The sequence below is a fragment of the Massilimicrobiota sp. An105 genome (assembly GCF_002161155.1).
Lineage (GTDB): Bacteria > Bacillota_I > Bacilli_A > Erysipelotrichales > Coprobacillaceae > Allocoprobacillus > Allocoprobacillus merdigallinarum.
Map to the genome: position 1 here is coordinate 1 of NZ_NFLY01000007.1, position 57,671 is coordinate 57,671.

The following is a 57,671-nucleotide window of genomic DNA, read 5'->3' on the forward strand; positions in this document are numbered from 1 at the left end:
CAACAGGGGCTTTATGCGCTTTTTTTGCATAATAATAAAGAGTACATATAGTCATACCACAAGAATAACAGAAATAAAAAAAGAGTCACCTAGTCTAATATACTAAGTTGACTCCATTGACCTCAGTACGTCAGTACTAAGGTTTATAAATGAAAAATACGATCAAAAAGACTAGGTTTATAATCTTTTAATAATCTTTTATTAAATTTATCATCACGTTCTTTTTTCTTATCTTCATTTGACAATGCGTTGTAGTAATCGACATATTCAGCATAATGGTCACAAACCTCATCAATATCACCATACTCTCTTAACATTCCACCCTCAATCCACATTGCTTTATTACAAAATGAGCGAACTTGTGGCAATGTATGTGATATAAAGATAATAGTCTTTCCCTCGTCTTTTAAATCATTCATACGATTAATACATTTTTGGGCAAATCCTTTATCCCCTACAGATAAAGCTTCATCAACAATTAAAATATCCGGATCCAAACATAAATTAATAGAAAAACCTAATCTAGACTTCATACCACTAGAATATTTTTTTACAGGCTGATATAAGAAATCACCAATTTCTGCAAATGCTATGACTCCATCTTTAATCTCTTGAATCCTTTTCTTAGAAAGTCCTAATAAAGCTCCTTTTAATTCTATATTTTCCATACCAGTTAATTGCATATTTAAGCCTGTATTAATGGCAATTAATGATTGTTCACCATTGACAATCATTTCTCCTTCATCAATTTCACTAATACCTGCCAGAATAATTGACATTGTTGATTTACCAGAACCATTAGTTCCCAAAACGCCTACAACTTCCCCTTTCGGTATTTTAAAATTAATATCTTTCAAAGCATAAAATCTCTGGTCTTCTTTATGTTTTTTATCTTTAGATTTTAAAGTGTATATTTTAGATACATGATTAAATTCTATTGCATATTCTTGATTCATCTTAACACCTCTACATCAAATCAATAAACTTATGTTTAAACTTATACATCATATAACTTCCTACAATAAGAAGCAAGATTGTAATACCCCAGAAAATTAATCCTTGATATCCAAACGATAACAATCCTTGATGAAAGAAAAAGCAATCTCGATATCCCTGTACAATATAATCAATAGGATTAAACTTCATTAACACCGACAGAATTCTATGTCCATCTAGTTTATGAGGGCTCCATAAAACTGGTGTTAAATAGAGTAATAAACGCATACAAGCTAAAATCAATTTTCGTGTATCTCTAGCTAACATATTTAAAACTGATGTTGTCATTGATAAAGAAATAGAAAAAATAACTGCACAGAATAAATAATATAATAATCCAAACCAGTGAATATTTGGATAAAACCCAAATATTAAAAATAAAACAACTAAGATAATCATCAAACAAAGATGATTAAACAATTCTTTCATTACAACTGTTGCAGGTAAAATACTCACAGGAAATTTCATTTTTGTAATAACATCTCTTTTAGCATACACAGCATTACATCCATTTGTAATACATGGAGAGATAAAAAACCAGACAACAATACCACCAAGTAACCAACATAAATATGGAATACCATCTTCATCTGAACGTCCTGGTAAAATAACTCCGAATACTAACCAATAAGTTAAAACTTGAATAGTTGGATTAGCAAAGTTCCAGAATAATCCCAATTTAGAATCCCTCATATCTGCTAATATTTCATATTTAGCAATTGAATATATTCTAAATAAGTTTGTAAAATTTTCTTTTAAGACATATCTCAAACTCTTGAACATATGTATCCTCCTTAAGACTCTCATAACCTATATAGTTATACATTAAAAAGGGAGAAATTGCAACATTAATTACATTTCATCCCCTTTTTATCCTATTTTTTAACTTTACTTGCTCATCCAAGATTCATCATGAGGATCTTTTTTCCATGCTTTCAATTTTTCTAAATCAGCAGCTTCAATATACTCATGTTCAACTGCAACTTGAATTAAAGTATCATAGTTTGTAAGTGTATAAAAACTACAATCCTTAGCAGCAAAGTTTTTCGCTGAATCTTCTAATCCATATGTAAAGATAGCAACCATTCCTAAAACTTCGCAGCCTGCTTCTCTTAAAGCATCTACACATTCTAATGATGAGCCACCTGTTGAAATCAAATCTTCAACAACTACAACTTTCATTCCCGGTTTCACTAATCCTTCAATACGATTATTTCTTCCATGTGATTTGGCTCCACCACGAACATATCCCATTGGTAAATCTAAAATGTCAGCTGCTAAAGCCGCATGTGCAATTCCGGCAGTCGCTGTTCCCATTAAACATTCACATTCTGGATAGTTTTCTTTAATAAGTTTTGCTAATCCTTGTTCAATATCTTTTCTGACTTCAGGATAAGATAATGTCAAACGATTATCACAATAAATAGGTGATTTAATACCTGATGCCCAAGTAAAAGGCTCATTTGGTCTTAAAAAGACTGCTTGAATACTTAATAAATCTTTTGCTATAGTTTTTTCCATCATTTTCTACTCTCCTTGAAATTGTTTATAAACTTCTTTATATGTTGCTACTGGATCAGCAGCGTTTGTAATTGTTCTTCCTACAACGATATAACTTGATGTTAATTCTCTTGCCATAGCTGGTGTTGTGACACGTTTTTGATCATTCACACTATCACTTGCAAGACGGATACCCGGTGTCACTGTTAAAAAGTCCATTCCTAAATTTTCATGAATAATCTTTGATTCTAAAGGTGAACAGACAACACCATCTAATCCAGCTTCTTTCGCATTTTGTGCCCATTTTAAAACAACCTTTTCTAATGGTTCATGAATCAAAAGTTCATCATCTAAAACTTTTTGGTCCAATGAAGTTAAACATGTCACAGCAATACATAAAGGTCGTTTTCCTCCATTAGCTCCTTCATTTAAACCATCAATTGCTGCTTTCATCATCGCAATGCTTCCTGAAGCATGAACATTAACCATATCTACATCTAATTTTGCTAATTGTTTCATCGCACTTTTGACAGTATTAGGAATGTCATGTAATTTTAAATCAAGAAATATTTTATGTCCTTTTTCTTTAATCATTTTAATCATTTCAATACCTTCACCATAAAATAATTCCATCCCAATTTTTACATACAATTTTTCATCTTCAAACTTATCTAAGAAATCTTTAACATCTTGCTTTGTTTGAAAATCTAATGCAATACAAATTCTACTATCGTTCATAATTCTCCTCCAAGACATATTTTTATATATTATAGCACAATATATAGATGTTAAAATAGACTTTTTTACATTTCATGAAGTTTAATTGATCATTTCAATATAATCATAATAATCTTGATCCCACATCTTCTGACTTTCTTGACTTATTGTTTGATTCTCTATTAAGTTATGTTCCTTTAAATACTCTCCTATATAGGCTGTTACTTTTTGTGCCCCATAATCATTAAGATGCATTCCTTCATCCCTTGTGTCTTTTTTCCAATTAATTAACTGATTATTTAAATTCAAATCCAAAAATGGAACACCCACTTCTTTTGATAAATCCATGATTGTATTATGTTTCTCCATCGTCCATGATCTCGCTGATGGAATCGTTATTAATAATAAAGGAATTTGCTTTTCTTTTAATAAACTCACAATTTTATAAAATATTTCTTGTCTATGTGGTTTTATATTAGCTCTTTTGATTGTTTTGATCATAAAATTTTTATTTTGCTTTCTTGCTTTTACTTTTGTTTTATATAAATAACCCTTTGTAGCCATCCTTGAAAGATAGTTATAATCATAATTATCATAGTTTTTAAATGATTGAGCTGAATATTTCTTCCAATTTGTATAATTTCTAGCTATAGGAAATAGATTCATCGGTGCATATTTTTGAGCTTTTTCATCATTAAAATCCTTTCCTGTAAACATTTCATCCATCTCCCATATAATTAATTGGGGGTGTTGAAACTCTAAAACATTTTTTAAAATAATAAGCACGATTAGGATCTTGACTTGGTTCAGCAGCCACAAAAGACGTTATTTTATATTTATGCCACAATTGTAATGGATTAAAACCACTATATAAATTACTATTTCCAATAGCAATAACTGATAATTCATCATCAATCTTTCTTTTCGACTGTTCATTGACTTGATTTTGAATTCTTTGTAATTGTTTTTCTTCTTTTTTTTCTTGATAAAATCGATAACATCCGTAAATCGTAGATATCATTATCATAAATATTAAAAATATCTTTAAAAATTTTTTCAATACTTTTTCAACATTCCTTTCACTATCAGTATATTATACAATCAATGTGTAAAACCTATGAAAAAAATCATTTTATGTATAAATATATAAGTTTTTTTGAAATTATTGGAATTAATGTTATAATAAACAAAGAATTACTGGAAAGTGAGGTTTACCCATGTCACGTTCAATCGTTAAACAGGCATCTATACTTGCAATTGCAGGTATTTTCGTACGAATCATTGGAGCTTTATATAAAAGCCCCTTAACAGCATTAATTAGTGCTGAAGGTATTGGTTATTATTCAATGGCATATAATATTTATGCTTTAATATTACTCTTATCTTCTTATAGTATTCCAACAGCTATTTCAAAGTTAATTGCTGAAAAACTAGCTATTCATCAATATAATAATGTACAAAAGATTTTAAAATGTTCATTTATCTATATTTGTATTATTGGTGGTAGTGCTTCGATCATTGCCTATCTTTTAGCCCCTTTACTTGTTACAGGGTATTCTGTATTACCACTGAGAATCCTTTGTCCAACTATTTTCCTATCTGGTCTATTGGGTGTCTTTAGAGGTTATTTTCAGGCTCATCAGACAACTTTTTATACATCTGTTTCACAAATTATTGAACAGATTTTTAATGCAATTGTCGCCATTGGATGTGCTTATTTATTCATTCAGCCATTGATGGAAACAGGTGGCAGTGAAATGGCTGCTGCAGGTGCCGCTGGGGGAGCAGTTGGACCTGGTGTCGGTGTTCTGGTGGGTTTAATTTTTATGATGATTATGTATTTAAAGAATCGTAATCATTTAATTATTAAAGATACTCCTGATGATTATGAAGATTCTTATAAAGATATTTTCAAAATGATTATTCATATAGTCACACCTATTATCTTTGCAACATGTGTTTATAATCTTATTACTGTTATTGACCAATATATTTATTCTTTTATTATTGGAACTGATCCAACTTCAGCCTCTATGTGGGGTGTTTATTCTGGTCAATATATTGTTTTACAAAATGTTCCTGTGGCTTTAGCTTCTGCCATGTCAACAGCATCCATTCCTGCTATTTCTTCATCATGGTCATTAAAAAATGCCCGTGAAACAAGGGAACATATTCGTTCAGGCATTCGTGTGACAATGCTGTTACTTATTCCGGCTGCTGTGGGTATGAGTGTCTTGGCTTATCCTATTATTGGTATCCTCTTTCCTCAAGAAGAAACAGTTGCCACTTCTACATTAATGTTAGCTCTAGGAAGTCCAGGTATTGTTTTCTTTGGTTTATCAACTCTAACCAATGGAATTTTACAGGCTCTTGGAGAAGTCAACACGCCTTTAAAAAACGCTGCTATAGCTTTGATCTACCATTTAGTCATCACAATCCTTTTATTGATGTTTACACCTTTAGGACTCTATGCTTTGATGATAGCCAATTGTTTATATGGTTTACAAGTATGTTATTTAAATCAAAGAATGTTACGTAAAATCACACGTTATAGACAAGAAATAAAAAAGACATATTTATTACCTATTATTTCTTCTATCTTCATGGGTATCATTGTAGCCATTGTTTACTATGGTTTATTTGCCCTAACAAGAAAAGTTCTTATTCCATTAGTACTCGCCGTGATCATAGGAGTTATTGTTTACTTTGTTATTATCTTCTATTTCTATTCAGACCATCCTCAAGAACTTTCTTCTATTCCTTATGCCAATAAAATTATTTACAAGTTTAAAAAACATTAAATGAAAAACTATTGGAAAATCAATCACCAATAGTTTTTAAAACCATAGTAATCATTCTATCTATATGCTTTTTTAATGAGAATGTTTAAAATTTATCGAGGTGAAGCAGTATGATCAATAAAACAAATCCAAACATTTTACAAAATATTGATAGTGAAGTTGCAATACTGATTGCAAAAAAACAGTCACTGATATGGATGCACTATGAATCTTTTTAAATTCCCAAACACACAATGTTATTGAATGATGATATGAAATGATGGTATTTGAGTAGTCTTGCTATCTTTGACATGTGGGAATATGAAGAAGCAACTGGTAATCCAAAAATTCACTGTATCTAAGAAGTGATGAAATTAAATAAAGAATTGAGATTTTTTGCTTACTTACTTGAAAGTTATGCAAACTATAAAGGAACAAGTGCAGGAAAAGTTTTAAAACAACTGGATGAAAAAAATTTAACTGATTTTGTTTATAATATGTATGAATGATATCATATAGAAGCTATTGAAAATGCTTATAAAGATATTGATAACCTTATTGAAACAGGACAACCAGCATGGTAGTCAATACTCAAATGAATCATAGTCATCATCTATTTTATACAATACATCAATAGAAATATCACTCTTGACACAGAGCCTTAATAACTTTTATAAAACCATAAAAAAAACAGAAAGATGTCAAAATCTTTCTGCTTTTTTTATTATTCACCTACAGCACACATAATTTCTCCAGTGACAGCAATTTCATCTTCTACTTTTGCTTGAATAGATGCAAAGTAAATACCACCTTTTTCTTTTGTCAAAGTGACAGTCATTGTTAAAACATCACCAGGAATAACTTGTTTTCTAAAACGTGCTTTATTAATTCCAGCAAAGAAAGCAATCTTTCCTTTATTTTCTTCTTTAGAAAGCAATAAGACACATCCTGTTTGTGCTAATGCTTCAATAATTAAAACACCTGGCATCACATGTTTTTCTGGAAAATGTCCTAAAAACTGCATTTCATTAGCTGTCACACATTTTTTCCCAACAATTGTTTTTCCATCTTCACTAATACTTTCAATACAATCAACAAGTAAAAATGGATAACGATGGGGAATAATTTTTTGAATATCATTAGAATTATATAACATCTCTAATCCTCCCATTTCTTGAAAATCAATGATGCATTATGTCCACCAAAACCTAAAGAGTTATTCATAGCATAATGAATATCTTGTTTTCTACCAACATTTGCAACGATATCTAAATCACAGTCTTCATCTTTATTTTGATAATGAATTGTAGCTGGGATATATCCTTCCTGTAATGCTTTTACACAAATAACAGATTCTAAAGCACCACTCGCTCCTAATAAATGTCCTGTATAAGATTTTGTTGATGACATAGCCAAATGATATGCATCGTCACCAAAAGCATATTTCACAGCCATTGTTTCTGTCTTATCATTTAATGGTGTAGATGTCCCATGAGCATTGATATAATCAATATCAGATGGTTGTAAAGCAGCATCTTCTAAAGCCTGTTTCATCGCTTCTCCACCACCGCTTCCATCAGATAATGGTGCTGTAATATGATAAGCATCACAAGTTGCTCCATAACCAACAATTTCACCATAGATTGTCGCATGTCTATCTAATGCATGTTGTAATTCTTCTAATACTAAAACAGCTGCACCTTCACCCATGACAAAACCACTACGATCTTTATCAAATGGAATAGAAGCACGATCTTTATTCTCACCAGTATGCAAAGCTTTCATAGAAGCAAATCCTGCAACTGATAATGGTGTAATAGAAGCTTCACTTCCTCCAGCAATCATAATATCTTCATATCCATCTCTGATTTTATGGAAGGCTTCACCAATTGCATTTGTTCCAGCTGCACATGCAGTTACAACAGAAGATACATAACCTTTTGCACCTAAATCAATCGCAACACTTCCTGCTGCTAAATTAATTAAAGTCATAGGAATAAAATATGGTGAAACTTTTGATGGTCCTCTATTTAATAAACTTTGTTCCGCTTTTTCAATAGATTCAACACCACCAATACCACTACCAATAATGACACCAAAACGATTTTTATTCATTGTTTCTAAATCCAACTTTGCATTTTCAATAGCCTGTTTAGAAACAACTCTGGCAAATTGCGTAAAACGATCATTAAATTTTAAATCTCTTTTTGTAAAATATTGTTCTAAATCAAGATTTTTCACTTCTCCAGCTAATTTGACTTTATAATCACTTGTATCAAAATGTGTAATTTCATCAATTCCACATGTCTGATTTAAAATACCATTCCAAGTTTCTTCAACAGTATTTCCAATTGGAGATACGGCTCCCATTCCAGTAACGACAACTCTTCTTTTCATGTTTTGTCCTCCTTACATGACCATTCCGCCATCAACATTGATGACTTGACCCGTAATATATTTTGCACTATCACTTGCTAAAAAGTATGCAACATTCGCAACATCTTCTGGTTCACCCATTTGTTGCAATGGAATATTTTTTAAGATATTTTCTTTTGTATCATCACTTAAAACATCTGTCATTTTTGTGGCAATGAATCCTGGCGCAATCGCATTCGCACGAATATGACGTGGTGCTAATTCTTTGGCAACTGATTTTGTTAAAGCAATGACACCAGCTTTACTGGCTGCATAATTGGCTTGTCCAACATTTCCAATAATTCCAATTACACTTGCCATATTGATAATAACACCTGATCTTTGTTTCATCATAATACGAGAAACAGCTTTAATGGTATTAAATGTTCCTTTTAAATTGACATCAATGACATCCATAAATGACTGTGTATTCATTTTTAATAATAACTGATCTTTTGTAATCCCTGAATTGTTAACCAAGACATCAATAGAACCAAACTGTTCTAAAACAGCTTTCATCATTTGATCCATGGCATCATAATCAGTGACATCACCTTCATAAATCATAGCTTCAATACCATGAGTACAACATTCTTTTTGGACTTCTAAAGCTTCATCATGATTTCCAATATAATTAATCGCAATATTATATCCTTCACTTGCAAATTTTAAAGCAATGGCTCTACCAATTCCACGACTGGCACCAGTAATTAACGCTACTTTACTCATCTTTTAACGCTCCTAACATTTGATTTAAACCTTCAATACTATCTACACTATAAACAGGAATACTTCTATCTGTCTTCTTAACAAAGGCACTTAATGCTTTTCCTGGTCCAATTTCCACAAAAGCTTCAACACCTTGTGCAATCATATATTGAATTGATTGATAGAAATAAACACTTGATTTGATTTGTTGAGTTAAAATATCAATGAGATCTCCATCTTCTTCTTTTCCTGAAACATTATAAACAACTGGAATCTTTGTTTCATGAATATCATATTTTTCTAACTCTTCTTTCAGCTTATATGATGCTTCTTCTAATAATGGAGAATGGAATGCTCCTGAAACTTTTAATGGAATGACACGTTTTGCGCCAGCTTCTTTTAATTTTTCTGAAGCAATCTCAACAGCTTCTTTTGTTCCTGTAATCACAATTTGTCCTGGACAATTATAATTGGCAATTGTAACACCATCAATTGGTTCAATAACTTCTTGAATCTTTTGGGCATCCATTGCTAAAACAGCTGCCATAGATGTTGTTCCAGCTGGCAGGGCTTCACTCATAATCTGTCCACGACGTCTCACAATTGAAATCGCATCTTGTGTGTCAAATGCTCCTGCATAAGCCAAGGCAGAATATTCTCCTAATGATAAACCTGCCACATAATCAGGATGAATACCTTGTGCTTCAATCACTTTCGCAATAGCTAATGATGTTGTTAAAATACAAGGCTGTGCATATGATGTTTCATTTAAAACATCTTCAGGTCCTTCAAAACATACTTTTTTGACATCAATATCAATATTGGCCTGATCAAAAACATCTCTGGCTTCTTGGAATTCATCATAAAATGCTTTTCCCATACCTACATATTGGCTACCTTGACCAGCAAAAATCATTCCTATTTTCATAGATTTTCCTCCATTTCTTTCATATATTCATGAATCACTTCTTCAACATGTTTCATTTCATGAATTCTCGCTGCCTGGCTCCCTACAAAGACCAGACCATTTTGTACATTTCCTTTTACACTCTGTATCAAAGCTTCACTAATACAATAGGGTGTATTTTCAGGATTGCAAGGAATCATGCAATGAAGACAATTTTTCATACAGATATTTCCTGTTTCTCGTGTTTTCTTTACAAAATCATTGACAATAGCACGTCCTGGAAGTCCTGCTGGACTAGAGACAAGTTCAATATCTTCTGGGCGACATTGAATAACCATATCTTTAAATTCTTGTGCTGCATCACATTCATAAGTCGCAATAAATGGTGTGGCAATCTGTACACCTGTTGCACCTAATTTGATGAATTCAGCAATCTTCTTTCCAGAATCTATACCTCCAGCAACAAAAACAGGAATTGTCTTTTTGTATTTGTCTTCCCAAACTTTTAATTCTTTTTTAACATCAGCTAAAATATCACTTAGTTTTTGACACGTATGAGCCAATAAATCATCTTTTTTAAATCCCAGATGTCCACCAGCTTCACTACCTTCAATCACTACGAAATCAGGTGTATACTGATAACGTTTATCCCATACTCTGGCAATCAATTTGGCCGCTTTTCCACTCGATACAATCGGTGCTAAAAGCGCCTTTCCTTTAGCAAACTTAGGTAAATCTAATGGTAATCCTGCCCCTGAAATAATGGCATCACAACCACCTTCAAGAGATGCTTTCACGAAATCTTCATAGTTTTGACTGGCAACCATAATATTGACACCAATCAAACCATTTCCTTTAGCAAGCTCTTTGGCACGTTGGATATGATCTTTTAAAGCCTGACAATTCACAGCAATTGGATTTTTTCTAAATCCTTCATAATTATAGCCAGGATGAGCGGCACTGATGACACCCATAGCACCACATTTTGCAACTGCTCCTGCTAATGATGATAAAGAAATACCGACTCCCATACCACCTTGAATGATAGGAAGTTTCATGATACGATTTTGGATTTGAATCATTGCATTTCCTCCATGACTTTTTGCAGGTTTGCATAAACTTGTTTTGTTGAAGCCATCATTTCATCAAGAATCTGTTGCATTGGTTTCTTTTCTTTGACCATTCCAGCAATTTGTCCCATCATCACAGACCCAGTTTTCACATCACCACTTTGTACAGCTTTTCTTAAAGCCCCAAGTGTTAATTTTTCTAATTCTTCACGACTTTCAAAATGTCCTTCAAGTTTTAAATATTCTCTTGCCATTTGATTCTTTAAAATACGGACTGGTGTATTCACACTTCTTCCAGTTACAACAGTATCAGTATCTTTGGCTTTAATAACAGCATCTTTATAGTTTTCATGAATTGGACATTCATTAGCAACCAATAGACATGTTCCAATCTGTACGCCAATAGCACCTAAACTCAAAGCTGCCATCACACCACGTCCATCTCCAATCCCACCAGCTGCAATCACTGGAATATTGACAGCATCTACAACTTGTGGAACCAAAGCCATTGTTGTCATTTCACCAACATGTCCACCTGATTCTCCACCTTCAACAATCAAAGCATCAGCACCAGCTCTTTCCATACGTTTAGCCAAACCAACGCTAGGCACAACTGGTAAAACTTTAATTCCAGCTTCTTTGAGTTTTGCCATATAAGGTCCTGGATTTCCCGCTCCTGTTGTCACAACATGAACGCCTTCTTCAACAATAACATCAATAATTTCACTGGCATATGGATTCATCAACATCACATTGACACCAAAAGGCTTGTCTGTTAATTGTTTACATTTTTGGATTTCTTCACGTGTTTGAGCTGCATCCATTGATCCTGTCGCAATAATCCCTAAACCACCACTATTAGAAACACAGGCAGCAAAGGAAGCAGTTGCAATATTCGCCATAGCTCCTTGAATAATAGGGTATTTTATATTTAATAATTCATTTAATAACACTTTATTGTCCTCCTCTATTGTCAATAAGAGTTGCTCCATAAGTTAATCCAGCACCAAATCCAACCAAAATAACACGTCCCTTTTCAGGAATCTTTCCTTCTCTTTGTGCCATTGCATAAGCAATAGGAATACTGGCCGCTGAAGTATTTCCAAACTCTTGAAGATTCATATAAAATTTTGATAAATCGACTTTCATCTTTTTTGCCACATGAGAAATAATACGATAATTCGCCTGATGTGGAATAACCAAATCAATATCATCTATAGAAAGTCCTGACTGATCCAAAACATTTTCAATAGATTCTTTTAAAACTCTAATTGCAAATCTAAACACATCATTTCCTTTCATATTTAAATAATGTGTTGATGCTCCCTGATTTTGTAAATCATGAACTAAAGGCAATCCTTGAGCATGTAAGACTTCCTGTAAGTCTCCTTCACTATTGGCATAGTGATAAAGTTTTGTATCTCCTCGACCAAGAACCATCGCACCTGCACCATCCCCAAATAAAACGCAAGTTGAACGATCATTCCAGTCAATCATCTTACTAATTGTTTCACTACCAATGACTAAGATATGGTGATATCTACTTAATAAATCACTGGCAATCTGAAATGCATATAAAAATCCACTACATGCTCCATTAATATCAAAAGCAAAGACAGGACAATCATTTAATCCCAGTTTTGCCTGAACAAGACAAGCTGTTGAAGGTGTCATACAATCTGGTGTCATTGTTGCAACAATAATCACTTCAATGTCTTCTTTTTGAATATGTGCATCTTCAATCGCCTGTAAACTGGCTTTATAAGCCAAATCACTTGTATTTTCAGTTTCACTCACATAACGTGATGAAATACCTGTTCTTTGTACAATCCATTCATCACTTGTTTCAACTCTTTTTTCTAAATCAAAATTCGTTACTTTCTTTTGAGCTTTGACAAACCCAGTTCCTAATATTTCTATTGAACTCATGACATAACTCCTATCTTACGGAACTTTTGATAACGTTTTTCCAATAAATCTTTTTCTTTTGTATGAGTTAAAACATCTAATTCTTTTTGTAAATACTGATCAATATTATCTAATACAAGTTTTAAATCATTTTGCATACCACCTGTTGGTTCTTTGACCAAATAATCAGCAATTCCTTTATCATATAAATCATACGATGTCAGTTTCATCACTTCAGCCGCTTCTTGAACACGACTATCATCTTTCCATAAAATACTTGCAAAACCTTCAGGTGATAAAACAGAATAAATGGCATTTTCTAACATACAAATACGATCGGCAACACTTAAAGCTAATGCTCCTCCACTACCACCTTCTGATAAAACAATACAAATAACAGGTGTTTTCAAATCAGAAAAAGTGTATAAACATTCAGCAATCGCCTGTGCCTGTCCCCTCTCCTCAGCTTCGATACCAGGATAAGCTCCTGCGGTATCTACAAAAGTAATGATTGGTCGATGAAACTTTTCGGCTTGTCTGGCAAGTCTGAGAGCTTTACGATAACCTTCAGGATTACACATTCCAAAATGACGATTCAAATTTTCTTCCAATGTCTTTCCTTTGGCTTGCGCAATAACAGTGACTGGCATATCGTGAAAATAACCAATTCCCCCAATAATAGCCTGATCATCTCCATAACATCTATCCCCATGAAGTTCATAGAAATGGTCAAACAATCCCTCAATAAAATCACTTGCTTTTGGTCGTGATGGATGTCTTGCGATAGACACACGATCCCAAGCAGTTAAATGATGATATGTTTCTTTTGTGAGAGTATCAATCTCTTGAGAAAGTTCATCGAACTCTTTTTGATCTTCTGTTACAGCTCTTTTCGCCTGTAACTCTTTTATTTTTCTTTCATTATCTACGAGGCTCATAATTTTCCTCCATGTAATTTTAATAAATCTGAAATAACATTTTTCAAATCATGTCTTTCCACAATCATATCAATAAAACCTTTTTCAAGTAAGAATTCTGCAGTTTGGAAACCTTCAGGTAACTCCTGCTTAATTGTATCTTGAATAACACGTTTTCCAGCAAATCCAATCATGGCCTGTGGTTCAGCAATGATAATATCTCCCAGCATCGCAAAGCTGGCACTGACACCACCTGTTGTAGGATGTGTTAATAAGGCTATATAAAGACCTCCTTGATTTGAAAAACGTTTTAAAGCAGCACTGATTTTAGCCATCTGCATTAAAGAATCAATACCTTCTTGCATTCTGGCACCACCACTGGTACAGCTAATAATCAATGGTAATTTTTTACGTGTAGCCAGTTCTACTGCTTTACATATTTTTTCACCAACAACTTTTCCCATACTTCCCATCATGAAACGAGAATCCATGACACATAAGACAACACGACTCTGGTTGATTTTACCAACACCACAAATGACAGCTTCATTCATACCGGTTGACATCCAGGCTTTTTTTAGCTTTTCATCGTAACCAGGAAAATTTTCATTGTTAGATGTTTTATCTTTTTCAAAATATTCTTTCCAAGTGCCTTCATCCATTAAATCACGTATACGCTGTCTGGCACTGATTTTCATATGATGACCACATTTAGGACAAACATAATCATTTTCGATAAGTGAAAAATAAGGAATAGATTCATGACAATGATCACATTGTTTAAAGATATTTTCAGGAATTTCTTTTTTTTCTTTAATTTTATGTCTATTTAACCATGATGAGAATTGTTTTAATTCTTCATTTCTTTTTTTAAACAATTGATCCATTATCTTTCAACTCCTTTATAAATGTTTCACAGAAGCTTGTATCATAACTTCCTTCAATAAATTCTTTAGAATGTAGAACATAATAATGGAATTTTGTATTCGTTGAAATACCATCAATAATGACTTCACTTAACGCTGCACGCATTTTTTTAATACATTCTAGACGTGTTGGTGCAAAAGTAATTAATTTTAAAATCATCGAATCATAATAAGGTGAAATTTCACACCCACTATACATGGCACTATCCACTCGCACTCCTCTTCCACCTGGTAAATGCATAAATGTTATTTTTCCAGGTGTTGGCGCAAAATCACGATTCATATCTTCAGCATTAATACGACATTCTAAAGCATATCCATTTTGATGAATATCTTCTTGCTTGTATGGAAGTTTTAATCCTTCAGCAACCTTAATCTGTAACTTGACTAAATCAATACCACAAATCATCTCTGTAATAGGATGTTCAACCTGAATACGTGTATTCATTTCCATAAAATAATATTGTCCGTGTTTATCTAATAAAAACTCAATTGTTCCAACACTATTATATCCCACATGATGACAAGCTTTGATGGCATCTTCAAACAATCTTTGACGCACATCTTTCTTTAAAATATGACATGGTGCTTCTTCAATCATCTTTTGATGACGTCTTTGAAACGAACAATCCCTTTCAAATAAATGAATCACATGACCATGATGATCACCAATGACTTGAACTTCAATATGTTTTGGATTTTCAATTAATTTTTCTAAATAGACATCATCATCACCAAAACAAGCTTTGGCTTCAGCTTTGGCATTAAGATATTGTGTTTCAAACTCTTCTTCATTATGAACTACACGCATACCACGTCCACCACCACCATTGCTGGCTTTAATCATAACAGGATATCCTATATCTTCAGCAACCTTTTTCCCCTGTTCTACAGTTTCAATGACTTCTTTAGAACCAGGAATCACAGGAACTCCTGCTTCTTTCATCATCTTTCTTGCGGCAGACTTATTTCCTAACATATCAATAATATCAGGTGATGGTCCTACCCAGATCAATCCACATTGAATAACAAGTCTGGCAAATTCACTGTTTTCACTTAAAAAACCAAATCCAGGATGAATCGCATCACATCCCGTATTGCAGGCTGCCTGAATAATCGCATTCATATTCAGGTATGATTCATTAGCTAATGGTCCACCAATACATACAGATTCATCCGCTAATTGCACGTGCAAAGAATGTTTATCAGCTGTTGAATAAACGGCAACAGTCTGAATTCCTATTTCTTTACATGTACGTATAATTCTGACTGCGATTTCTCCACGATTGGCAATCAATAATTTTTCAATCACATTATCACCTTACCCTATCATCATTAAAGTCTGATCATATTCAACTGTTTGACCATCTTGAACTTCAATAGATAAAACTTTTCCAGAAACAGTTGCTTTAATTTCATTCATGACTTTCATGGCTTCAATGATACAAATCGTGTCTCCTTCTTGAATCATATCTCCAACTTTGACATAAGGTTCTTTTCCCGCACCACTTGATTGATAATATGTTCCAACAATTGGACTTTTGATAGGTGTACCTGTTTCCTGAATTGTTTCTTCATTGTGTTCACTAGGTGTTTTGACATCGGTAGGTGTTATGATTTGTTTTGCTTCTATATCTTTTTCTAATGTGATATGTAAATCACCATCAGTTAAATCCATCTTAGATATTTGACTTTCTTCAAACATCTTCATAATTGATTTAATTTTTTCAGTATCCATACATGTTCCTCCTTAGAAAAATAAGCTAAGTGAAACCTTAGCTTATTGTTTAGATTCAATTAATTTCACAATATCTTCTACAGTTACTAATGCAGCTAATTCTTCATCAGAAATTTCAACATCAAATTCTGTTTCTAAATCTAAAGATAATTCAACAGCTGCTAAAGAATCAATTCCTAAATCATCTTTTAAGTTAGATTCTAATTTAATTTCTTCTCCATCAATATTTAAAGATTCTACTAATGCATCTTTTACTTGTTCAAACATGATATGTCCTCCTATGTGCTTACTTAAAATTTTTTATATTCTTACTTCAAATTTTTGAAGTAATGTTACTATACACCTCTTTTTTAGATTTGTAAATAGATTTTCATTAATTTATTTAAAATTTTTTATATAAATTTTTAAAAGTATTTAACATCATAAAAAAAACTTACTCAAAACGAGTAAGTTATTCATGACTAGATTCAAATTGTGACTGATAAAGATCAGCATAGAAGCCACCTTTTTCCAATAATGACTCATGATTTCCTAATTCAACAATATCTCCATCTTTCATCACAATAATAGTATTAGCATCTTTGATTGTAGAAAGTCTATGCGCAATAATAAAACATGTTCTTCCTTCCATTAATTTATCCATACCACGCTGAATTAAAACCTCAGTTCTGGTATCAACAGATGATGTTGCTTCATCTAATATTAATATCTTAGGATTAGCAAGGAAAGCTCTCGCAATCGTTAATAACTGCTTTTGACCTTGAGAGATATTACTAGATTCTTCATTAATGATGGTATCATATCCATCTTCCAATGTATTAATAAAATGATCAGCATACGCCAAACGACAAGCTTCATACATTTCTTCATCTGTAGCATCCAATTTTCCATATTTTAAATTTTCACGGATTGTTCCACCAAATAGCCATGTATCCTGCAAGACCATTCCAAATAGACTTCTTAAATCACTTCTAGCAAAATGAGTAATATCTTCACCACCTACTAAAATATGTCCACCATTCAATTCATAGAAACGCATCAATAATTTCACAATGGTTGTTTTTCCTGCACCCGTTGGCCCAACAATAGCCACACTTTGTCCAGCATGCACATGCATAGAGAAATCATGGATAATGGTTTTTTCTGGCGTATAACCAAATTGAACATGATTGAAAGTAACACTTCCCTGCATATGGTTAACTTGTTCGCTTGTGACTAAAGCGTGTTCTTCTTCCATTTCTGTTTCATCTAAAAATTCAAAAACACGTTCAGCAGCAGCGGCTGTAGATTGTAATTGATTCATGATTTGAGCCAATTGTGTAATAGGCTGATTAAATTGACGCACATACTGAATAAAAGCCTGAATATCTCCAATAGAGATCATATTTCCTGTCGCTAAAAATCCACCTAATAAACAAACACCAACATATCCAATATTTCCAACAAATGTTGTCAGTGGCTGTAATAAACCTGAAAAGAATTGTGACTTCCAAGCTGAATTATATAAATCATTATTATATTCTTCAAATCTGGCAACAGAATCCTCTTCACCATTAAAGGCTTTGACAACCTGATGAGCACCATACATTTCTTCAATATGACCATTGACATTCCCTAAACTTGTCTGTTGAGAAATAAAGTATTTTTGTGTTCTTTTCATGATTTTTGACATGAAAAACATAGAAACAGGTAACACACATAATGCTAATAATGTCATTGGAATACTGATTGTCAGCATCATGATAAAAATTCCAATAACCGTTACTGAAGATGTCACGATTTGTGTTAAACTCTGATTCAATGATTGAGCAATCAAATCGACATCATTTGTTACACGTGATAATGTATCGCCACTCGAATGTGTATCAAAATAACTGAGTGGCAAACGATCCATTTTTTCAGAAATTTCTTTTCTAAAATCATAAGCGACTTTTTGAGAAATACCAGAAGTTAAAAATCCTTGTATATAATTAAAAAGTGCACTTATTAAATAAATACAAACCAGGAAAAAGAGAATCTGGAAAATAGCATCAAAATCAATACCACCAGTATGTGTGACTTTCGCCATAATTCCTTCGCTCAATTTATCTGTGGCTTGAGCTAAAACTTTTGGTCCAAAGATTGAAAAAACAGTTGAACCCGCAGCAAATATAAAAATAAATATAAATTTCACATAATAAGGTCGTAAATGAGCAAACAATTTTTTAATTGTTCCCTTAAAGTCCTTAGCTTTTTCATTAGACATCTGTCTACCACCCATATGTCCTCTAGGCATTGGCTAATTCCTCCTTTGAAAGTTGTGAATAAGCAATTTCCTGATAAACCTGACAATTTTTCATCAATTCATCATGAGTTCCTTTTCCAACAATTTTTCCATCATCTAAAACAATAATCTGATCTGCATCCATGATAGAAGCGATTCTTTGTCCAACGATCAAAACAGTATTTTGATTTTTTTCCATCAATTGACTTAATTCTTTTCTTAAAATAGCATCTGTTTTAAAATCCAATGCTGAAAAACTATCATCAAAAATAAGAATTTCTGGATTTTTTGCTAAAGCTCTGGCGATAGCTAAACGTTGTTTTTGTCCTCCAGACACATTTGTTCCACCTTGTGAAATAGCTTCATCTAAACCATGTGGTTTTGCATCAACAAATTCTTTTGCCTGAGCCACACGAATGACTTCATTTAATTCTTCATCAGTAGCATCATGAGCGCCATATTTTAAATTGGAACGAATCGTTCCTGAAAATAAGACTCCTTTTTGAGGAACAACACCAATACGTTCTCTTAAATCATGTTGGTTTACATCTTTGACATTGACACCATCAACAATAACCTCACCTGCAGTGACATCATAAAAACGAGGAATCAAATTGATTAATGTACTCTTTCCTGAACCCGTTGAACCAATAAAAGCCGTTGTCTGTCCAGGTTTAGCAGTAAAGCTAATATGGCTCAAAACAGCTTCATGAGCTCCAGGGTATTGAAATGAAACATCTTTAAATTCAACAACACCTTTTTGTTGTGAATCAAATTCAACAGGTTGTTTTGGATCTTGAATTGTTAATTCTGTTGATAAGACTTCATAAACACGATCGGCTGCCACACTGGCACGAGGAATCATAATGAAAATCATCGCAATAAATAAGAATGACATAATAATTTGCATTGCATATTGAATAAAGGCCATCATTTCTCCAATCGCAATATTTCCTAAATCTAATTGTTGAGAACCAACCCAAACAACCAAAACAGTCGCAAAATTCATGATAAACATCATGATTGGCATTAATGTTGCCATAGCGCGGTTGACAAATAAGTTAACAGTTGTTAAATCATCATTAGCTTTATCAAAACGTTCTTCACTGTGCTTTTCATTTCCAAAAGCTCTAATAACCAAAACTCCAGTTAAATTTTCACGCATTGTTAAATTCAATCTGTCAATCAAAGACTGAATGACCTTAAACTTAGGTAAAACAACTTTCATCAAAACCATAATGACAAGTGTAATGACAATGAGAATCATTAAAATAATCCATGTCATTGATGATGAATGCGTAAAGGCTTTGATTAATGCACCAATTCCCATCATAGGGGCAAACAATACAATTCTCAGTAACATAATCATTAACATCTGAACTTGTGTAATATCATTAGTTGTACGTGTAATTAATGAAGCTGTTGAAAATTTATTAAACTCGCTATTTGAAAAACTTTCAACTTTCTTAAAAACTGCTCGTCTTAAATCTCTCGCAAAACCAGCACCCACTCTTGAAGATAAAAAGGCTGAAGCCATAGCTGCTAAAGAGCCTAATAATGCAATGCCTAACATCTTTAACCCAGCTACAAAAATATATTGTGTCTGTATCTGGTCAACATCTGCTCCTAAAGCCATATATTCATTTTTGACACCATTACCTGCAGCGACAAGCATTGTTGATTCACCCATTGTCTCAATTTGGGCATCAATTTTCTCTGTCATCTGATGACGTGTCTGTTCATCCATCATTTCAAAAACCTGATAAATATCCATCCCCTCAGGAATATTTTGAAATTGTTGCTGATATTCCTTTGAATTGGGATCCATTGAATCAATGGCAGAAACCATTAACATAGGTTTCATTAATGCACTTTCTAATTCTTCTGTTTCTTTTTGAGAAAGATCATGAAGTACATAGGCATCCTTTATTTTTGGAAATTTATCTTTTATATCTTGTGATAAATCGTCGTAAGAAGTCAAAGTATAGCTTGATTCAATCGTTTCTTTTTGCTTGTCATCAGCAAAAATCAAGAGATGTTCAAAAGTATCCTGACTATAAACATCACCTATTGATGTATCAAATCCACCAGCTTGTATCCCATTTGTTACAATATCACTCATATAATCTGGTAAGGCCAATTCTGATTGAGATTGAATAAAAACAAATCCAATACACAAAATGATTGGCAACCAAAACTTATATGCAAATTTTCGTAACTTAATCACTTGATTTCCTCCTTTAAATTCCTTTTTATTTTTTTGACAACATTCAAAACAGCCATATAATCTTCATCTGTCATCCCTTTACAGACAATCTGATGAACATGATGAAAATCTTTCTTCATCTCGTCAATGACTGCTTCTCCTTGAGAAGATAAAACAATATAATAATGTCTTTTATCATCTTCATTCAGCTTTCTTTCAATAAGCCCCATATCCACCAATCTTTTGATCCTTACTGAAAGCGTAGCTTCAGTAATACGAAGTTTCTGTGCAATCTCTTTTTGATTCATCTGTTGATGAGCAATCAAAAAAATCAATTTTGCCTGTTCCACTGTTAAATGATGACATTTTTGAGAGGTTAACTTTTGAATCATTTTATGAATCTCTCGCATCTCCTCCATCATTTCACTAAAACAATCATATTCCATCAAATCCCTCCTATTACTTAGCGTACTCATCATTATACTTAGTATACTAAGTATTGTCAATAAAAAAGCGAATCATCATGATTCACTCTTTATTCTCTCACTTGTCCCTGACCATAGATTTTATATTGATATGATGTCATTTCTAACAAACCTAATGGTCCTCTGGCATGTAGTTTTTGCGTGCTGATACCAAGTTCCGCACCAAAACCAAATTGTCCTCCATCACTAAAACGTGTCGAAGCATTATGATAAACACATGCTGAATCTATACTATTTAAAAACATATGGGCAGTATCCTGATTTTCAGTAATAATAGCTTCAGAATGTTTAGTGGAATACTGATAAATGTGTTCAATAGCCTCTTGTAAACTATCCACAATTTTAACAGCCACAATATAATCGTCATATTCTGTCGCATAGTCTGTTAATGTAGCTAACTGACATGGAATGATCTTTTGAACTTTACTATCCCCACGTATGTCAACACGTTCATGAAAAGCCTCATACAATAATGGTAAATACGTATCCGCTATATCCTGATGCACGAGAATGGTTTCAATGGCATTGCAGACAGATGGTCTTTGAATCTTTGCATTGACAGTGATATCTATGGCCTTTTTCAGATCTGCTTCTTTATCGATATACAAATGACAATTTCCAGCGCCTGTTTCAATAACAGGAACAGTTGCATTTTGCACAACATGTTGAATTAAGCCAGCTCCTCCTCGTGGCACGACAACATCCACATAACCATAAGCATGAATCAATTCATCAACCATTTCTCTTCCACCATAGTCAATCAGTTGCACACAGTCAACAGGTAATGTCTCTTTGATGGCTTCTCGCATAAGCTTTGTTAAAATGCGATTAGAATGCATAGCCTCTTTACCACCTTTTAATACACAGACATTTCCTGATTTGATACATAGACAGGCAATATCAACTGTTACATTTGGTCGAGATTCATAAATGATTCCAAAAATCCCAATAGGAACACGCACTTGTTTAATAAGCAATCCATTAGGTCTTTTGATCTCTCTAATTATACCACCAACTGGATCATCTAAACTTACTAATTTCAAAACATCATCTGCCATTGCAACAATTCTATCTTCATTCAGCAACAAACGATCAACCATCGCATCTGACATTCCTGATGCCTTTGCATGTTCTATATCTTTTTGATTTTCATTGATAATCTCTAAAACATGGTCTTTTAAAGCCTGAGCAATCTTTATTAAAGCCTGATTTTTAGATTGCGTATTCATTGTCATCATGTGACGACTAGCCTGTTTTGCCTGTGTCAATTGTTTGAAAAGTTGTTCATTCATGAGATTCACCTCCTAATATAACCATATTATCAGCATGAATCACTTCATCATAATCATAACTTTCCAATATATTTTTAATATCCTGACTATGATGTCCTTTGATTAATGCGATTTCAAAACTTGTATACTGTACAATCCCTTTTGCAATTCTTTGTCCTTGCTGATTCATAACATCCACAACCTGTCCCGCTAAAAACTGTCCATGAACATCACTAATGCCTGAAGGCAATAAACTTTTATGATGTCTTAAAGCTTGACACGCTCCATCATCAACAATAATTTCACCTTTAGATTGTGTTCGATAAGTTAACCAATGAGCTTTCGCATTAAGATGTTTACCCGTTTTCCCATTAAACCATGTGCCTTCTTCACACTCATCAAAAATATGCAACAAACTCTCTTTCTTTTGACCATTTACAATCACCATATGCTTACCATAATCATTCACAATTTTCGCTGCTTTAATTTTTGTAGCCATACCACCTGTCCCTAATTTTGAAGTTGAACCGGAAGCCATGTTTTCAATCTTTTCATCAATCTGTTCAATATATTTTAAAAGCTGAGCCTGTGGATTATGATGAGGATTATCCGTATATAAACCATCTATATCACTGACCAATATCAATAAATCTGCATCTATCACAGGTACTAACAATGCAGATAAAGTATCATTATCTCCTACTTTAATTTCATCTACTGCCAAAGCATCATTTTCATTCACAATCGGTATAACCCCATAATCAATTAAAGCATTCATTGTATGTGAAAGATTTAAAAGACGTTGACGATGATCAAAATCATCATGGTTCACTAAAACCTGTGCACATTTTAAGTGAAACAGTTGAAATATTTCTTCATAAATCTGCATCAGCTGTGCCTGTCCAATAGCCGCTAAAGCCTGTTTTTGTGGTAACGTTTCAGGTTTTTTTTCTAATTTCATAGCCCCCATTCCAGCACTGATAGCACCTGAAGAAACGACCACAACTGTCATTCCCTGTTCAATTAATTGCGCTATTTGCATCACTAAATACAAAATCTTTTGTTGATCTATATAACCATTGGCATGACACAATGATGATGAACCAATCTTAATAATGACTTTTTTGATATTTTTAATCTCTCTCATGATACTCATTCCTCATTTCCTTATAAAATAAGTATTTTGCGATTTCAAATCTTCCTTTAAAAACTTCAATATATAAAAATAAAGATGTCACAATACAAAACAACATCAAAATATCATTTATATGTCCAATCCATAAAACAATACAACCAGTTATAACCCAATAACAGGCATGACGTAAAATATATAATATATACAGATGAGCAAATTGAAAAATTCTTGTTTTCATCAATTGAATTGAATAGCTCATACATTCGCTCCATGAAAGTTCTTCTAATTCCATCATATAAGGAACAGGCATAAATAATGCTGTTAAAAAAAGATAAACGGCAATACAGATCAGAATATTACCAACTAGAAATATATTTTGTAAAATCAATGCTATATATTCAAATTGAGGTACAAAATATTCTGTTTGTATGAATGTATTCCCCAATGACGAAAACCATTCAATAGAAAATTCTGGTATCAATTCATGAATTGCCAAAAAAGATGGTAAAAAGCATATAAGCGTACACAAAACAATAATAGCTTTACGCATTAAATATGCAGGAGCTACTTTGGGAAAACAGAAAATACCATTCAATGAATCATGATAATCAAGAACTGGCTTTTCTTCATCAACCAGTTTCATTGCACATTTCACATAACCATGACTTATTGGACATAAAAACAGTGATACAAAAAAAGAGAAAATACCACTTCTTAAATATTGTGCTAAAATTCCAACATATCCAACATAGAAAAATTCAGGGATAACCTGTTTTTTATATTTTTGATATAACTGATTAGATTGTTGTTTAATGACATGAATATCCATAAATCTATCTCCTTGTTGAAAACATTATACACAACTTCCTATCATTTGTAAAAGAAGTTCATGAAAAATTATTTTTCTTCACAAAAAAGGCAGTTGAATACAACTACCTTACTCTTCTACAAATTGTGCATTATATAATTGACTATAAAACCCATTTTGAGCCAATAATTCTTCATGTTTTCCCTGTTCTACAAGGTAACCATCTTTAATGACTAAAATCAAATCAGCATTTTTAATTGTGGATAAACGATGCGCAATCACAAAGCTTGTACGACCTTTCATCACATTTTGCATAGCATCCTGTAATCTCTTTTCCAGTCGTGTATCAACCGATGATGTTGCTTCATCTAAAATCATAATTTGTGGATCTTTTAACATCGCTCTGGCAATCGTCAGTAATTGCTTTTCTCCTTGAGAAATATTATTGGCTTCTTCATTCACAATCATATCATAACCATCTGGCAATGTTCTGATAAAATGATCCACATTAGCCTGTCTAGCTGCCTCAATCACTTCATCTTTTCTGGCATCTAAACGTCCATAATGTATATTTTCATAAATAGTCCCATGAAATAGCCATGTATCCTGCAAAACCATCCCAAACATAGAACGTAACTGTTCTCTTGGAATCTGTCGAATATCAACACCATCAATGCGAATGCTACCAGAAGTTACATCATAAAAACGTAACAACAAACTAATCAAAGTTGTTTTTCCTGAACCCGTTGGTCCAACGATAGCTACCATCTGTCCACTTTGAATATCAATATTCAAATCATGTAAAACTTCTTTGTCATGATATCCAAAACAAAGATGATCAAATTGAACATGCCCTTTTGCATGGGTTAAGGTTTGTGGATTTTCAACTGGTTTTTCTTCAGTTTCATTTAAAATTTCAGATATTCTATGTAAAGCCGCAAAAGCCGATTGAATTTGTGAAGATAAATTGCTGACTTGAGATATAGGATCATTAACCTGCCATATATAGCGGACAAAAGCCTGCAATTCTCCTACAAGTATACTTCCATTTAAAACAAATAAGCTCCCAACAAAACCAATTGTTCCAATAACCATATATGTCACAAGAGAAATACATGGTGAAATAATTGATGACATAAATTGGGCCTGAAATGCATTACGATAAAGTGTCTGATTGATATCTTTAAATTTTTTAATAGCATCTTGTTGTTTATTAAACAAAAGAATTTCTCGATAACCACCATACATTTCGGTAATAGCACCATTTAAGTTTCCTAAAGCATCCTGCTGGGCCTGGAATTTCTTTTGCGAACGTTTGACAATAATCTTGGTAATGACCAATGCCACAGGAATAATCAATAAGACAATGCAAGTCATGACAATATGTATACGCACCATCATGACAATAGCTAAAATCAGCATCAATACACCTCTTATGATTTCCGTGAGTGTCTGTTGTAAGGCATTCGAAAGTGTATCTACATCATTTGTAATACGACTTAAAACATCACCATATTTATGTTTGTCAAAATAACTAACAGGTAATTTTCTAATCTTTTCTTGCAGGGCATTTCGCAAATCATGCATAGTTCTTTGAATAGAATTTGTCAAGGCTGTAATTGTGATAGACTGAGATATTGTCTTTAATAAATAAATGCCAAACAACATCACCATAATATGAATCACACGATCAAATTCAACATGTGCTCCTGGCACATTATTCATCATAGCCATCGCATCTTCCATCAATAATGAAGTCATCATTCCTTCAATCATAGGTGCAACAGATAATGCAAAACATGTCACAACAATCATGAATATAGCGATAATAAATCCCCACTTATAGGGCGATAAAAACGGAGAAATCTGTTGGACTGATTTTTTAAATATCTGCCATTTTTTACTCATAGTTCAATTCCTCCTCACTGAGTTGTGATAAAGCAATTTCATGATAAATAGGACATGTCTGTAAAAGTTCCTTATGTTTTCCATGCCCCACAATTTGCCCCTCATCCAATACAATAATCTGATCAGCATCTTTAATCGTTGAAATCCTTTGAGCAACAATGAAAACAATAGAATGTTGCGTTTCTTCTTTTAAAGCATGACGTAAAATGGCATCCGTTTTATAATCCAGAGCCGAAAAAGAATCATCAAAAATATAAATCTCAGGTTTTCTAATTAAAGCTCTCGCAATACTTAAACGTTGTCTTTGTCCTCCTGAAACATTCGTTGCACTTTCTGTAATCATTTCATCAAAACCATTTGGTTTTTCCATAATAAAATCATAGCTTTGTGCAACTTTAGCAGCATGTTCTAACTCTTCTAAAGTTGCATCAGCCTTTCCATAACGTAAGTTTTCAGCTATCGTTCCTGTAAACAACATAGCCTTTTGAGGAATAAAACCAATTTTATTTCTCAAATCATCAATACGATAATCCTGTATATCAATACCATCAATAAGTATCTCTCCACTACTGATATCATAGAAACGTGGAATCAGATTAATCAGTGTACTTTTACCAGATCCTGTACTTCCAATAAAAGCAATCGTTTCTCCTTCATGGGCTTCAAAAGAGATGTTTTTTAAAACAGCTTCCTCACCATCAGGATAAGCAAAAGTCACATTTCGAAAAGATAAATGATGTTGAGATGTTGAAGATTGTGGTGTTTGTAAAACATGATCTTTAATATCACTTTGCGTTGATAAAACACTCATAATACGTTTTGCTGAAACAGCGGCACGTGGATACATCACAAACACATTACAAAATAACATCATTGAAAACATGGCATGGAAAAGATATTCCTGAAAAGCAATGAGTTTTCCAACCTGTAATGTTCCAGCATCAATCATATGACTGGCTACATAAAAAATAACAAGTGTAACCAAATTCATTAAAAAATAAAAGATGGGCTGTGTTAAAAGCATCAGTTTAAAAATCTTTCTTGTATAACTTGTAAATTCATCATTTGTCTGATTAAAACGAGCTTGTTCATAAGCATCATTATTAAAAGCTCTAATGACTTTTAAGCCTGATAAATTCTCTCTTGTAATACGATTTAAACGATCCAATGATAACTGCTGTTTTTGTGACATTGGTTCTGATATTTTGGCTACAACGATAACCCCTACAACAATCACTGGTAATGTTGCGGCAATAATCAAAGAGAGTTCCAATGATGTACGCATTGTCATAAAAACACTAATGATAACCATAACTGGTGTTAATAAAGCTGTTCTCAAGATGACATTGACAAACAGCTGAATTTGAAAAGCATCATTATTTGTACGTGTAATTAATGATGAAATCCCAAAATGATTAAATTCATGTGGTGAAAATGTTTGAATATGACTAAAAATATCATTTCGCATATCTCTTGTAATAGATGTTGAAATTTTCGCACAACAATATCCTAAAACAATAGTTCCTGCCACCCCAATGATTGAAATCACAATCGCTAGAAACCACATAGAATAAAGATATTCCACATTTTGATTGGTAACCCCATTATCAATCATATTAGCAATGATTGTTGGTAAACCTAATTCAACCAAAGCAAAGCCAAAGACAGATATAATATTTAAAATCAATAACTTTTTATATCTTTTGAGATAATGTAATATAAGTTTCATATAGTTCCCCCTTCCTTTTTAAACAGTATTAATCTTATTATATACTAAATAAAAATAAGAGTATAGCTCTAACATCATTCTATTAAAAAAAGAATATCAACAAGATATTCTTCCTCTTCTTTACTGCTCTATTTCACAAGTGAATGGAGCATCTTTTAATCTGATAAAATAACCTTGATCATGTGAACAAACTGGACATAATTGAGGGGCACGTGTTCCTTCAAAAATAAATCCGCAATTCAGACACATCCAATAACAAGGCTGTTTGGATGCATAAAGTTGTCCATTTTCCAACAACGTCGCCATTTTTTCAAAACGATCACCATGTGTTTTTTCAATTTCAGCAATATTGAAAAAATCCTGTGCAATCTTATGAAAACCTTCTTCTTTTGCAATCGCTCCAAAATTCTGATAGACATCTTCATATTCTTCATATTCATTATGTCTGGCACTCTTTAATAATGATAAGACATCATCATAAGTATCAACAGGATATCCTCCATCAATCACAATCGTTTCACCTGTTAGCTCTTTTAAATGATTGTAGAAGATTTCAGCATGTTCCTTTTCCTGATTGGCTGTAAAATAGAAGACATCCGCTAACATATGATGACCTTTTTTGGCTGCCAATCCTCCCGCAAATGTATAACGATTTCTCGCTTGTGATTCACCTGCAAAAGCACGCATTAAATTATCTTTTGTCTGACTATTTTTAAAATCCATATTTTCACCTCATCAAGAGTATGGACATTATTTTCATAAACATTCGCTATTTTTTATTTTTATTTTGAATCCACCTCATAATAAGTGTTGAAAATTTTGTCAGCATCCAAACAATGATGACCATCCATAAAATCCATGCAAAAATACCAATCATATCAATTTGAACCCTAGCCAGATATAATTGCTTGCCTATCCCATGTTGGGCTGAAACAAAAACCTCTGCCATGACACCGACTTTAAAACTTAATGGTAAACATGTCTCAACAGCTGATAAAATATAACCTTTAATCAATGGTAAATAGGCATAACGAAGATTATAGTACAAAGGATGATGATACAAGGTGATGATATCCTGTAAATCACTATCAATATGCATCATTCCATGCATAGTATTGAAATAAAAGATCGGCATTAACATAAAAAAGATAATCAGTAATAAAGATAAATCACTATCAACCCATACCAGTAATATAAGCATATAGCCAATTTGTGGAATAGTCTGAAGTAAAGTCATTATCGGCTGTAAATACTGACGAAAGGATGAATAAAGACCACTGAATATGCCTAAAGTGATTCCCACTAGCATAGCCACAACAAAACTGATGAGAATACGAATCATTGTATAGAAGATAGCGATATAAAATGACTTGTTAAACAAATAACTGCCCATACGCATCAAAACATCACCAGGAAATGGCAAGATGACTTCCTTTTGAATCATCCAGGAAGCCATCTGCCATAAAATAAGGAGAATAAAAACTGTCGTTAATTTTCTTTTCATGATACTAACATATCAGAGCTATAAGTGATGTTGAAGAGTTCAAGGAACTGTTTGATTTCATCTTCACATTGATGTGCTTCAACATAATGGACATTTTGACGTTCAATAGAGGCCACTGTTATATCAACACTAGGCAAACCTAACTGATCAATACCAATACTTTCCAGTTTTTCTTTTAAATCAGGATAATTGTTTTCTGTAAAATCTTGAATAGCCTGGAATAATTCATCATTTTGATATCCTTCTTTGACAAACATGGCTGCCTGAGGATATCCTTGTGTTCCATACTCTTTTTGTAAATCAACAAGAACAGATAAATTCATTTCTGATTGTTTTGCTTTCGCAATAGTCGCACTGGCAAGAGGTTCAGCTAGCATTCCTACTTCCACCTGTCCTGATAATAATTTTTGTTGGACAAGTGTTGCTGATGAATAATAATGTGGTTCAAGCTGTGTTTGAATATCAACTGTTTCTACAATCTTTTGAGGCACTGCTCCTTCTCCAAACAAAGCTAACTCTCCTGTTTTTTCCAGGGCATCTTGTGATGTTCCTACATAATAAAGATTTCCCCATGTCAATACACTCTGTAAACGATAATCTGTTTGTCCTTTAGCAATCAACTGTGTCCCTAAATTAATAGGCGCTATAATGATGTCATATTCACTATCAGCTTTTGTCAATTCAGCAATAAGCTGATCAGTACCATCAACCAACTGAATATTCCCATCTTTTGTAATGTTTTCATATTCACCTACCAGTGCAAGTGAAGGCGCTCCAGTTGGACATAAAATATGAACAGCACTCCTTTCCTGATGACATCCCACCATCAATAAACTTGTCATCATACATAAACATATATTCATTAACTTCTTCATAAAAGCCTCCATTAATTATTTAAATCTTGCTTTTTTAGTATAGTGAGTATGAAGCAAGTGATGAGCCTTTTCGCTATTTGGTTCACCCAAATAGTTTTTATATAAATTCTGTATTTGTGAATTCTTATGTGATTTACGTACAGGTAATGAAATATCTTCATCATATAAAGCTTTGGCTCTGGCCTGTTTGAAATTAAATCCACTATTTCTAATCGTTGCATTGACATATGGTTGTCCACCACCATTAATGCAGCCACCTGGACATCCCATAATTTCAATAAAGTGATATGGAGAAACACCATTTCTCATATCATCTAATAGTGGTTTAGCAAGTGCCATACTTTGCGCAACAGCAACTTTTAACGTTTGTTCACCAATTTTAATCGTTGATTCTTTCACTCCTTCTACCCCTCTAACAGCATGATAATCAATCATGGAAAGGTCTTCATGAGCTAAGATATCAGCTACTGTTCTTAAAGCAGCTTCCATAACACCGCCACTGGCCCCAAAAATAACGCCTGCACCACTATATTCACCAAAGAGATCCTGATCAAAATCATCATCTTTTAAATCTCTAAAATTAATACCAAACATCTTGATAAGTTTCGCAAGTTCTCTTGTTGTTAAAACAGCATCGACATCCTGATATGGAGATGTTTTATTCTCAGTTCGCTGTTTTTCACCCTTTTTAGCAACACAAGGCATAATAGAAACCACATAAATATCACGAGGGTCAATTCCCTTTGCCTCAGCATAAACAGATTTTACCATTGCTCCTAGCATCATGTGTGGTGATTTACAAGTAGAAAGATGATCAAGTAAATCTGGATATTCATGTTCAACATAGTTGACCCATCCTGGGCTACAAGATGTAATCATTGGTAAAGTGCCCTGATTTTGTAGTCGATTTAAAAATTCATATCCTTCTTCCATGATTGTTAAATCTGCACCAAAATTCGTATCATAAACTTTATCAAAACCAACTAATTTTAAGGCATGTACCATTTTTCCAGTCACTCTTGTGCCCATTGGCATTCCAAATTCTTCACCTAAAGCTCCACGCACTGCTGGTGCGGTTTGTACAACAACATGCTTTTGTGGATCATTTAAGGCTTCAATGACATAATGAATTTCTTCTTTTTCATGCAAAGCACCAACAGGACAGACATTCATACATTGTCCACATTGCATACAATTGACATCATCAAAGCTTTTATCATAAATAGGCGCAACTTTAGTTTTAAAACCACGATTCATATAACCTAAAACACCTAATCCCTGAACTTTCGTGCATGTTTCAACACAACGTCCACACAAAACACATTTAGATGTATTTCTCACAATACCTGGTGATACGGTATCAAATGTTGGTTCACTCTTTTCACCAGCAAATGCATCTTCTCTGACACCAAGTTCCTGACACAAACGCTGTAATTCGCAATTGGTATTACGAATACATGATAAGCAGTCTTTAGAATGATTAGATACAATCAGTTCTACAACTCTACGTCTGGCATCCAAGGCACGTTGCGAATTGGTTTTAATGACCATACCATCACGCACAGGATAAACACAGGCTGCACATAATGTCTTGGCACCCTCTACCTCTACTTGACAGACACGACAGGCTCCTGTTCCAGTGACATTTTTTAAATAGCACAAAGTAGGAATATGAATGCCATTATTTTTGGCAGCTTCAAGAACTGTCTGTCCTTCATAAGCTTCAACTTCTCTATTATTAATTGTTATTTTTATTTTTGACATATCTACACCTACTTTCTTTCTATGACTTTAAAGTGACATGCTTTCATACATAGACCACAGCGAATACATTTTTCTGGATCAATTTCAAAGGCTTCTTTTCCAATCTTCCCACTGATAGCCCCCACAGGACATTGTCTTGCACAAAGACCACATTTACGACATTCATCTTTATTAATTTCATAACGAAGCAATTTCTTACATACTCCAGCAGGACAGCGTTTATCCACAATGTGAGCGATATATTCATCTCTAAATTGTGTAATGGTTGAAAGAACTGGATTAGGAGCTGATTGTCCAAGTCCACAAAGAGCTGTATCTTTAATAGTCATCGCCAATGTTTCAAGCTCATCCAATGTTTCCATTGTTCCCTGACCATCACAGATCTGTTCAAGCAATTCTAACATACGCTTTGTTCCCACACGACATGGTGTACATTTGCCACATGACTCATCAACGATAAAGTCCATATAGAATCTCGCTACATCCACCATACAGTTATCTTCATCTAAAACAATCATTCCACCAGAACCCATCATAGATCCTAATTTAACAAGTTCATCAAAACCAATAGGTGTATCCAATTGGTCCTCAGTCAAACAACCTCCAGATGGTCCACCTGTCTGAACAGCTTTAAAACGCTTATGATTTGGACATCCTCCACCAATTTCATAAATCACTTCACGAAGCGTTGTTCCCATTGGGACTTCAACCAATCCTGTATTGCTAATTTTTCCACCCAAGGCAAAAACTTTTGTACCTGGTGATGATTCTGTTCCTATAGAGCGGAACCAGTCAGCACCATTTAAAATGATTTGCGCAATATTGGCAAAGGTTTCAACATTATTGATAATCGTTGGTTTTCCCCAAACCCCTTTATGGGCTGGAAATGGTGGTTTAGAAACAGGCATTCCTCTTTCACCCTGAATAGATTGAATCAAAGCTGTTTCTTCTCCACAGACAAATGCCCCTGCTCCTAAACGAATTTCCAAATCAAAATCAAAACCAGAATCAAAAATATTATTTCCTAATAATCCTAATTCTTTAGCTTGAGCAATCGCTGTTTTTAAACGTTCTACTGCAATAGGATATTCGGCACGAATATAAATATATCCATAATGCGCTCCTATCGCATAGCCTGCAATAATCATGGCTTCAATCACACTGTGAGGATTTCCTTCCAAAATAGAACGATCCATAAAAGCACCAGGATCTCCTTCATCGGCATTACAAATGACATATTTTTCTTCACCAGGTTCATCAAGCGCAAACTGCCATTTTAAGCCCGTTGGAAAACCTCCTCCACCACGTCCTCTTAGACCACTCTTTTTAATCACATCGACAACTTCCTGAGGTGTCATTTGTGATAAAACCTGTCCTAATGCAAAGTAACCATCCTGTCCAATATATTCTTCAATATTTTCAGGATCAATGACACCACAGTTATGCAAAGCAACACGCTTTTGTTTGGCATAAAAACGTGTATGATTAATATCATAAATTTCTTTTGTTTCCTGATCAGCCTCATTCAACATAAGGCGCTGAACAGGTCTTCCTTTATAAAGATGTTCCATAACGATTTCTTTTACGTCTTCTTTTTTGACACCTTTATAAATAATATTATCTGGATAAATGGAAATATTAGGTCCTGCTCCACATAAACCTAAACATCCTGTTCTTAAGACTTCTATTTCTCGATCAAGTCCCATTGATTTGATTTCTTTTTCAAATTCTTCAATTAATTCGCCTGAATTTCCAATTGTACAACCGGTTCCAGCACAAACTAAAACTTGTGTTCTCTTATATGGCATTTTCTACCCTCCTATTTTGAATATTGTCCGACTGTATATTCTTCAATCACTTCTCCATGTATTAAATGACGTAAAACAATGTCCTTTGCTTTCTTAGCATCAATCAATACATAAGTTGTCTTATGATTATCTTTATCAAAGACTTCTACAATGGGTTCTAAAGCACACATGCCAATACAGCCAGTCTGCATAACCGTTACAGGTAAATGGGCTTTTGCGACTTCTTCAACAAGTGTATTTAAAACAGGTCGTGCTCCAGCCGCAATACCACAAGTCGCCATACCAACGACAACACGATAATCCTGATCACCACTGCCACGCATAGCCATTTTCTCTTTAGCCTCATATCTAATCTTCTTTAATTCATCTAATGACTTCATTTCCACATACCCTCCTTTATATAATCTTTTAACCAAAGTATAATCTCAGGTTGATTAATAGGAACATCCTCAAGCAATTCTTTAATTTCCTGTGTATCTAAAACAAATTCCCTATCATCTTCCTGGTAACGAAAACAATAATCTATATGTTCATCATATTGAAGTAAGGAAACAACTGTTTCCACTAAATCTCCCATTGGTGGTGTATCAATATGATTTTTGACATACTCACCAATAATCGTTGTTCCTTTGTTTTCTTTTGAATCAATAAAGAAATATCCACCGGTCATTTCCACACTTTCTTTAAACATTGGAATTCCTAAACCAATAGAACGTGTTGTTCGTGTTGTATAAAAAGGATCAATCACTTTTTGTAATGTGTCATGATTCATACCACAACCATCATCACGAACTTCAATATGAATTTTATTTTCTTTTTGACTATTCACAATCCATATGTGTATCAAATGAGCACCAGCACGTATAGAATTTTGAACAATATCTAAAATGGTCATAGCGATTTCTTGCATATTCTCTGACTCCATAATCTCTTTAATTTATCTTCATCAATGGTATATATAGGTTCTTGAATATCTTCCAATTGATGAGCATCACTATTGATAAAAACATATTCATCTTTAACATTTGGACACAGTTTTTTTAAATCACGATATTCCTTTAAGCATGTCACTTCGATACCATCATAGTCTAAGTCTTCTGGTATCCCATGATAAACTTCATAAATGCCATATTTTTGAGCCAGTACATGCGCTAAAATAATAATCCCTTGAAAACGATGAATAGCTTCTACAATTTCATAAATATTCAAACGTAAAGAATTCAGTAATAAATATTGTTCTTCATCTTCAATCTCATCATTGACATCAAATATATATTGATGACCATAATATTGGCGATCGTTTTCTTGTTTGATAAGATGCTGTTCTATCCACTGTTGAATAGGTTTTAAATCTGTGCCTCTTTGAAAATAAGCTAACATATGAATGTTTTCAATGCTTTGTAATTCTACACCATGTATAAAGTTGATCTTTCCTTCTAATATAGGACTTTGAATCACTTTTTCTAAATAATATTGTTGTTTTAAAGAATTATGATCAGTAATCGCAATAAGATCTAACCCTTTGATATAAGCCATATTGAAAATATTATGAATTGTCATTGTGTCATCACTGCAAGGTGACAAGGCAGAATGAATGTGTAAATCATAATACATACTATAAACCTAAAGCTATCAGCTCTTTAGCAAGATGAAAAGCATCCTGTTGACTGACAAATAATGGAATTTGTAGATCCGTTGCTTTTTGAATCGTTTGCCTGTCAGGATAGTTATTTTGAACAAAGACAATTCCTGCAAAATCATGCAATTCAGCAATCGCAATCACATTCAAATGCTTTTGTACAGTTAACCATAACATACCTTCTTGACCACTTGCCATGACAACACTCAATAAATCACCAATATAAACATCCTGAATATCCTGATTGAAAGAAACATCATTAATAGATTGTAAAGGTAATTGTAATATCTCTTTGACTTTCATCATTTCACCTTCTTTTTAACACGACACAATGAATCATCCACTTCTCCACTGGCAATGCGCATAGCCAGACTACGACAATTGGCAAAGCCACAGCTGCCACAGTCGTATTGTGGCAAAGTTTCTAAAATGGCATTGACTTTATGAAACCAGGCCATACGTTCTTTAAAAGTTTGTTTTTGTTCATTGACACGACGCTTTTTAAAATATTCATTATGTTTTAATGCAACAGCAGGTGCATCACATTGAGATACCATACTTTCAATACGAAAACGTCCTTCAAATGGGTTATTCCATAAATAATAGCCACCAATACACCCCTGATAACAATGATACAAGGCAATCAGCTGAATATGTTTTAACTGATCAAATTCAATCAAATCTAAAACCATACGAATCTGAGATAATCCTTCAACACTCATCACAGATAAACGATGATCACCAAATAAATCACTGACATTACTTTTGATACCATCTGCGTTTATAGTCATCTCTTCCTTGCCTTTCCCTTTTCGTTTATTAAAATGAGGAAACATTCTAGAAATACTCAAAGCATAATCAATCTGTGAATCCATTTTCCCAAGCGGTTCTTTCGCAAGTGTTAATTTACCTACACATTCACAAAGTGAAAAGATTCCTATATCTTTTCCCTTGTATTTTTCTCTTAAACGTTTAGCCGCAATTTCGACTGGATAATCATAAGGCAAGAGATGATCAATCAATGTTGGATATTCCTGTTTAATTAATCTGTTAATGGTTGGACAAAATGATGTCAGCATCACCTGGGATGAGTTTAAACTATCCTGTAATGCCTGTTGATAAAGTTGTCCTTCAATATCACTATATTGAACAACTTCATCAAAATGAAATTCTTTTATCGCATAAACAAAATCTTTAAGTTCATCGAATTTTTGAAAATCTGAAAGTATTGATGTTGGTATTAACGCAATATTATACTCATGTTGTTGAAATGCTTTTTCCAGATTGACTTCTCTTATTCTTAACTGTTTATGTTGACATGATTGAACACAGACATGGCAATGAATGCAGTGTGTATCATCAATTACAACTTTTCCATTGATAATAGATATAGCTTCTGTAGGACACGATTTGACACATTTAATACAACTTGTGCAGTGATCACCTAAAAAATGGATAACAGGTTTCATTGAAATGTCATGCGAATATGTGTTCCCTCTTTTGAAGATGTCATCTCAAAAAAAGAAGCTACACTTTTCATATTATATAATCCCATACCTGCACCAAATCCCAGTGATCGTGCTTTTGCAGAAGCAGTTGAATAACCTGGCTTTTGAGCCAATTCAAGATCTTCAATTCCTGGTCCTATATCATCAAATAAGAGCTGAATCAATCCCTCATCATCAATTTCAAAAGTAACTGTACCACCATCAGAATGGATGACAATATTCATTTCTGCTTCATAACAGGCAATGGCGACAGCTTTAAGAACAATGCGATCAATACCAATAGATTTGAGAGTTCTTTTAATATCTGTAGAAACTTTTCCAGCATCTTCATAATTATCTTTTTCTACCTGATAAACTTTTTTCATTATCTCATTCCTTGTCTATAAAGTTGTCCACATACCTCAAACATTGTCTGATTCGTTTGAAAGATATTGATATGCAAATCTTTTGCTGTTTCGATAATATGACAATCAATCGGTTTTCCTCTTACAAAAAGAACAGTATCTAAATCAAGTACTTCGGCAGTTCTTAATGACTGAACATTAGAAAGACCCGTTAAAAACAAAACATCCTCAGTTTCATTTTTCAATAATGCTAAAGCATCAGACATTAAATCTGTCGCAAAACCTTTGTCATAATTTTTTTCATAAATATTTTCATCAGCAATATAAATGACCCTGGCATCCAGCATATCAATAATGTCTTTCATCAACATAGTTCTTCTTCCTTTAAGTAATCAAGAATCAGCATTTTCAAATCTTCCAGTTGCTTTTGACATCCAAATACAGTGCCATCAACACTGACAACAGGAGCTAAACCACAGGCTCCAACACAACGTGTGGCATCAATGGAAAATAATCCATCTTCACTTGTCGAATTGACTTCACATTCTGTCATTTCACAGAGTAAATCCAAAATCGTTTGAGCACCATTGACATAACAGGCTGTTCCCAAACATACAGAAATGATATGTTTACCTTTTGGTTCTGTTGTAAACTGTGAATAAAATGTCACAACACCATAAACTTTAGAAACGGGAACATTTAATGCTTCAGCTATTTTTTCCATTGCTTCAAAAGGAATATATCCAAGTTCATCCTGAATATCATGAAGCATTAATTTCATGGGACCACGCTCATCTTTATGCTTATCAACAATAGCGTCAATTTTATCTAAATACTCTTGTTTTAAACCACCCATACACATACTCCTTTCTTCTTCATATGTTCATTATAACATAGTTTGAAAGCGCTTAACATTAAATTTATTTGTTTATCAAAACAAAAAAGATTATCAGAATCACTAATAATCTCCTCTTTGATGAAATTCTTTTTTATTACCACTGATTTGATGTCTTTCTCTCAATTTCTCTTCTATATCCTCAACCTGAATACCTTGTTGATACATCAAAACCAATACATGATAAAATAAATCACTGATTTCACCAATTAATTCTTCTTGATTGTTGTTTTTTGCTGCAATAATTGTTTCACTAGCTTCTTCGCCTACTTTTTTACAGATTTTATCAACACCCTGTTCCAATAAATAATTTGTATATGATTTTTCAACAGGATGTACCTGTCGATCTGCAATGACATCATAAACTTCATGAAAAATATTCTTTTCAAAAATGTAAGGTATGACTTCCTGAAAGAAACATGAATAGGCTCCAGTATGACAGGCTGCTCCAACCTGTTCAACCAGAATCAGTAAAGTATCCTCATCACAATCTAAATACATCCCTTGAATATATTGGAAATGTCCAGATGTTTCTCCTTTATGCCAAAGTTCCTGACGTGAACGTGAATAAAAATAAGTTTCTTTGGTTGTCAACATTCTTTCATAAGCCTCTTCATTGACATAAGCTAACATCAATACATCCTTTGTTTTGACATCTTGTACAATCGCTGGAATTAACCCATTTCCTTTTTCAAAATCTGGTTTCATCAATTCTCAATTCCTCCTTACTGGAATGTGATGACTGGCACATAATGCTTTCACATCATCAATAGTCGCTTCCTGATAGTGAAATAAAGAAGCTGCCAAGGCCCCATCACAATTTGTTTTTCCAAATACTTCCACAATATCTTCCTGATTCCCACAACCACCACTGGCTATGACGGGAATAGAAACAACGTCAAGGACTGCATTTAACATATCAATATCAAATCCATCACGGGTTCCATCTTTATCCATAGATGTCAATAAAATCTCACCAGCTCCCAGCTGCTCACATTGTTGAACCCATGTGATTAAATCCAATCCCGTATTTTTTCTACCACCAGCCATATAGACATCATAACCACTGTGATCATCACGCATCTTGGCATCAATCGCCACAACGACACACTGCACACCAAATTCATCTGCAGCCTGTTGAATCAATTGTGGATTTAAAATCGCTGCTGAATTGATAGAGACTTTATCTGCCCCACTGGATAAAATCATACGAAAATCATCTAAAGTACGGATGCCCCCACCGACAGTTAATGGAATCGACAATTCACTGGCTGCACGCTGAATCAGATCTTTGATAATATCACGATTTTCATAAGTCGCTGTGATATCTAAAAAAACAACTTCATCAGCACATTGTTCATCATATCTTTTCGCAATTTCAATAGGATCACCCACATTTTTTAATCCTACAAAATTCACTCCTTTGACAACCATACCATCTTTAATATCTAAACAGGGAATGATTCTTTTGGCAAGCATGATATCACCTCTTTCAAGTCAATCTGACCTTCATAATAAGCTTTTCCAACAATACAGCCATAATAACCTTGCCTGGCTGCTTCCAAAATATCTTCAGCTCCTTTTACACCGCCAGAAACAATGCAATGTAAAGATGTTGTGTCTTTGATTTTTTGATAGATGGGAAATGATGGTCCCTGTAATGTACCATCTTTAGAAATATCTGTACACACAATATATTGAACTCCCATTTTTTCTAATTCCTGTAAAAAATCTAAGTAATATATCTGTGTATTGACAAGCCATCCTGAAGTTGATACAAATCCATCTTTGATATCCACGCCCACAACAATACGTTTGGCTCCATATTTCTTTAAAGCTGTTTTTAAAAATTCAGGATTTTCAATAGCTGCCGTACCTAAAATCACACGATCAATCCCGATTTTTTCTAAGTATAGTTCTACCGTATCCATCGTTCGAATGCCACCACCGACTTCAATAGGAATAGAGATGGTCTGACGAATTTTTTGAATTGTTGAAAGATTTGTTGTTGTCCCATCTTTAGCCCCATCTAAATCTACTACATGTAAATAATTGGCTCCCATATTCTGAAACTGTAAAGCCAGTGTTTCTGGTGATGAAGAATAGACTGTTTTTTGTTGATAATCACCTTTATATAAACGCACTGCCTCACCATCTTTTAAATCAATTGCTGGAATAATAATCATTGCACCATCTCCTTAAACGCTAATAAAATTTTTCTTCCAACTGCACCACTTTTTTCAGGATGGAACTGACATCCCATGACATGATCCTTTGCGACAACAGCCGTAATCTTGGCTTGACCATATTCACAACAGGCAATGAGTTCATCATCGGTTGGATAGGCCATATAAGAATGAACAAAATAAACATAATCTCCATTTTTTATATTTTTCATTAAGGGATGATCTTGTGTAAGAATCAGTTCATTCCATCCCATATGTGGGATTTTGGCCTGCACATCCATCAATTTGACTTCACCTTTTAAAAAACCTAATCCTTCCGTTGGAGTCACTTCATAACCTTTTTCAAATAAAATTTGCATTCCTAAACAGATTCCCAATATTGGAATACCCGCTTCTTTTCTTTCTTTTAAAATATCAATCAAATCATATTTCTTTAAATGTTCCATCGCTACTGGAAATGTTCCTACACCAGGCAGTACAATTCCTTTAGCCTGTCGAATCACATCGTGATCTCGACTCACCACAACATCCATACCAAGTTTCAAAAAAGCATTTTGCACACTCATTAAATTTCCAACATGATAATCAATAATCACAATCATCTTATAAAACTCCTTTTGATGACACAATCTGATCTTGATGATTTTCATCAATCATGACTGCCTGTTTTAATGCACGTGCAAAGCTTTTAAACATCGCTTCAATAATATGATGTGTATTTTCACCATAGCTTTCATGAATATGCAAAGTCATCATAGCATGATCACTGACTGCTTTAAAAAACTCTTTTGTCATCTCCGTTTCATATTGACCAACTTTCATACAAGGCAATTGTGCATGATAAACAAGGTAAGGACGACCACTTAAATCAAGTGTTGTTGTGACGAGTGCTTCATCCATGACAATAGCCATTTGACCATAGCGATAAATGCCTTTTTTATCACCTAATGCTTCTTTGATACATTCTCCTAAAACAATTCCTAAATCTTCTATTGTATGATGACTATCAACGTTTAAATCACCATGACAAATCACTTTTAAATCAAAACCACTATGGAAAGCCCATAATTCAAGCATATGATCCATAAATCCAATACCTGTATCAATTTGAGCTATCCCTTGACCATCTAGATTTAAGGACATATCAATAGATGTTTCTCTTGTTTCACGCTTTATTTGACTTTTTCTCATATGTATCCTCCTCAAATCTCACTGCAACACTATTGGCATGTCCGTCTAATCCTTCTTTTTTGGCAAATGTGATGACATCATCTTTCAATGCTTCTAAAGCTGCTTTTGGATAATAACTGTATGATGAATATTTCACAAAATCATAAACACCTAAAGCACTATAAAATTTAGCTGTTCCTCCGGTTGGTAAAACATGATTTGTTCCTGACATATAATCACCAAGTGGTTCTGGTGTATATTCACCTAAAAATATAGATCCAGCATTATGAATCAGTGGTAAAGTATTCATTGGATTTTCTACAAGCACTTCAAGATGTTCAGGCGCAAACTCATTAGAAACCTGAAAAGCTTCTTCTATCGAATTCACAATAAATGCTCCACCATAGTTCTGTAACGATTCTTCAATAATTTCTGTTCTTGGTAATAACTGTATCTGTCGTTTCAACTCTTCATTGACCTTTTCAACAAGTGAAGGTGATGTTGTGACCAAAAGAGCACTGGCTAAACGATCATGTTCCGCCTGACTCATTAAATCGGCTGCAATATATTTAGGATTGGCTTTGTCATCTGCCACGATTAAAATCTCACTAGGTCCAGCAATCATATCAATGTCTACTCGGCCATAACAGCATTTTTTAGCTGTCGCTACATAAATATTGCCTGGTCCGACAATTTTATCAACTTTTGGTAAGGTTGCTGTTCCTATCGCAACTCCAGCAACACCATGAGCGCCCCCTACCTTATAAATTTCATCAATCCCACAAACATAGGCTGCTGCTAGAATGCTAGGATTCACTTTTCCATCAGCTTTTACTGGCGTGATGATAATCAAGTTTTGAACTCCTGCAAGCTTCGCAGGAATTGCATTCATCATAACAGTTGATGGATACGTTGCTGTTCCTCCTGGTACATATAAAGCCACTTTTTCCAAACCTCTTACCAATTGCCCCATCATGACACCATTTTCCTTATATAATGACCATGATTTATCCACCTGATGTTGATGAAAAGCTATTAACTGTTCTTTAGTACGCTCTAAAATACGCATAAAGTCTTTACCAACACTTGTGACACCATCCAAGATTTCTTGTTTTGAGACAATCAAATCTTTAGGATTATCAATCATGAAACCATCTAAATCTCGACAATACTTCATTAATGCCTGATCTCCATTTTTTTCAACATCTTCAATCATATTCATGACAGTATCATTGACCTGTTTGGTCATTTCAGTTTTACGTGATGAAAACTTTTGCACAACATCCTTAAACTGCCCTTGTAAATCATAAACTTTTAACATCTTATTACTCCCCTTTCAATTTATAAATCAAATCAAAGATTTCTTCTTTTTTAAATTTTAAACTCACTTTATTGACAATCATTTTTGTAGAAATATCACTGATTTTTTCAATAACCTCTAAACCATTGGCTTTAAGCGTTGAACCTGTTTCTACAATATCCACAATAGCATCACTTAATCCCACAACAGGCCCCAGTTCTACTGAACCTTCCAGCTTTATGATTTCAACATCTTCCTGTTTTTGGTTAAAATAATCCTTAGCCACTTTGGTATATTTAGAAGCAATACGTTTACGACGATGAAAAACTTTATCTTTGTAACCAGGATAAGCAGCGACTGCAAAATAACATTTTCCTATATCCAAATCCAACATTTCATAATAATCCTGGAAATCACTATCTTCTAAAGTATCTTTTCCTACAAAACCGACATCAACGATCCCATGTTCTAAAAAAGTCAAAACATCATTGGCTTTCGCAAAAATCATTGATAAACCATCAGGAGTTTCAATCATGAGTTCACGGTCTTTATGAAAAATAGGTTCCATATCAAATCCCTGTTTTGATAACAATTGACAAACCTGCTTTTCAATACGCCCTTTTGTAATGGCTATTTTAATCATGCTTCCTCCTCCTTTTCTAAAGCTTTGAGAATATGACTTAAATCATAACTAAATCCAATTGCAGGAACCTGCCTTTGAAAATGATTCATGAGTTTATCATAACGTCCACCATTCATAATAGGTTCAGCACTATAAGGCGAATACCCCTTTAACATAATACCTGTATAATATTTCATCATTGGCGTCATAGCTAAATCAAATGTTAAAATGTCTTTCATCTTTGATTGTTGATATAAATGAATGCACTCTTCAATAGCCTCTTTTAATAATGGATCATCTATCAGTGATTGAACCTGATATAAAACTTGAATATCACCAAAAGCTTGAGGTAACATCAACAACAAATCATGGAGATGACTATCAAAATGATGACTCTCTACAAAGTCTTTCATAGCACTTAAATCACGTCTTTTTAATATATTGACGAATTTCTCATCATCCACTATTTCAACTAAACGGTTATAAAATTGAGCCGATCCCATTTCAATGCGTAATGTCTTTAATCTTAAACACTGCATTGTTTCTAAAACAAGCTCTAAGCATTCTAAATCTCCCGCAACACCTGCTTTTCCAAGCAATTCAATACCTGCCTGAAAAAATTCACTGCTTCTTCCTTTATGTCTTTTTTCTTTACGATAAACCTTCCCAAAATAACAATATCTTTTTTCACCATTTTCTTTTTGTGAACTATACAATCTTGCTAGTGGAACTGTAAAATCCACTCTCAATGCCACTCTTTTGCCTTCATAATTGATATATTGAAACATCTTTTCTTCATCAATTCCAATATCCATATCATTATAAAGTTCCACATATTCAAATGATGGCATTAAAACTTCTAAATAGCCATGTTCAACAAAAATATGTCTTAAATCATTTTCAATATCTCTTAACTTAGACACATTATTCATAATGGCATCAATACTTTCTTCAGGTATTAAATATTTAAACTCTTCCATGTCAATCCCCCTTTAACAAAAAAGACGAGTCTTAATGACTCGTCCAAACCTTCTATAAGTCATTAGATACACCCATTTATAAAGTATATGCAAAACGGGCTGTATCTTTCATAGATATAACCCTAAGTGTTCCAATGGTGATGGCGATGAAATTGTTGATTTAAAATTGTCTTTTTCATAAATATCACCTCATTTTTTATCATTCTAACACATTTAAAAGATAAAAAAAAGAATTTTTTATAAAAACTTTATAAGTATTCTCATCTATCATATTCATAACTTAAAAATCAACTTTTAAAGACTTATATAAAAAAAGAAAGGTCAGTAAAACCTTTCTATCAAACTTTACCATGCATTATCTACAATGTTATGTCCATCCACACGATAAAGATAATCAGTTGTCCAGCTTGTGTCATAAGGCTCATTATGCGTTTGATGTGTAGATGGCATAAAACGAACACTATAAAATCTTGTTCCAACGTAGTTTTGGTCCTGTTTCCTCATTAGAATAATATCCTGCACTGTTTGAGATTCTGCTACCGAGGAATCAATACGTCGTGTTATATAAACACCATATTGATCATCATTTTGTGAATAGATGGTCATATCCAATATTTGCACATCTAAAATAACACCCTCACTATTATCTATTCGTGTGATTCCTTGATCAATACTTTTTACAGCTTGATAAATATCATCTTCATCTTGCACTTTAATAAGATTTTCATCCGATTTTATAGTTGAAATATCATCAACTTCCAGTAGTTGAGTATAACTTGCATAACGTTGCTGGTCTTTTTCTTCCTCTGCTATTTCATATGATTCTTGCTTAGATTCTTCTTGTGAGGAATCTGTTGATTCATTGGTTGATATAGATTTTTCTGTTTCTTGTTTATTTAAATCTTCTTCAAATAAATCCGGATTTATTCTAAGAGTATTATTATATTGTCTATCCAATTGATAAATTTTACATTCATCATTATCCAATTGAATAAGATAATCATGTAGTTCATCTGATATATATAAAATTTGATTACCTACAAGAGAAACCTCACATACATCTTGATTCATAACAACTTGATGTTGTTTAATAACTAAGTTCATCCACTCATTTCCATATATACATCCTTCATATTCATCTATGAAGCTATCTTGATCCTGTGTGATTTTATTCATTGCATAAAATTTATAAGTATCATCGTAGGCAACATAAAAAACATCTTCAAATTGACCCACTCTTTGAACAAAATTGGTATCTATTTCAAAAACTTTTTGTCCAAATAAATAACGTACGTTATCATAAAGAGTCAACTGTTTATCATCTATACGATAAGCTAAATATTGATCATGATAATTGAAATAATTAAGTTTTCCAAATGGTAATACTATAAATAAACCAATGATTATACATCCTATTAAATATATAGGAAAAGAGTGTTTTTTCATTATCAAAACAAGTCCAATACTTATTATCACAACAAGTATAATGATAAGCTCTATCCATAATCCAGTCCAATCAATAAGATAAGTATTCATTAATAAACAATAACCAACACCTGTGATAAGCTTCATCACAACTGAGCAAAAAGCTACAACAAGTAATATAAGTAAAAGCATAGACATTTTTCTTTTTGGTGTCATTGTTGAATCTATTACCTTTGTACACAAAGATTGAAAATAATTGACAACATCTCTATCATATTCAATATATAAAATAAAATCTTCAAAAAAAGCGATAATAACTTTTGAATCATATTGTACCTTTTTAAGAGATGTTAAATCAAAAATACGATTTTGATAAAAGAAACGATGATTTTCATCAATAATAACTAAGTCACTACTAATCGTTTGTTGAAGCTTATTCATTTTTTTCTTTTTTGCAATAACAATAAATTCTAAACATAAAATCCCCAATGCTATAATAATTCCTATAGAACTCCAATGAAAGTCTATACATACTAAACCAATAGAACATCCTATCAAAATAATAAGGAAAATCATAATAGTGAGTCTATTCTGTCTTTTATAACTTATACGATCTTGCATTCTTTGAATATGTAATTCCACTTTCTCACCTCATTTTCTGAGATAGACAGACAAATGATTTTTGCTTCACACCTATATATCGGCTGATTACATCACATTTTACCATCAATAAGAAATAAATATTCTTATCTTCCTCACTTAAACTTTCAAAATTAGCTTGACCTTTCGCAATGATGAGATCGGCCTGATGATAAACATCTAAAAACTCTTGACTGACACAAGAAAGAATCGTGCCCAGTGATCCATCCCCATTAGAAATAATTGTTGCATATTGATCCATACCAACTTCATAAGCATCTTCTAATATAGAATCATTAACAACCGGTTTCCCTCTTGTCACAAAATAGATTTTGAGTTGAGGATTCATTGCTTTTATTCTTTTAATCAACAATAAATCAAGACATATTTCACCACAATTATCTCCCAGATAGACTAAAGAAGAAGCATTCATTAAATCTTCTTTTAATCTTTCAACATGATTAATAGTTAAAGATAATTGATCCATATTTTGAAAATAAGTCATCATATCTTTTTGTACATTTTGATGGATAGGACTAAAATCGATAACATTTCCCACAATAGCATATTTAACAGCCTCTTCAAAAGAATGAATCTGGTTATCTAATTGATTCAGTTGTTTTAAAAACATCTGATTATAATCACGTCTTAACTGATAGTAAGGATCATCATGATGAATATACGCTTTGACCATGTCAAAAACTTCACCTATAATTTCAGGGTTTGTTTTTGTAAAATCAACCTGACTCATATAAGCAAAAAACTGGTGAAACAATTCATCCTGATTCAGACATCCTGTCATACTTGCCATCTTGACAACCTGATTAACCAGACATGGTAAACATTGTTTATTCATTTTCATTGCTTTTATCCTCTTGAGTGAACTCATTATAAGCTTCTAAAAAAGCATCACTGTTAAAAACATAGATATGACTTGTTTTTTGATGCTCAACAATAATATGATGCTTAGACTTTTTTTGAATGGATTGAATATTTTGATAAGGAATCAATGTGGGTAACATAGCTGCAACTTTCCACTCATAAATCATCATTTCATTATCAAATAAAATAATCTTATATCTTGCAGTCATTAATAAAAGTGCAATCAATGATAATAAAAGACAACCTATGGCCTGTGGTAAAGCTTTTTGCATAAAAGCATAAAGACTCAAAATCATCAATATAATAAATAAGAAAAGACAAAATAAAAATGTACGATATTCTTTAAATTTTTTCATCATTTTTTATCACCTCTTGTAGTTTAACATATTTTATAAAGAATGAAAACTTTATTCATAACATTATAAAAATTTATTATTTTCAAAACAAATCTATCATTTAATTCTATTTATACTAAAAAATAAGAATTATTTTATCTAAATTTCAAAAAATGTAATAATTTTTTATTAAAATGCTTGTTTTTTATTTATCATTGTATATAATAAGTTCAAGGAGGATTCAAACTATGAAATATATTGAAAGAGTTTTAGAAGATGTAAAAAGAAAAAATGCTGATCAGCCTGAATTTATTCAAGCTGTAGAAGAAGTCTTGGAAAGCTTAGAACCTGTTATTGAAGCTCATCCTGAATACGAGGATATGGCTATTTTAGAAAGATTGGTAGAACCTGATAGAGCTATTATGTTCAAAGTTCCTTGGCAAGATGATCAGGGAAAAGTTCATGTCAATAGAGGATATCGTGTTCAATTCTCAAATGCGATTGGACCATATAAAGGTGGTTTAAGATTACATCCATCTGTCAATTTAGGAATTATTAAATTCTTAGGTTTTGAACAAATCTTTAAAAATTCATTAACAACTTTACCAATTGGTGGAGGTAAAGGTGGTTCTGATTTCGATCCACAAGGAAAATCAGACAATGAAATCATGCGTTTCTGTCAATCATTTATGACTGAATTATATCGTCATATTGGACCAGACGTTGACGTACCTGCTGGGGATATTGGAACAGGTGCCAGAGAAATTGGATATATGTATGGACAATATAAAAGAATCAGAGGAGCCTATGAAAATGGTGTCTTAACTGGTAAACCATTACCATATGGTGGATCTTTAATTCGACCTGAAGCAACTGGATTTGGTGCTGTTTATTATGGTAAAGAAGTTTTAAAACACTTTAATGATTCTTATGAAGGTAAAACAATTGCATGTTCAGGTTATGGAAATGTTGCCTGGGGTGTATGTTTAAAAGCCAGAGAATATGGTGCAAAAGTTGTGTCTATTTCTGGTAGAGATGGGTATGTTTATGATCCTGATGGAATTACAACTGATGAAAAGATTGATTTCTTATTAAAAATCAGAAGTTCAAATGATGTTAAACTTAAAGATTATGCTGAAAAATTTGGTTGTGAATTCCATCCAGGTGAAAAACCATGGGGATTAAAAGTTGATATGGCTTTCCCATGTGCAACACAAAATGAAATTGGATTAGAAGAAGCTAAACAATTGGTTGCTAATGGAGTGAAATATATTATTGAAGGTGCTAACATGCCTACAACACCTGAAGCCATTACTTACTTCTTAGAAAATGGTGGAACTTTAGGACCTGCAAAAGCAGCAAATGCTGGTGGAGTTGCTGTATCTGCATTAGAAATGGCTCAAAACTCTATGCGTTATAGCTGGAGCGCTGAAGAAGTTGATCAGAAGTTACATGATATCATGGTTGATATTCATGATTCTTCAGTCAAAGCTGCTCAAAAATATGGTTTAGGTTACGATTTAATTAAAGGAGCTAATATTGCTGGATTTGAAAAAGTTGTAGCTGCTATGATTTCTCAAGGAATCTATTAATAAAAAAAGATTGTCAAGATATCATTGATATTTAGACAATCTTTTTTATTTTCATAAATAAAGCATCATACTTATTAACGATTCTTACGATAACTTAATAATAATGGTATGACATTCACCACAAAAGAACCTATTACAAATATCCATAGCATCATAGATAATGTTGGTGCAACATCTGCAATAGCACTCCAATCCCCTGCTAAACTCCAAGACGCTATCATTTGATACTGATCGCAAAGTGTCAATGCCATCAAGAATAAGGAAAGAACCATAAAAATATGATAATTTTTACCAGCATTATACATATACAAATTCAATAAAGTCATGATAAGAGTTAATATTCCAAATATAATCCACATATATTTCTCCTCCTTTTAAAAAATAGGAAACATTGCTGTTTCCTATTATTCTTCAACAGGTAATTCTTTTAATTCTTCCTCACCTGTTACATATTTTAAAATGGCAATAGCTGCATCTTTTGGTCCTTGATGTTCGTTTCCTTTAATACCTAAACGTGTACGCAACTGACCAACTTTTACACCTTGCTTAAACATTCTTTTAAAATAATCCTGTAAAATAGGTTCAGTCTGTTCTCTTCTTTGAACTGGTCCAAATGGATTCGCAAAATAGCTTCCTACAAGTCCATATTCTGTTGTTGTTCCTTTTGCCATACGATTTCCTGCTCTGAAGACTTCTAAAGCTTCTTCTGGTGTATCAAAGAAACTTAATGCTTCACCATCTTCATCATAGTTATTTGCATATAAGAACAAATCAACATCATGTTTTGCCACAACATCTTTATAATCTGTAATTGGAATGACAATACGTGCATTGACTTTATCTGGATTCATAAAGACTGAACGGTCTAATTCTTTAAAGCTATATCCTGCATCCAAGTCATCTAATCTAACAAAAGCTCCAATTTCAGTTCCTGAAGTCTTCACTTTTCCTTTATCACCCAGTGAAAGTACTCCCATATCATCATAGATTGTCTTTAAGTCTGTAATATAAGCAGCTCCAATCACTTTAATCTGTTCAATTGTTTCACTCTTACCAGCTCCACTATCACCCATAACAACGATATTTTTTGTTTCACCATTATGAAGTGTCATTTTAACCATAGCTCCATGGATTGGTAATTCACGATGATTAATCTTTTGAACATTATGCAATGTTAAACACATTTTTTTCATATATCCAAAATAATCAAAATCATCACTTGCTGATAATAAAGCAACAATCATATCATTAGATTCATCCTGATAGAAAGCCTGATTCATTTCACCATCTTCATAACCATAAACATAAATTAAATCTGGTTTACGATTACGATATTCAGATTCATCAGCCAAATCAAACAAGTTACATAATGTTACACCTTGTGCCATAAATTTCACGTTAAAGTAAACAAAACATAACAAATCTCCTACTTTTGCAGGATAACATAACCATGATTCTGCATCGAATTTTTTATCTTCAATAGGATTTGTTTTGATTTCTGGAAAGACTCCATCACGTTTATTACGTTTAGAATAAGCAATAAATGGTGGATGAATAACAACAGATTCAATAAATGGAATTTCATCTAAATTACGATATTCATATGGTAAAAATGGTCGCATATGCGTTACAGCTAAACCAGCATTTACCCCTGCAGTAATCTGACGTAAAACTTTATCTTTCTTTCCAATCGCTGATTGAATAGAACGATAAACTTCTAATACCAATTCTTCAAATTCACTTTGTGCATCTGCAAACTGAACATTTTGATAACCTGCTCTTTTTGTTTCATTAAAAACAATTGCATATCTTTGTAAACGACGCCAGAATAAATAAATATCTTCAACCAAAGCAATAAACATATCACGATCTTTAAAATATGCTTTTGTCTGAGAACGCATAGCACAAACTTCTTCTACTGACATGACTAATAATAATTTAAAAACATCTCTTAAATCTCTTAATAAGTCAACATCATCTTCTTCAATAGCATGTAAATATTCGTAAATAGTTGTATCAGTTCTTTTAATATGTTTAATATATTTTTCTAAAACTTTCGCAAAAGACTCACTTTCAATTAATTGACAACGACTTTGACAGAATTCTTCAGAAAAATTTAAAATTGCATTACCACGAGTAATATTAAATTTATATGCCATATTTTCACCCTTTCCTTTGAGAGATGTTTTTCCATCTTTCAAATATGAATCAATTCTATCAAAAAAATGCCATCTTGACTACAAAAATCATAAAATTTATGAAATGATAGCGGTTTTATTTTCTATTTTGATTTGATTTTCATTTTTTAACAGTGTTTTTTCTATATAATAGACAGAAAGGTATATATTTTTATGAGAAATATAAATATGTTGATTATTTTTACTTACATTTATACAATTTCCATTATATCTAATTTCATCTCTTCCAAAATCAATATGATAAGTCACATCATGTAATTGATAAACCATCGTATGTTTACCATAGTCAACATAGACCTTGGCATTTTGATCTTGAATCACAAACCAGTTATATAAATCATTGAGAGATAAATAATATTGATCATCTTTTTGAAATCCCTTGAAATCAAACGTATAAATTTTTTCATCCTTATGATATGTGCCTATATAAGTTGTCATAGCTCCCTGATATTCATAATAACGACTTCGATGACAATACATATATCCAATCATTCCAATGAGTAAACATAAAATCACACCTACTAATAATACACGTTCATATCTTAATTTTTTCATAAAACCTCCCAAAAGAAAAAGGTCTTATCAAAAGACCTTAAAAAAGACACGACCAACAACCTGATCATCAAAATCAATATATCCTATATTTCTAGAGTCAACACTGTGATTACGATTATCCCCCATCACAAAAATCTTACCTTCTGGAATATCATAAGAAAAATCTTCATTACCTTCCATAGGTCCATTGATATAATCTTCATTCAGTAATTGACCATTACGATAAAGCTGATTATCTTTCATTTCAAGATGATCACCTGGCAACCCAACAATTCTTTTAATAATCTGATCTTCACCCTCCCCCACATGATACTTCACAACAACAATATCATTATAAGAGGGTTTCCCTCTTTTATAAAAGAATTTATCAACCAAAATGATATTTCCATTTTGATAAGTCGGCTCCATTGATGAACCTACAACTCTTGATATCTGAACAAAATATAGAACGCCCAGTGTGAAAACCACTGTTATAATAATGACTTTGATATATTCTAATAAAGATTTTTTAAAATCACTTTTTTCCATTTTTCTCGCCTCTGATGTATTATAGCATACTATTTTCCATCTTTTAAGCGTGTTCTTAATTTTGTCACAATTTTCTTTTCTAATCGAGAAACCTGTACTTGAGAAATACCTAAATATTTCGCAATTTTATCTTGATTATAATCCAATTGATAACGCATATAAATAATCATTTTTTCTTTATCATCCAGTTTTTCCATTTCCATTTCTAAAGCAATCTTTTCAAACCACATTTCATCACTTTTATCAATCAGACGATCTTCTACACTGATCGTCGATCCATCTTTTTCATAAATTGGTTCATTTAATGATGTTGGATAATAAGAAGCATCTATGGCTTCTACAACGTCCTGTGGTTCAACACCTAAATACTTGGCGACATCTTCAATCGTTGGTTCCTGATTGTTTTGACTTTGCAGGTATTCTTTTGCTTTGGTGACTTTAATATTTAATTCTTTTAAAGAACGAGAAACTTTAATGGTTCCATCATCTCTAAAATAGCGTTTAATTTCGCCCATAATAATGGGTACTGCATAGGTTGAAAACTGAACCTGATATGATGTATCAAAATGATTAATAGCCTTCATCAAACCAATACAGCCAATCTGAAATAAATCCTCTTTATCATAATAACTATTTTTAAATCTATGCACAATTGACCAAACTAATCCTAAATTATCTTTAACGACCTCTTCTTTAGCCTGTTCATCCCCTAAACGGACTTTTTTTAAAAGATCCAATGTTTTAGATTGTGTCATGATTCTTTAAACTTTTTGTGATGATAAGTTTTGTTCCTATATTGACAACACTTTCTATTTCTAACTGATCCGCCAGTGTTTCAATAATGGTTAATCCCATTCCTGCATGTTCAAGGTCTTTTGCAGTTGTATAAAAAGGTGCTTTGACTTCTTCTAAATTTTCAATCCCCTTACCATAATCCTGTACAATCAGTTGAACCTGACGTCCATCAATCTTCATTTTCATAACCACAGAACATTCTGTATTTTGATTATAACCATGAATAATAGCATTACTGACTGCTTCTGATACAATTGTTTTCCATTCAATAATTTCGTCAATAGTTGGATTTAAAGGTGTTAAAAAAGCCGCTACCGTTGTTCTGGCAAAATTTTCATTATCCAAGATAGCGCTAAAACTGACTTCCATTTGATTCATAATGTTCCCTCCTTTAAATTTTCTATTGATTCATAATAAGGCATAATCTGAAACATTCCTGTTAATTCAAAAAGACGATAAGCCACAGGATTTAATCCTGTTAAAATCAGTGTACGATGTTCAAATTTCAACTGATTATAACGTCCTAGCACAAGTCCTATGCCTGAACTATCTATAAAAGATGTATTTTGAAAATCAAAAATCACATCTTCTTCACTCTCATCTATCAAATCACTTAACTGTCCACGATAAACCGGTGCCATAACACTATCAATTTCACCATAAAAATGAACAATAATCAGATGATTTGTTTTTTCAATCTCTATATGATTATCCATATCTCTTCCTCCTTCTTTGGTATCATATACCAATTCTAAATGAAAAAAAATCGTTTCGCTAAAACTAGAACTTATTCAACAAAACTAGAATATTTATGCAAAATAAAAAATCCATCACAAGATAGATTTTTAAAGTAAAACTTTGAGTTGATTGACGACTTTTTCTACAAAAGACAAGCCTTCAACATCCGTTTTCACAGTAACATCAAAAGAACCAATATTAATATCTCCACGCATCAATAACAGATGACCAACCACTTCACCTTTTTTTAATGGTGGCACAAGATTTGTATAATTCATCTGATAAGTGACTTTGGTCGTATCATTTTTATCTTGAACATACTGAATATCAACTTTTGCTATGATTTCCACTTGAGATACACGGGCATTATCAATGTTAACTTTTTCAATGATATCATTTTTTTGAAATAAAGTGATGTTTTCGTATAAAGAAAATCCATAATCCAAGAGTTGTGATACTTCCTGATTTCTGACTTTAGGATCACTTTCTTTTAAAACAATCGCTATTAATCTTAAACCATTTCTTTTGGCAGTTGAAACAATGCAATAGCCTGCTTCTTTGGTATAACCTGTCTTTAATCCATCAGCTCCTTGATAAGATTTCAATAACTTATTCGTATTCACAAGCCAAAACTTATGAGCAGTATCTTCACGGATGTAACTATCATATAAAGAAGTTGTCTGTAATAAACGTTCTCCACCCATTTCTATTAAATAGGCGGCCATTGTTCCTAAATCCAAGGCACAAGTATAATGATTATCATCATGTAAACCGGTAGGATTCACAAAGTGAGTATTCACCAATTTGAGTTCCTTCGCTTTTTCATTCATCATTTTCACAAAATTATCATTCGTTCCAGCAATACGTTCTCCAATCATCACACAGGCATCATTAGCAGAAGCAATACTAATCGCTTTAAACAAATCTGCGACACTCATTTTTTCTCCTTCTTCCAGGTAAATCTGGCTACCACCCATACTGGCTGCATAGGCGCTGCATGTCAACTCTTCATCCCATTTTAAACTGCCTTTTTCAATAGCTTCAAAAAGTAAAATCATGGTCATAATCTTTGTGGTAGAAGCTGGAAAAAGCTTTTCTTTTTCATGATTTGAATAAAGAACCTGTCGACTTGATGCTTCCATTAATAAGGATGCTGAAGCATTTGGTGCTAATTTTAATTCTTCCCCATGAACCGGTGTTATCTGGAGACATAATACGAAGACACATAAACAAATCAAGCATTTTTTTATCATCAAAACACCTCAATTTATTATATGAAAAAAAGCGAAAAACAGTCCATTTTTACAAAGATTGTTTATGCTTACTTCAACAAAAAACTTATTCTATTCACTTCATTCATTTTTGTATCAAAATGATGACAAATCATAAAAACCACATATCTCATAAAAATGAGAAATGTTGACCTCATTTATTATGTAGACATATTAACAAAACAAATCATTTGTACAATTTGTTGAAATAATGAGTTTATATGTCGAAAAATATCGTTTTTACAAAGTTTTAGACTTGTATGTCCGAAACTATTGTTTTTTATATTTTCGGATATAATATATAAAAAAGATAGAAGGAATTTCATGACTAAGCTTATAAACCGTCCCGAATATTTAAATCAGCTCATTTCAAACAAAGATATTCATCTTGTTAAAATTGTAACTGGTATTTGCAGATGTGGGAATAATGTAAAGTTTTACATAATGGTAAAAATAATTTTATCAATGGATAGAAGCTATATTAAATCCTATGAGGGTATCAAATCTTTATATCTCATTGATTGGCTCTTATCTTAAAAATGCAAGATGGTAATCCACCTTGCATTTTTTATATATCCAAAGATAATTGTCTGTTTTTATAACTTTTTTGTTTAGCCTGCTTGATGATATCATCTTCATGAACATGTCCTATCAGCAATGGAGATAAAGGATCATGAAGTTGATAGTTTTCTATAACTTTTTGCTTATTTTCATTTGCATAACAATATAAACAACCATGTGGGCATGTATTATATTCCCCTATATCTCGACTTGGATAACAATGACAATGTTGTCTTAAAGGCTGACTAGACACAGATATAAAATCATATCCTGTTATATCTTTGAGTATTCTCGCATTCAAACAACTTTGTGATAAAACACCATACTCTGAAAAATCATATGGTTCTGCACACATTTGAACCTGAAATTGATATTTTTTAGCAATCTGTACAAAAGCTTTTACCAGCTGTTGTTGCCAAAACAAAGGAACTTCCTGAATACCAGGAAAGTTTCTTTTTGTTTTTTGATAAAGATCAATAAAACTGATCACACAATGATGAACATAACCTTGAAGCTGAGAGAGGATATCTTCAAAATAATAAAGATGCTTCTCTATTGTATATTCCTGATTGATAAAAATAGGATCATATCTTATACCTATAGCCTGTTTTCCTAATTGAGAAGATAGCTTTTGAATGTCTGATATGACTTTTTGATAATCAGGAACATGAGGCTCTATATCGCGACCATAAGGCGTTATGGTCACATAGAAAAAAGAAGGATAAGGCTTCAGTTTATCTAAACAAGATAATATAGGTCGAGGATTTTTTGTACAGAAAATAAAACAATCAACAACATCCTCATTAATCAAATATTTGGTAATCTGGGTTGGATAATAAGGATTTCTCACATAGACATATCCTTCTTTGATACGTTGAAATAGCCAGTCACTATAAAAAGCAACGATATCTGTGCGACCACTTATATTAAAAATCATCGTCTACTTACCAGTTGGTATAAAAGGAAGAATACTATTGGCGACTGTTGATATTGGCATTGTCTGTAAAACGACACGTCCTGGTCCTGTAATCACTGTATTGAATAAACCTTCGCCACCTAATAATTTATTTTTCATGCCTGGTACACTTTGTATTGCCAATTGACACGTCGCATCCATGATAGCCAGATTTCCTGAATCAACAATCAGCTGTTGCCCTGCTTCTAGCTGAT

General features: G+C 32.9%; 63 protein-coding genes (1 of these 63 running past the window's edge). 3 read left to right on the forward strand and 60 right to left on the reverse strand.

Translation table 11 applies throughout. From position 1 onward, the window contains the following. Positions 1 to 143: 143 nt before the first annotated feature. From B5E48_RS02795 to B5E48_RS02820, 6 genes are all read right to left on the reverse strand, one after another. A complete protein-coding gene (locus tag B5E48_RS02795) occupies positions 144 to 956 on the reverse strand; it encodes an ABC transporter ATP-binding protein (protein ID WP_087304020.1) in 813 nt (270 codons plus the stop codon). A gap of 10 nt (positions 957 to 966) precedes the next feature. Further along, entirely contained in the window at positions 967 to 1,779 is an 813-nt protein-coding gene (locus tag B5E48_RS02800; RefSeq protein WP_087304021.1) for an ABC transporter permease, read from the reverse strand. 105 nt (positions 1,780 to 1,884) lie between these two features. After that, entirely contained in the window at positions 1,885 to 2,517 is a 633-nt protein-coding gene (gene pyrE / locus B5E48_RS02805) for an orotate phosphoribosyltransferase (protein ID WP_087304079.1), read from the reverse strand. 6 nt (positions 2,518 to 2,523) lie between these two features. Continuing rightward, positions 2,524 to 3,234, reverse strand: a complete 711-nt coding sequence (pyrF, locus tag B5E48_RS02810; protein ID WP_087304022.1) for an orotidine-5'-phosphate decarboxylase — start codon at positions 3,232 to 3,234, stop codon at positions 2,524 to 2,526. An 81-nt stretch (positions 3,235 to 3,315) separates the two neighbouring features. Further along, positions 3,316 to 3,930 carry a hypothetical protein gene (locus B5E48_RS02815; protein WP_087304023.1) on the reverse strand — a complete coding sequence of 205 codons (615 nt, stop codon included), beginning with the start codon at positions 3,928 to 3,930 and terminating at the stop codon, positions 3,316 to 3,318. A 1-nt stretch (position 3,931) separates the two neighbouring features. Then, on the reverse strand, positions 3,932 to 4,240 hold the full coding sequence (locus tag B5E48_RS02820) for a hypothetical protein (protein WP_087304024.1): 309 nt from the start codon (positions 4,238 to 4,240) through the stop codon (positions 3,932 to 3,934). Between the two features lie 190 nt (positions 4,241 to 4,430). On the opposite strand from B5E48_RS02820, the gene B5E48_RS02825 reads away from it, so the two are divergent. Then, complete coding sequence (locus tag B5E48_RS02825; RefSeq protein WP_087304025.1) at positions 4,431 to 6,014, forward strand: putative polysaccharide biosynthesis protein; 1,584 nt, start codon at positions 4,431 to 4,433, stop codon at positions 6,012 to 6,014. A gap of 347 nt (positions 6,015 to 6,361) precedes the next feature. Then, positions 6,362 to 6,502, forward strand: a complete 141-nt coding sequence (locus B5E48_RS02830; protein ID WP_204209579.1) for a DUF3791 domain-containing protein — start codon at positions 6,362 to 6,364, stop codon at positions 6,500 to 6,502. A gap of 215 nt (positions 6,503 to 6,717) precedes the next feature. Here the strand turns inward: B5E48_RS02830 and fabZ are convergent, their stop codons facing one another. From fabZ to B5E48_RS03050, 44 genes are all read right to left on the reverse strand, one after another. Next, on the reverse strand, positions 6,718 to 7,149 hold the full coding sequence (gene fabZ, locus B5E48_RS02835; protein WP_087304026.1) for a 3-hydroxyacyl-ACP dehydratase FabZ: 432 nt from the start codon (positions 7,147 to 7,149) through the stop codon (positions 6,718 to 6,720). A 2-nt stretch (positions 7,150 to 7,151) separates the two neighbouring features. Next, positions 7,152 to 8,390, reverse strand: a complete 1,239-nt coding sequence (gene fabF / locus B5E48_RS02840; protein WP_087304027.1) for a beta-ketoacyl-ACP synthase II — start codon at positions 8,388 to 8,390, stop codon at positions 7,152 to 7,154. Between the two features lie 12 nt (positions 8,391 to 8,402). Further along, complete coding sequence (fabG, locus tag B5E48_RS02845) at positions 8,403 to 9,137, reverse strand: 3-oxoacyl-[acyl-carrier-protein] reductase (protein WP_087304028.1); 735 nt, start codon at positions 9,135 to 9,137, stop codon at positions 8,403 to 8,405. Then, the gene (fabD, locus tag B5E48_RS02850) at positions 9,130 to 10,044 is read right to left on the reverse strand and encodes an ACP S-malonyltransferase (protein ID WP_087304029.1); all 915 of its coding nucleotides are present in this window, start codon (positions 10,042 to 10,044) and stop codon (positions 9,130 to 9,132) included. The genes fabG and fabD overlap by 8 nt, the downstream gene beginning before the upstream one ends. Beyond that, on the reverse strand, positions 10,041 to 11,105 hold the full coding sequence (locus tag B5E48_RS02855) for an NAD(P)H-dependent flavin oxidoreductase (protein ID WP_087304030.1): 1,065 nt from the start codon (positions 11,103 to 11,105) through the stop codon (positions 10,041 to 10,043). Before B5E48_RS02855 ends, fabD begins: the two co-directional genes overlap by 4 nt. After that, positions 11,102 to 12,046: an enoyl-[acyl-carrier-protein] reductase FabK gene (gene fabK, locus B5E48_RS02860; RefSeq protein WP_087304031.1), complete on the reverse strand. Its 945-nt coding sequence runs from the start codon at positions 12,044 to 12,046 to the stop codon at positions 11,102 to 11,104. The genes B5E48_RS02855 and fabK overlap by 4 nt, the downstream gene beginning before the upstream one ends. A gap of 1 nt (position 12,047) precedes the next feature. Continuing rightward, positions 12,048 to 13,022, reverse strand: coding sequence for a beta-ketoacyl-ACP synthase III (locus B5E48_RS02865; RefSeq protein WP_087243251.1), 975 nt, complete (start codon positions 13,020 to 13,022; stop codon positions 12,048 to 12,050). Then, positions 13,019 to 13,939, reverse strand: coding sequence for an acetyl-CoA carboxylase carboxyltransferase subunit alpha (locus B5E48_RS02870; RefSeq protein ID WP_087243252.1), 921 nt, complete (start codon positions 13,937 to 13,939; stop codon positions 13,019 to 13,021). The genes B5E48_RS02865 and B5E48_RS02870 overlap by 4 nt, the downstream gene beginning before the upstream one ends. Beyond that, positions 13,936 to 14,805, reverse strand: a complete 870-nt coding sequence (accD, locus tag B5E48_RS02875; protein WP_087243253.1) for an acetyl-CoA carboxylase, carboxyltransferase subunit beta — start codon at positions 14,803 to 14,805, stop codon at positions 13,936 to 13,938. Before accD ends, B5E48_RS02870 begins: the two co-directional genes overlap by 4 nt. After that, positions 14,789 to 16,156 (reverse strand): acetyl-CoA carboxylase biotin carboxylase subunit, encoded by a 1,368-nt coding sequence (gene accC, locus B5E48_RS02880; RefSeq protein ID WP_087298037.1) that lies wholly within the window; start codon positions 16,154 to 16,156, stop codon positions 14,789 to 14,791. The genes accD and accC overlap by 17 nt, the downstream gene beginning before the upstream one ends. Before the next feature lie 9 nt (positions 16,157 to 16,165). Then, positions 16,166 to 16,582: an acetyl-CoA carboxylase biotin carboxyl carrier protein gene (accB, locus tag B5E48_RS02885; RefSeq protein WP_087243255.1), complete on the reverse strand. Its 417-nt coding sequence runs from the start codon at positions 16,580 to 16,582 to the stop codon at positions 16,166 to 16,168. Positions 16,583 to 16,624: 42 nt separating this feature from the next. Then, positions 16,625 to 16,849 (reverse strand): acyl carrier protein, encoded by a 225-nt coding sequence (locus tag B5E48_RS02890; RefSeq protein WP_087243256.1) that lies wholly within the window; start codon positions 16,847 to 16,849, stop codon positions 16,625 to 16,627. Positions 16,850 to 17,033: 184 nt separating this feature from the next. Beyond that, the gene (locus tag B5E48_RS02895) at positions 17,034 to 18,857 is read right to left on the reverse strand and encodes an ABC transporter ATP-binding protein (RefSeq protein ID WP_087304032.1); all 1,824 of its coding nucleotides are present in this window, start codon (positions 18,855 to 18,857) and stop codon (positions 17,034 to 17,036) included. Beyond that, positions 18,850 to 21,072, reverse strand: a complete 2,223-nt coding sequence (locus tag B5E48_RS02900) for an ABC transporter ATP-binding protein (RefSeq protein ID WP_087304033.1) — start codon at positions 21,070 to 21,072, stop codon at positions 18,850 to 18,852. Before B5E48_RS02900 ends, B5E48_RS02895 begins: the two co-directional genes overlap by 8 nt. Further along, entirely contained in the window at positions 21,069 to 21,497 is a 429-nt protein-coding gene (locus B5E48_RS02905; RefSeq protein WP_087243259.1) for a MarR family winged helix-turn-helix transcriptional regulator, read from the reverse strand. The genes B5E48_RS02900 and B5E48_RS02905 overlap by 4 nt, the downstream gene beginning before the upstream one ends. An 89-nt stretch (positions 21,498 to 21,586) precedes the next feature. After that, the gene (locus B5E48_RS02910) at positions 21,587 to 22,828 is read right to left on the reverse strand and encodes a glutamate-5-semialdehyde dehydrogenase (protein ID WP_087304034.1); all 1,242 of its coding nucleotides are present in this window, start codon (positions 22,826 to 22,828) and stop codon (positions 21,587 to 21,589) included. Then, positions 22,821 to 23,954 carry a glutamate 5-kinase gene (proB, locus tag B5E48_RS02915; protein WP_087304035.1) on the reverse strand — a complete coding sequence of 378 codons (1,134 nt, stop codon included), beginning with the start codon at positions 23,952 to 23,954 and terminating at the stop codon, positions 22,821 to 22,823. The genes B5E48_RS02910 and proB overlap by 8 nt, the downstream gene beginning before the upstream one ends. Continuing rightward, complete coding sequence (locus B5E48_RS02920) at positions 23,941 to 24,771, reverse strand: hypothetical protein (RefSeq protein WP_087304036.1); 831 nt, start codon at positions 24,769 to 24,771, stop codon at positions 23,941 to 23,943. The genes proB and B5E48_RS02920 overlap by 14 nt, the downstream gene beginning before the upstream one ends. Positions 24,772 to 24,879: 108 nt before the next feature. Continuing rightward, the gene (locus tag B5E48_RS02925; protein ID WP_087304037.1) at positions 24,880 to 26,658 is read right to left on the reverse strand and encodes an ABC transporter ATP-binding protein; all 1,779 of its coding nucleotides are present in this window, start codon (positions 26,656 to 26,658) and stop codon (positions 24,880 to 24,882) included. Then, positions 26,651 to 28,387 carry an ABC transporter ATP-binding protein gene (locus B5E48_RS02930; RefSeq protein WP_087304038.1) on the reverse strand — a complete coding sequence of 579 codons (1,737 nt, stop codon included), beginning with the start codon at positions 28,385 to 28,387 and terminating at the stop codon, positions 26,651 to 26,653. Before B5E48_RS02930 ends, B5E48_RS02925 begins: the two co-directional genes overlap by 8 nt. 120 nt (positions 28,388 to 28,507) lie before the next feature. Further along, on the reverse strand, positions 28,508 to 29,110 hold the full coding sequence (rbr, locus tag B5E48_RS02935) for a rubrerythrin (RefSeq protein WP_087243265.1): 603 nt from the start codon (positions 29,108 to 29,110) through the stop codon (positions 28,508 to 28,510). Between the two features lie 46 nt (positions 29,111 to 29,156). Next, entirely contained in the window at positions 29,157 to 29,891 is a 735-nt protein-coding gene (locus tag B5E48_RS02940; RefSeq protein WP_087304039.1) for an ABC transporter permease, read from the reverse strand. Beyond that, positions 29,888 to 30,766, reverse strand: coding sequence for a hypothetical protein (locus B5E48_RS02945; protein WP_087304040.1), 879 nt, complete (start codon positions 30,764 to 30,766; stop codon positions 29,888 to 29,890). The genes B5E48_RS02940 and B5E48_RS02945 overlap by 4 nt, the downstream gene beginning before the upstream one ends. A 15-nt stretch (positions 30,767 to 30,781) precedes the next feature. Then, entirely contained in the window at positions 30,782 to 32,530 is a 1,749-nt protein-coding gene (locus B5E48_RS02950; protein ID WP_087304041.1) for an NADH-dependent [FeFe] hydrogenase, group A6, read from the reverse strand. 8 nt (positions 32,531 to 32,538) lie between these two features. Continuing rightward, a complete protein-coding gene (locus B5E48_RS02955; protein WP_087304042.1) occupies positions 32,539 to 34,338 on the reverse strand; it encodes an NADH-quinone oxidoreductase subunit NuoF in 1,800 nt (599 codons plus the stop codon). A gap of 11 nt (positions 34,339 to 34,349) precedes the next feature. Next, entirely contained in the window at positions 34,350 to 34,718 is a 369-nt protein-coding gene (locus B5E48_RS02960) for a (2Fe-2S) ferredoxin domain-containing protein (protein ID WP_087243270.1), read from the reverse strand. Beyond that, positions 34,715 to 35,248 (reverse strand): ATP-binding protein, encoded by a 534-nt coding sequence (locus tag B5E48_RS02965; RefSeq protein WP_087243271.1) that lies wholly within the window; start codon positions 35,246 to 35,248, stop codon positions 34,715 to 34,717. Before B5E48_RS02965 ends, B5E48_RS02960 begins: the two co-directional genes overlap by 4 nt. Further along, positions 35,230 to 35,952 (reverse strand): PHP domain-containing protein, encoded by a 723-nt coding sequence (locus B5E48_RS02970; protein WP_087304043.1) that lies wholly within the window; start codon positions 35,950 to 35,952, stop codon positions 35,230 to 35,232. Before B5E48_RS02970 ends, B5E48_RS02965 begins: the two co-directional genes overlap by 19 nt. 1 nt (position 35,953) lies before the next feature. Beyond that, positions 35,954 to 36,280, reverse strand: a complete 327-nt coding sequence (locus B5E48_RS02975) for a hypothetical protein (protein WP_087243273.1) — start codon at positions 36,278 to 36,280, stop codon at positions 35,954 to 35,956. Next, entirely contained in the window at positions 36,280 to 37,446 is a 1,167-nt protein-coding gene (locus B5E48_RS02980) for a [Fe-Fe] hydrogenase large subunit C-terminal domain-containing protein (RefSeq protein ID WP_087304044.1), read from the reverse strand. Before B5E48_RS02980 ends, B5E48_RS02975 begins: the two co-directional genes overlap by 1 nt. Further along, on the reverse strand, positions 37,443 to 37,850 hold the full coding sequence (locus tag B5E48_RS02985; protein WP_087304045.1) for an ATP-binding protein: 408 nt from the start codon (positions 37,848 to 37,850) through the stop codon (positions 37,443 to 37,445). The genes B5E48_RS02980 and B5E48_RS02985 overlap by 4 nt, the downstream gene beginning before the upstream one ends. Further along, on the reverse strand, positions 37,850 to 38,200 hold the full coding sequence (locus B5E48_RS02990) for a hypothetical protein (protein WP_087304046.1): 351 nt from the start codon (positions 38,198 to 38,200) through the stop codon (positions 37,850 to 37,852). Before B5E48_RS02990 ends, B5E48_RS02985 begins: the two co-directional genes overlap by 1 nt. After that, positions 38,194 to 38,685: an NADH-quinone oxidoreductase subunit NuoE family protein gene (locus B5E48_RS02995; RefSeq protein ID WP_087243277.1), complete on the reverse strand. Its 492-nt coding sequence runs from the start codon at positions 38,683 to 38,685 to the stop codon at positions 38,194 to 38,196. Before B5E48_RS02995 ends, B5E48_RS02990 begins: the two co-directional genes overlap by 7 nt. Positions 38,686 to 38,787: 102 nt before the next feature. Further along, entirely contained in the window at positions 38,788 to 39,432 is a 645-nt protein-coding gene (hisIE, locus tag B5E48_RS03000) for a bifunctional phosphoribosyl-AMP cyclohydrolase/phosphoribosyl-ATP diphosphatase HisIE (protein ID WP_087243278.1), read from the reverse strand. A 6-nt stretch (positions 39,433 to 39,438) separates the two neighbouring features. Then, complete coding sequence (gene hisF, locus B5E48_RS03005; RefSeq protein WP_087304047.1) at positions 39,439 to 40,203, reverse strand: imidazole glycerol phosphate synthase subunit HisF; 765 nt, start codon at positions 40,201 to 40,203, stop codon at positions 39,439 to 39,441. Further along, a complete protein-coding gene (hisA, locus tag B5E48_RS03010; RefSeq protein WP_087243280.1) occupies positions 40,173 to 40,910 on the reverse strand; it encodes a 1-(5-phosphoribosyl)-5-[(5-phosphoribosylamino)methylideneamino]imidazole-4-carboxamide isomerase in 738 nt (245 codons plus the stop codon). Before hisA ends, hisF begins: the two co-directional genes overlap by 31 nt. After that, on the reverse strand, positions 40,907 to 41,512 hold the full coding sequence (gene hisH / locus B5E48_RS03015; RefSeq protein WP_087243281.1) for an imidazole glycerol phosphate synthase subunit HisH: 606 nt from the start codon (positions 41,510 to 41,512) through the stop codon (positions 40,907 to 40,909). Before hisH ends, hisA begins: the two co-directional genes overlap by 4 nt. Before the next feature lies 1 nt (position 41,513). Continuing rightward, positions 41,514 to 42,101: an imidazoleglycerol-phosphate dehydratase HisB gene (gene hisB / locus B5E48_RS03020; protein ID WP_087304048.1), complete on the reverse strand. Its 588-nt coding sequence runs from the start codon at positions 42,099 to 42,101 to the stop codon at positions 41,514 to 41,516. Then, positions 42,076 to 43,401, reverse strand: a complete 1,326-nt coding sequence (gene hisD, locus B5E48_RS03025; RefSeq protein WP_087243283.1) for a histidinol dehydrogenase — start codon at positions 43,399 to 43,401, stop codon at positions 42,076 to 42,078. The genes hisB and hisD overlap by 26 nt, the downstream gene beginning before the upstream one ends. 4 nt (positions 43,402 to 43,405) lie before the next feature. Then, on the reverse strand, positions 43,406 to 44,023 hold the full coding sequence (gene hisG, locus B5E48_RS03030) for an ATP phosphoribosyltransferase (protein ID WP_087243284.1): 618 nt from the start codon (positions 44,021 to 44,023) through the stop codon (positions 43,406 to 43,408). After that, on the reverse strand, positions 44,020 to 44,982 hold the full coding sequence (locus B5E48_RS03035) for an ATP phosphoribosyltransferase regulatory subunit (protein ID WP_087243285.1): 963 nt from the start codon (positions 44,980 to 44,982) through the stop codon (positions 44,020 to 44,022). Before B5E48_RS03035 ends, hisG begins: the two co-directional genes overlap by 4 nt. Before the next feature lie 345 nt (positions 44,983 to 45,327). After that, positions 45,328 to 47,049, reverse strand: coding sequence for a hypothetical protein (locus tag B5E48_RS03040; protein WP_087243286.1), 1,722 nt, complete (start codon positions 47,047 to 47,049; stop codon positions 45,328 to 45,330). 4 nt (positions 47,050 to 47,053) lie between these two features. After that, entirely contained in the window at positions 47,054 to 47,908 is an 855-nt protein-coding gene (locus tag B5E48_RS03045) for a damage-control phosphatase ARMT1 family protein (RefSeq protein WP_087304049.1), read from the reverse strand. After that, positions 47,895 to 48,284 carry a hypothetical protein gene (locus tag B5E48_RS03050; RefSeq protein WP_241146907.1) on the reverse strand — a complete coding sequence of 130 codons (390 nt, stop codon included), beginning with the start codon at positions 48,282 to 48,284 and terminating at the stop codon, positions 47,895 to 47,897. The genes B5E48_RS03045 and B5E48_RS03050 overlap by 14 nt, the downstream gene beginning before the upstream one ends. A gap of 227 nt (positions 48,285 to 48,511) precedes the next feature. Between B5E48_RS03050 and gdhA the strand changes: the two genes are divergently transcribed. Continuing rightward, positions 48,512 to 49,855, forward strand: coding sequence for an NADP-specific glutamate dehydrogenase (gdhA, locus tag B5E48_RS03055; RefSeq protein ID WP_087304051.1), 1,344 nt, complete (start codon positions 48,512 to 48,514; stop codon positions 49,853 to 49,855). Between the two features lie 74 nt (positions 49,856 to 49,929). Here the strand turns inward: gdhA and B5E48_RS03060 are convergent, their stop codons facing one another. The 10 genes from B5E48_RS03060 to B5E48_RS03110 all read right to left on the reverse strand — a co-directional run. Further along, positions 49,930 to 50,214 (reverse strand): hypothetical protein, encoded by a 285-nt coding sequence (locus B5E48_RS03060; RefSeq protein WP_087243290.1) that lies wholly within the window; start codon positions 50,212 to 50,214, stop codon positions 49,930 to 49,932. 45 nt (positions 50,215 to 50,259) lie between these two features. After that, on the reverse strand, positions 50,260 to 52,014 hold the full coding sequence (locus B5E48_RS03065) for a phosphoenolpyruvate carboxykinase (RefSeq protein ID WP_087243361.1): 1,755 nt from the start codon (positions 52,012 to 52,014) through the stop codon (positions 50,260 to 50,262). 96 nt (positions 52,015 to 52,110) lie between these two features. Then, complete coding sequence (locus B5E48_RS03070) at positions 52,111 to 52,608, reverse strand: hypothetical protein (RefSeq protein WP_087304052.1); 498 nt, start codon at positions 52,606 to 52,608, stop codon at positions 52,111 to 52,113. A 27-nt stretch (positions 52,609 to 52,635) separates the two neighbouring features. Further along, positions 52,636 to 53,136, reverse strand: coding sequence for a signal peptidase I (lepB, locus tag B5E48_RS03075; RefSeq protein WP_087304053.1), 501 nt, complete (start codon positions 53,134 to 53,136; stop codon positions 52,636 to 52,638). A 29-nt stretch (positions 53,137 to 53,165) separates the two neighbouring features. Then, a complete protein-coding gene (locus tag B5E48_RS03080) occupies positions 53,166 to 53,891 on the reverse strand; it encodes a SigB/SigF/SigG family RNA polymerase sigma factor (RefSeq protein WP_087243293.1) in 726 nt (241 codons plus the stop codon). Then, positions 53,878 to 54,309, reverse strand: a complete 432-nt coding sequence (gene spoIIAB, locus B5E48_RS03085; RefSeq protein ID WP_087243294.1) for an anti-sigma F factor — start codon at positions 54,307 to 54,309, stop codon at positions 53,878 to 53,880. Before spoIIAB ends, B5E48_RS03080 begins: the two co-directional genes overlap by 14 nt. Continuing rightward, on the reverse strand, positions 54,306 to 54,647 hold the full coding sequence (locus B5E48_RS03090) for an STAS domain-containing protein (protein WP_087304054.1): 342 nt from the start codon (positions 54,645 to 54,647) through the stop codon (positions 54,306 to 54,308). The genes spoIIAB and B5E48_RS03090 overlap by 4 nt, the downstream gene beginning before the upstream one ends. Before the next feature lie 129 nt (positions 54,648 to 54,776). Next, positions 54,777 to 55,922, reverse strand: coding sequence for a D-alanyl-D-alanine carboxypeptidase family protein (locus B5E48_RS03095; protein ID WP_087304055.1), 1,146 nt, complete (start codon positions 55,920 to 55,922; stop codon positions 54,777 to 54,779). Positions 55,923 to 56,508: 586 nt separating this feature from the next. After that, positions 56,509 to 57,438 (reverse strand): DUF1848 domain-containing protein, encoded by a 930-nt coding sequence (locus B5E48_RS03105; RefSeq protein ID WP_087304057.1) that lies wholly within the window; start codon positions 57,436 to 57,438, stop codon positions 56,509 to 56,511. Between the two features lie 3 nt (positions 57,439 to 57,441). Continuing rightward, positions 57,442 to 57,671: the end of a TIGR00266 family protein gene (locus B5E48_RS03110; protein ID WP_087304058.1), read on the reverse strand. It continues 445 nt past the right edge of the window; 230 of the gene's 675 nt are visible here — the last part of the coding sequence; its start codon lies off the right edge, out of view — the gene reads right to left on this strand; its stop codon occupies positions 57,442 to 57,444.

Excerpts from the sequence above, each read along its gene's own strand:
- B5E48_RS02795 (WP_087304020.1), bottom strand. The coding sequence starts at position 956 with ATGAATCAAGAATATGCAATAGAATTTAATCATGTATCTAAAATATAC.
- B5E48_RS02800 (WP_087304021.1), bottom strand. The coding sequence starts at position 1,779 with ATGTTCAAGAGTTTGAGATATGTCTTAAAAGAAAATTTTACAAACTTA.
- pyrE (WP_087304079.1), bottom strand. The coding sequence starts at position 2,517 with ATGGAAAAAACTATAGCAAAAGATTTATTAAGTATTCAAGCAGTCTTT.
- pyrF (WP_087304022.1), bottom strand. The coding sequence starts at position 3,234 with ATGAACGATAGTAGAATTTGTATTGCATTAGATTTTCAAACAAAGCAA.
- B5E48_RS02815 (WP_087304023.1), bottom strand. The coding sequence starts at position 3,930 with ATGTTTACAGGAAAGGATTTTAATGATGAAAAAGCTCAAAAATATGCA.
- B5E48_RS02820 (WP_087304024.1), bottom strand. The coding sequence starts at position 4,240 with ATGATAATGATATCTACGATTTACGGATGTTATCGATTTTATCAAGAA.
- B5E48_RS02825 (WP_087304025.1), top strand. The coding sequence starts at position 4,431 with ATGTCACGTTCAATCGTTAAACAGGCATCTATACTTGCAATTGCAGGT.
- B5E48_RS02830 (WP_204209579.1), top strand. The coding sequence starts at position 6,362 with ATGAAATTAAATAAAGAATTGAGATTTTTTGCTTACTTACTTGAAAGT.
- fabZ (WP_087304026.1), bottom strand. The coding sequence starts at position 7,149 with ATGTTATATAATTCTAATGATATTCAAAAAATTATTCCCCATCGTTAT.
- fabF (WP_087304027.1), bottom strand. The coding sequence starts at position 8,390 with ATGAAAAGAAGAGTTGTCGTTACTGGAATGGGAGCCGTATCTCCAATT.
- fabG (WP_087304028.1), bottom strand. The coding sequence starts at position 9,137 with ATGAGTAAAGTAGCGTTAATTACTGGTGCCAGTCGTGGAATTGGTAGA.
- fabD (WP_087304029.1), bottom strand. The coding sequence starts at position 10,044 with ATGAAAATAGGAATGATTTTTGCTGGTCAAGGTAGCCAATATGTAGGT.
- B5E48_RS02855 (WP_087304030.1), bottom strand. The coding sequence starts at position 11,105 with ATGATTCAAATCCAAAATCGTATCATGAAACTTCCTATCATTCAAGGT.
- B5E48_RS02865 (WP_087243251.1), bottom strand. The coding sequence starts at position 13,022 with ATGAGTTCAATAGAAATATTAGGAACTGGGTTTGTCAAAGCTCAAAAG.
- B5E48_RS02870 (WP_087243252.1), bottom strand. The coding sequence starts at position 13,939 with ATGAGCCTCGTAGATAATGAAAGAAAAATAAAAGAGTTACAGGCGAAA.
- accD (WP_087243253.1), bottom strand. The coding sequence starts at position 14,805 with ATGGATCAATTGTTTAAAAAAAGAAATGAAGAATTAAAACAATTCTCA.
- accB (WP_087243255.1), bottom strand. The coding sequence starts at position 16,582 with ATGGATACTGAAAAAATTAAATCAATTATGAAGATGTTTGAAGAAAGT.
- B5E48_RS02890 (WP_087243256.1), bottom strand. The coding sequence starts at position 16,849 with ATGTTTGAACAAGTAAAAGATGCATTAGTAGAATCTTTAAATATTGAT.
- B5E48_RS02895 (WP_087304032.1), bottom strand. The coding sequence starts at position 18,857 with ATGCCTAGAGGACATATGGGTGGTAGACAGATGTCTAATGAAAAAGCT.
- B5E48_RS02905 (WP_087243259.1), bottom strand. The coding sequence starts at position 21,497 with ATGGAATATGATTGTTTTAGTGAAATGATGGAGGAGATGCGAGAGATT.
- B5E48_RS02910 (WP_087304034.1), bottom strand. The coding sequence starts at position 22,828 with ATGAATGAACAACTTTTCAAACAATTGACACAGGCAAAACAGGCTAGT.
- proB (WP_087304035.1), bottom strand. The coding sequence starts at position 23,954 with ATGAGAGAGATTAAAAATATCAAAAAAGTCATTATTAAGATTGGTTCA.
- B5E48_RS02920 (WP_087304036.1), bottom strand. The coding sequence starts at position 24,771 with ATGGATATTCATGTCATTAAACAACAATCTAATCAGTTATATCAAAAA.
- B5E48_RS02925 (WP_087304037.1), bottom strand. The coding sequence starts at position 26,658 with ATGAGTAAAAAATGGCAGATATTTAAAAAATCAGTCCAACAGATTTCT.
- B5E48_RS02930 (WP_087304038.1), bottom strand. The coding sequence starts at position 28,387 with ATGAAACTTATATTACATTATCTCAAAAGATATAAAAAGTTATTGATT.
- rbr (WP_087243265.1), bottom strand. The coding sequence starts at position 29,110 with ATGGATTTTAAAAATAGTCAGACAAAAGATAATTTAATGCGTGCTTTT.
- B5E48_RS02940 (WP_087304039.1), bottom strand. The coding sequence starts at position 29,891 with ATGAAAAGAAAATTAACGACAGTTTTTATTCTCCTTATTTTATGGCAG.
- B5E48_RS02945 (WP_087304040.1), bottom strand. The coding sequence starts at position 30,766 with ATGAAGAAGTTAATGAATATATGTTTATGTATGATGACAAGTTTATTG.
- B5E48_RS02950 (WP_087304041.1), bottom strand. The coding sequence starts at position 32,530 with ATGTCAAAAATAAAAATAACAATTAATAATAGAGAAGTTGAAGCTTAT.
- B5E48_RS02955 (WP_087304042.1), bottom strand. The coding sequence starts at position 34,338 with ATGCCATATAAGAGAACACAAGTTTTAGTTTGTGCTGGAACCGGTTGT.
- B5E48_RS02960 (WP_087243270.1), bottom strand. The coding sequence starts at position 34,718 with ATGAAGTCATTAGATGAATTAAAGAAGATTAGATATGAGGCTAAAGAG.
- B5E48_RS02965 (WP_087243271.1), bottom strand. The coding sequence starts at position 35,248 with ATGCAAGAAATCGCTATGACCATTTTAGATATTGTTCAAAATTCTATA.
- B5E48_RS02970 (WP_087304043.1), bottom strand. The coding sequence starts at position 35,952 with ATGTATTATGATTTACACATTCATTCTGCCTTGTCACCTTGCAGTGAT.
- B5E48_RS02975 (WP_087243273.1), bottom strand. The coding sequence starts at position 36,280 with ATGAAAGTCAAAGAGATATTACAATTACCTTTACAATCTATTAATGAT.
- B5E48_RS02980 (WP_087304044.1), bottom strand. The coding sequence starts at position 37,446 with ATGAAACCTGTTATCCATTTTTTAGGTGATCACTGCACAAGTTGTATT.
- B5E48_RS02985 (WP_087304045.1), bottom strand. The coding sequence starts at position 37,850 with ATGAAAAAAGTTTATCAGGTAGAAAAAGATAATTATGAAGATGCTGGA.
- B5E48_RS02990 (WP_087304046.1), bottom strand. The coding sequence starts at position 38,200 with ATGTTGATGAAAGACATTATTGATATGCTGGATGCCAGGGTCATTTAT.
- B5E48_RS02995 (WP_087243277.1), bottom strand. The coding sequence starts at position 38,685 with ATGGGTGGTTTAAAACAAGAGTATTTAGATAAAATTGACGCTATTGTT.
- hisIE (WP_087243278.1), bottom strand. The coding sequence starts at position 39,432 with ATGAAACCAGATTTTGAAAAAGGAAATGGGTTAATTCCAGCGATTGTA.
- hisF (WP_087304047.1), bottom strand. The coding sequence starts at position 40,203 with ATGCTTGCCAAAAGAATCATTCCCTGTTTAGATATTAAAGATGGTATG.
- hisA (WP_087243280.1), bottom strand. The coding sequence starts at position 40,910 with ATGATTATTATTCCAGCAATTGATTTAAAAGATGGTGAGGCAGTGCGT.
- hisH (WP_087243281.1), bottom strand. The coding sequence starts at position 41,512 with ATGATTGTGATTATTGATTATCATGTTGGAAATTTAATGAGTGTGCAA.
- hisB (WP_087304048.1), bottom strand. The coding sequence starts at position 42,101 with ATGAGAAAAAGTCAAATAAAGCGTGAAACAAGAGAAACATCTATTGAT.
- hisD (WP_087243283.1), bottom strand. The coding sequence starts at position 43,401 with ATGTTAAAAGTTTATGATTTACAAGGGCAGTTTAAGGATGTTGTGCAA.
- hisG (WP_087243284.1), bottom strand. The coding sequence starts at position 44,023 with ATGATTAAAATAGCCATTACAAAAGGGCGTATTGAAAAGCAGGTTTGT.
- B5E48_RS03035 (WP_087243285.1), bottom strand. The coding sequence starts at position 44,982 with ATGGAAGAGTTTAAATATTTAATACCTGAAGAAAGTATTGATGCCATT.
- B5E48_RS03045 (WP_087304049.1), bottom strand. The coding sequence starts at position 47,908 with ATGAAAATGAATAAACAATGTTTACCATGTCTGGTTAATCAGGTTGTC.
- B5E48_RS03050 (WP_241146907.1), bottom strand. The coding sequence starts at position 48,284 with ATGAAAAAATTTAAAGAATATCGTACATTTTTATTTTGTCTTTTCTTA.
- gdhA (WP_087304051.1), top strand. The coding sequence starts at position 48,512 with ATGAAATATATTGAAAGAGTTTTAGAAGATGTAAAAAGAAAAAATGCT.
- B5E48_RS03060 (WP_087243290.1), bottom strand. The coding sequence starts at position 50,214 with ATGTGGATTATATTTGGAATATTAACTCTTATCATGACTTTATTGAAT.
- B5E48_RS03065 (WP_087243361.1), bottom strand. The coding sequence starts at position 52,014 with ATGGCATATAAATTTAATATTACTCGTGGTAATGCAATTTTAAATTTT.
- B5E48_RS03070 (WP_087304052.1), bottom strand. The coding sequence starts at position 52,608 with ATGAAAAAATTAAGATATGAACGTGTATTATTAGTAGGTGTGATTTTA.
- lepB (WP_087304053.1), bottom strand. The coding sequence starts at position 53,136 with ATGGAAAAAAGTGATTTTAAAAAATCTTTATTAGAATATATCAAAGTC.
- B5E48_RS03080 (WP_087243293.1), bottom strand. The coding sequence starts at position 53,891 with ATGACACAATCTAAAACATTGGATCTTTTAAAAAAAGTCCGTTTAGGG.
- spoIIAB (WP_087243294.1), bottom strand. The coding sequence starts at position 54,309 with ATGAATCAAATGGAAGTCAGTTTTAGCGCTATCTTGGATAATGAAAAT.
- B5E48_RS03090 (WP_087304054.1), bottom strand. The coding sequence starts at position 54,647 with ATGGATAATCATATAGAGATTGAAAAAACAAATCATCTGATTATTGTT.
- B5E48_RS03095 (WP_087304055.1), bottom strand. The coding sequence starts at position 55,922 with ATGATAAAAAAATGCTTGATTTGTTTATGTGTCTTCGTATTATGTCTC.
- B5E48_RS03105 (WP_087304057.1), bottom strand. The coding sequence starts at position 57,438 with ATGATTTTTAATATAAGTGGTCGCACAGATATCGTTGCTTTTTATAGT.